This is a genomic window from Campylobacter sp. BCW_6461 (assembly GCF_001762735.1).
GTDB lineage: Bacteria > Campylobacterota > Campylobacteria > Campylobacterales > Campylobacteraceae > Campylobacter_D > Campylobacter_D jejuni.
Genome location: NZ_MJXJ01000028.1, coordinates 80,363 through 137,746 on the forward strand (window position 1 = coordinate 80,363; position 57,384 = coordinate 137,746).

General features: G+C 30.1%; 56 protein-coding genes, 1 tRNA gene and 1 pseudogene (2 of these 58 only partly in view). 28 read left to right on the forward strand and 30 right to left on the reverse strand.

The features are described 5' to 3' along the window. Both uvrC and AJ882_RS08785 read left to right on the forward strand, forming a co-directional pair. Positions 1–1,775, forward strand: the 3' portion of a protein-coding gene (uvrC, locus tag AJ882_RS08780; RefSeq protein ID WP_002898461.1) for an excinuclease ABC subunit UvrC. It extends 28 nt beyond the left edge of the window; 1,775 of the gene's 1,803 nt are visible here — the last part of the coding sequence; its start codon lies off the left edge, out of view; the stop codon is at positions 1,773–1,775. 1 nt (position 1,776) lies between these two features. Continuing rightward, positions 1,777–2,973 (forward strand): hypothetical protein, encoded by a 1,197-nt coding sequence (locus AJ882_RS08785; RefSeq protein ID WP_011049913.1) that lies wholly within the window; start codon positions 1,777–1,779, stop codon positions 2,971–2,973. On the opposite strand, the gene AJ882_RS08790 is transcribed toward AJ882_RS08785, so the two are convergent. From AJ882_RS08790 to AJ882_RS08805, 4 genes are all read right to left on the reverse strand, one after another. Further along, on the reverse strand, positions 2,970–3,872 hold the full coding sequence (locus tag AJ882_RS08790; protein ID WP_002853556.1) for a radical SAM protein: 903 nt from the start codon (positions 3,870–3,872) through the stop codon (positions 2,970–2,972). The two genes, AJ882_RS08785 and AJ882_RS08790, sit on opposite strands and share 4 nt — an antisense overlap. Continuing rightward, complete coding sequence (gene hemE, locus AJ882_RS08795) at positions 3,869–4,891, reverse strand: uroporphyrinogen decarboxylase (protein WP_002859305.1); 1,023 nt, start codon at positions 4,889–4,891, stop codon at positions 3,869–3,871. Before hemE ends, AJ882_RS08790 begins: the two co-directional genes overlap by 4 nt. 183 nt (positions 4,892–5,074) lie before the next feature. Further along, complete coding sequence (gene ciaC, locus AJ882_RS08800; RefSeq protein WP_002853224.1) at positions 5,075–5,395, reverse strand: invasion antigen CiaC; 321 nt, start codon at positions 5,393–5,395, stop codon at positions 5,075–5,077. 55 nt (positions 5,396–5,450) lie between these two features. Continuing rightward, entirely contained in the window at positions 5,451–6,650 is a 1,200-nt protein-coding gene (locus AJ882_RS08805; RefSeq protein ID WP_011049912.1) for an MFS transporter, read from the reverse strand. 112 nt (positions 6,651–6,762) lie between these two features. Between AJ882_RS08805 and AJ882_RS08810 the strand changes: the two are divergent. Then, a pseudogene (locus tag AJ882_RS08810) lies at positions 6,763–7,364 on the forward strand (hypothetical protein). Here AJ882_RS08810 and pdxA read toward each other — a convergent pair. Both pdxA and AJ882_RS08820 read right to left on the reverse strand, forming a co-directional pair. Next, the gene (gene pdxA / locus AJ882_RS08815; protein WP_011049909.1) at positions 7,354–8,448 is read right to left on the reverse strand and encodes a 4-hydroxythreonine-4-phosphate dehydrogenase; all 1,095 of its coding nucleotides are present in this window, start codon (positions 8,446–8,448) and stop codon (positions 7,354–7,356) included. The pseudogene AJ882_RS08810 and the gene pdxA sit on opposite strands and share 11 nt — an antisense overlap. Further along, a complete protein-coding gene (locus AJ882_RS08820; RefSeq protein WP_002859302.1) occupies positions 8,445–9,218 on the reverse strand; it encodes a pyridoxine 5'-phosphate synthase in 774 nt (257 codons plus the stop codon). Before AJ882_RS08820 ends, pdxA begins: the two co-directional genes overlap by 4 nt. 55 nt (positions 9,219–9,273) lie before the next feature. Here AJ882_RS08820 and AJ882_RS08825 point away from each other — a divergent pair, with 55 nt between their 5' ends. Beyond that, on the forward strand, positions 9,274–10,248 hold the full coding sequence (locus AJ882_RS08825; RefSeq protein ID WP_002876796.1) for an exopolyphosphatase: 975 nt from the start codon (positions 9,274–9,276) through the stop codon (positions 10,246–10,248). Here the strand turns inward: AJ882_RS08825 and AJ882_RS08830 are convergent. The 8 genes from AJ882_RS08830 to AJ882_RS08865 are packed head-to-tail and all read right to left on the reverse strand — an operon-like array spanning position 10,245 to position 17,934. Next, entirely contained in the window at positions 10,245–11,195 is a 951-nt protein-coding gene (locus tag AJ882_RS08830) for an SAM-dependent methyltransferase (protein WP_070279746.1), read from the reverse strand. The genes AJ882_RS08825 and AJ882_RS08830 overlap by 4 nt on opposite strands. Beyond that, positions 11,192–12,013: a M23 family metallopeptidase gene (locus tag AJ882_RS08835; RefSeq protein ID WP_002869646.1), complete on the reverse strand. Its 822-nt coding sequence runs from the start codon at positions 12,011–12,013 to the stop codon at positions 11,192–11,194. The genes AJ882_RS08830 and AJ882_RS08835 overlap by 4 nt, the downstream gene beginning before the upstream one ends. Next, positions 12,010–14,004, reverse strand: a complete 1,995-nt coding sequence (gene glyS, locus AJ882_RS08840) for a glycine--tRNA ligase subunit beta (protein WP_002869645.1) — start codon at positions 14,002–14,004, stop codon at positions 12,010–12,012. Before glyS ends, AJ882_RS08835 begins: the two co-directional genes overlap by 4 nt. 55 nt (positions 14,005–14,059) lie before the next feature. Further along, on the reverse strand, positions 14,060–14,680 hold the full coding sequence (locus AJ882_RS08845; RefSeq protein ID WP_011049907.1) for an HAD family hydrolase: 621 nt from the start codon (positions 14,678–14,680) through the stop codon (positions 14,060–14,062). Further along, complete coding sequence (locus AJ882_RS08850; protein WP_011049906.1) at positions 14,677–15,009, reverse strand: hypothetical protein; 333 nt, start codon at positions 15,007–15,009, stop codon at positions 14,677–14,679. The genes AJ882_RS08845 and AJ882_RS08850 overlap by 4 nt, the downstream gene beginning before the upstream one ends. 9 nt (positions 15,010–15,018) lie before the next feature. Next, on the reverse strand, positions 15,019–16,644 hold the full coding sequence (locus tag AJ882_RS08855; RefSeq protein ID WP_070279749.1) for a cation:proton antiporter: 1,626 nt from the start codon (positions 16,642–16,644) through the stop codon (positions 15,019–15,021). Positions 16,645–16,650: 6 nt separating this feature from the next. Then, a complete protein-coding gene (gene hspR, locus AJ882_RS08860; protein WP_011049905.1) occupies positions 16,651–17,025 on the reverse strand; it encodes a heat shock transcriptional regulator HspR in 375 nt (124 codons plus the stop codon). Between the two features lie 15 nt (positions 17,026–17,040). Continuing rightward, positions 17,041–17,934, reverse strand: a complete 894-nt coding sequence (locus AJ882_RS08865) for a DnaJ family protein (RefSeq protein ID WP_002907589.1) — start codon at positions 17,932–17,934, stop codon at positions 17,041–17,043. Positions 17,935–18,134: 200 nt separating this feature from the next. Between AJ882_RS08865 and htrA the strand changes: the two genes are divergently transcribed. The 4 genes from htrA (at position 18,135) to AJ882_RS08885 (ending at position 21,714) form a co-directional block, all read left to right on the forward strand. Beyond that, positions 18,135–19,553 (forward strand): serine protease HtrA, encoded by a 1,419-nt coding sequence (gene htrA, locus AJ882_RS08870; protein ID WP_002860448.1) that lies wholly within the window; start codon positions 18,135–18,137, stop codon positions 19,551–19,553. Between the two features lie 75 nt (positions 19,554–19,628). After that, a complete protein-coding gene (locus AJ882_RS08875; RefSeq protein ID WP_002853196.1) occupies positions 19,629–20,303 on the forward strand; it encodes a response regulator transcription factor in 675 nt (224 codons plus the stop codon). After that, on the forward strand, positions 20,300–21,547 hold the full coding sequence (locus AJ882_RS08880) for an ArsS family sensor histidine kinase (RefSeq protein ID WP_002853241.1): 1,248 nt from the start codon (positions 20,300–20,302) through the stop codon (positions 21,545–21,547). Before AJ882_RS08875 ends, AJ882_RS08880 begins: the two co-directional genes overlap by 4 nt. A 92-nt stretch (positions 21,548–21,639) precedes the next feature. Beyond that, positions 21,640–21,714: transfer RNA gene (locus AJ882_RS08885), tRNA-Asn, on the forward strand. 90 nt (positions 21,715–21,804) lie between these two features. On the opposite strand, the gene AJ882_RS08890 is transcribed toward AJ882_RS08885, so the two are convergent. Together AJ882_RS08890 and AJ882_RS08895 are read right to left on the reverse strand one after the other, a co-directional pair. Continuing rightward, the gene (locus AJ882_RS08890) at positions 21,805–22,053 is read right to left on the reverse strand and encodes a ribbon-helix-helix domain-containing protein (RefSeq protein ID WP_002853192.1); all 249 of its coding nucleotides are present in this window, start codon (positions 22,051–22,053) and stop codon (positions 21,805–21,807) included. A gap of 10 nt (positions 22,054–22,063) precedes the next feature. Further along, complete coding sequence (locus tag AJ882_RS08895) at positions 22,064–22,663, reverse strand: bacteriohemerythrin (protein WP_002855731.1); 600 nt, start codon at positions 22,661–22,663, stop codon at positions 22,064–22,066. A 147-nt stretch (positions 22,664–22,810) separates the two neighbouring features. On the opposite strand from AJ882_RS08895, the gene dccR reads away from it, so the two are divergent. Together dccR and dccS are read left to right on the forward strand one after the other, a co-directional pair. Beyond that, positions 22,811–23,476, forward strand: coding sequence for a two-component system response regulator DccR (dccR, locus tag AJ882_RS08900; RefSeq protein ID WP_002853205.1), 666 nt, complete (start codon positions 22,811–22,813; stop codon positions 23,474–23,476). After that, complete coding sequence (gene dccS, locus AJ882_RS08905) at positions 23,469–24,659, forward strand: two-component system sensor histidine kinase DccS (RefSeq protein WP_002855957.1); 1,191 nt, start codon at positions 23,469–23,471, stop codon at positions 24,657–24,659. The genes dccR and dccS overlap by 8 nt, the downstream gene beginning before the upstream one ends. Before the next feature lie 42 nt (positions 24,660–24,701). On the opposite strand, the gene groL is transcribed toward dccS, so the two are convergent. Together groL and groES are read right to left on the reverse strand one after the other, a co-directional pair. Further along, complete coding sequence (gene groL / locus AJ882_RS08910) at positions 24,702–26,339, reverse strand: chaperonin GroEL (RefSeq protein ID WP_002860445.1); 1,638 nt, start codon at positions 26,337–26,339, stop codon at positions 24,702–24,704. 20 nt (positions 26,340–26,359) lie between these two features. Continuing rightward, a complete protein-coding gene (gene groES, locus AJ882_RS08915) occupies positions 26,360–26,620 on the reverse strand; it encodes a co-chaperone GroES (RefSeq protein WP_002825273.1) in 261 nt (86 codons plus the stop codon). 161 nt (positions 26,621–26,781) lie between these two features. Between groES and AJ882_RS08920 the strand changes: the two genes are divergently transcribed. From AJ882_RS08920 to AJ882_RS08935, 4 genes are read left to right on the forward strand one after another with little or no spacing between them, the layout of a single operon-like run. Next, positions 26,782–29,322, forward strand: a complete 2,541-nt coding sequence (locus AJ882_RS08920) for a hypothetical protein (protein ID WP_011049904.1) — start codon at positions 26,782–26,784, stop codon at positions 29,320–29,322. Positions 29,323–29,330: 8 nt separating this feature from the next. After that, on the forward strand, positions 29,331–29,942 hold the full coding sequence (locus AJ882_RS08925) for a riboflavin synthase (RefSeq protein WP_002859289.1): 612 nt from the start codon (positions 29,331–29,333) through the stop codon (positions 29,940–29,942). Further along, the gene (locus AJ882_RS08930; RefSeq protein ID WP_002859288.1) at positions 29,906–30,586 is read left to right on the forward strand and encodes a polyphenol oxidase family protein; all 681 of its coding nucleotides are present in this window, start codon (positions 29,906–29,908) and stop codon (positions 30,584–30,586) included. Before AJ882_RS08925 ends, AJ882_RS08930 begins: the two co-directional genes overlap by 37 nt. Position 30,587: 1 nt before the next feature. Continuing rightward, positions 30,588–30,791 carry a hypothetical protein gene (locus AJ882_RS08935; RefSeq protein ID WP_002859287.1) on the forward strand — a complete coding sequence of 68 codons (204 nt, stop codon included), beginning with the start codon at positions 30,588–30,590 and terminating at the stop codon, positions 30,789–30,791. Here the strand turns inward: AJ882_RS08935 and AJ882_RS08940 are convergent. Continuing rightward, a complete protein-coding gene (locus AJ882_RS08940) occupies positions 30,788–31,948 on the reverse strand; it encodes a M23 family metallopeptidase (RefSeq protein WP_002884404.1) in 1,161 nt (386 codons plus the stop codon). The genes AJ882_RS08935 and AJ882_RS08940 overlap by 4 nt on opposite strands. A 121-nt stretch (positions 31,949–32,069) precedes the next feature. On the opposite strand from AJ882_RS08940, the gene AJ882_RS08945 reads away from it, so the two are divergent. The 3 genes from AJ882_RS08945 to AJ882_RS08955 are packed head-to-tail and all read left to right on the forward strand — an operon-like array spanning position 32,070 to position 34,990. Further along, positions 32,070–32,795 carry a plasminogen-binding N-terminal domain-containing protein gene (locus tag AJ882_RS08945; protein ID WP_002884409.1) on the forward strand — a complete coding sequence of 242 codons (726 nt, stop codon included), beginning with the start codon at positions 32,070–32,072 and terminating at the stop codon, positions 32,793–32,795. Between the two features lie 2 nt (positions 32,796–32,797). Then, positions 32,798–34,180 (forward strand): FAD-linked oxidase C-terminal domain-containing protein, encoded by a 1,383-nt coding sequence (locus AJ882_RS08950; protein WP_002855885.1) that lies wholly within the window; start codon positions 32,798–32,800, stop codon positions 34,178–34,180. Positions 34,181–34,183: 3 nt separating this feature from the next. Continuing rightward, complete coding sequence (locus AJ882_RS08955) at positions 34,184–34,990, forward strand: YihY/virulence factor BrkB family protein (protein ID WP_002852725.1); 807 nt, start codon at positions 34,184–34,186, stop codon at positions 34,988–34,990. Here AJ882_RS08955 and AJ882_RS08960 read toward each other — a convergent pair. Genes AJ882_RS08960 through AJ882_RS08975 form a run of 4 tightly spaced genes read right to left on the reverse strand, consistent with a single transcriptional unit; the run spans position 34,934 to position 38,859 of the window. Beyond that, a complete protein-coding gene (locus AJ882_RS08960) occupies positions 34,934–36,193 on the reverse strand; it encodes a ComEC/Rec2 family competence protein (protein ID WP_002867371.1) in 1,260 nt (419 codons plus the stop codon). The two genes, AJ882_RS08955 and AJ882_RS08960, sit on opposite strands and share 57 nt — an antisense overlap. After that, positions 36,193–36,750, reverse strand: a complete 558-nt coding sequence (locus tag AJ882_RS08965; protein ID WP_002856055.1) for a DedA family protein — start codon at positions 36,748–36,750, stop codon at positions 36,193–36,195. Before AJ882_RS08965 ends, AJ882_RS08960 begins: the two co-directional genes overlap by 1 nt. A gap of 8 nt (positions 36,751–36,758) precedes the next feature. After that, positions 36,759–38,312: a ribonuclease Y gene (rny, locus tag AJ882_RS08970; protein WP_002867373.1), complete on the reverse strand. Its 1,554-nt coding sequence runs from the start codon at positions 38,310–38,312 to the stop codon at positions 36,759–36,761. Then, positions 38,233–38,859, reverse strand: a complete 627-nt coding sequence (locus tag AJ882_RS08975) for a 5-formyltetrahydrofolate cyclo-ligase (protein ID WP_002860439.1) — start codon at positions 38,857–38,859, stop codon at positions 38,233–38,235. The genes rny and AJ882_RS08975 overlap by 80 nt, the downstream gene beginning before the upstream one ends. An 82-nt stretch (positions 38,860–38,941) precedes the next feature. Between AJ882_RS08975 and AJ882_RS08980 the strand changes: the two genes are divergently transcribed. The 5 genes from AJ882_RS08980 (at position 38,942) to AJ882_RS09000 (ending at position 42,642) form a co-directional block, all read left to right on the forward strand. Further along, positions 38,942–39,499 carry a TlpA family protein disulfide reductase gene (locus AJ882_RS08980; RefSeq protein WP_002867374.1) on the forward strand — a complete coding sequence of 186 codons (558 nt, stop codon included), beginning with the start codon at positions 38,942–38,944 and terminating at the stop codon, positions 39,497–39,499. Further along, the gene (ftsY, locus tag AJ882_RS08985) at positions 39,499–40,365 is read left to right on the forward strand and encodes a signal recognition particle-docking protein FtsY (protein WP_002856218.1); all 867 of its coding nucleotides are present in this window, start codon (positions 39,499–39,501) and stop codon (positions 40,363–40,365) included. The genes AJ882_RS08980 and ftsY overlap by 1 nt, the downstream gene beginning before the upstream one ends. Then, entirely contained in the window at positions 40,365–41,705 is a 1,341-nt protein-coding gene (radA, locus tag AJ882_RS08990) for a DNA repair protein RadA (protein WP_002856363.1), read from the forward strand. The genes ftsY and radA overlap by 1 nt, the downstream gene beginning before the upstream one ends. A gap of 68 nt (positions 41,706–41,773) precedes the next feature. Further along, entirely contained in the window at positions 41,774–42,454 is a 681-nt protein-coding gene (locus AJ882_RS08995; RefSeq protein ID WP_070279752.1) for a F0F1 ATP synthase subunit A, read from the forward strand. Beyond that, positions 42,451–42,642 (forward strand): membrane protein, encoded by a 192-nt coding sequence (locus AJ882_RS09000; RefSeq protein ID WP_002852856.1) that lies wholly within the window; start codon positions 42,451–42,453, stop codon positions 42,640–42,642. Before AJ882_RS08995 ends, AJ882_RS09000 begins: the two co-directional genes overlap by 4 nt. Before the next feature lie 21 nt (positions 42,643–42,663). Here the strand turns inward: AJ882_RS09000 and metF are convergent, their stop codons facing one another. The 5 genes from metF to luxS all read right to left on the reverse strand — a co-directional run bounded on the left by metF (position 42,664) and on the right by luxS (position 48,376). Then, on the reverse strand, positions 42,664–43,512 hold the full coding sequence (gene metF / locus AJ882_RS09005) for a methylenetetrahydrofolate reductase [NAD(P)H] (protein ID WP_011049900.1): 849 nt from the start codon (positions 43,510–43,512) through the stop codon (positions 42,664–42,666). A gap of 9 nt (positions 43,513–43,521) precedes the next feature. Then, a complete protein-coding gene (gene metE, locus AJ882_RS09010) occupies positions 43,522–45,786 on the reverse strand; it encodes a 5-methyltetrahydropteroyltriglutamate--homocysteine S-methyltransferase (protein WP_002860435.1) in 2,265 nt (754 codons plus the stop codon). A gap of 11 nt (positions 45,787–45,797) precedes the next feature. Beyond that, positions 45,798–46,568: a MetQ/NlpA family ABC transporter substrate-binding protein gene (locus AJ882_RS09015; RefSeq protein WP_002855781.1), complete on the reverse strand. Its 771-nt coding sequence runs from the start codon at positions 46,566–46,568 to the stop codon at positions 45,798–45,800. Between the two features lie 10 nt (positions 46,569–46,578). Next, complete coding sequence (locus tag AJ882_RS09020; protein ID WP_002867376.1) at positions 46,579–47,571, reverse strand: isopenicillin N synthase family dioxygenase; 993 nt, start codon at positions 47,569–47,571, stop codon at positions 46,579–46,581. A 310-nt stretch (positions 47,572–47,881) separates the two neighbouring features. Then, positions 47,882–48,376: an S-ribosylhomocysteine lyase gene (gene luxS / locus AJ882_RS09025; RefSeq protein ID WP_002860433.1), complete on the reverse strand. Its 495-nt coding sequence runs from the start codon at positions 48,374–48,376 to the stop codon at positions 47,882–47,884. A gap of 114 nt (positions 48,377–48,490) precedes the next feature. On the opposite strand from luxS, the gene gatB reads away from it, so the two are divergent. The 3 genes from gatB to AJ882_RS09040 are packed head-to-tail and all read left to right on the forward strand — an operon-like array spanning position 48,491 to position 51,990. Then, the gene (gene gatB / locus AJ882_RS09030) at positions 48,491–49,909 is read left to right on the forward strand and encodes an Asp-tRNA(Asn)/Glu-tRNA(Gln) amidotransferase subunit GatB (RefSeq protein WP_002867377.1); all 1,419 of its coding nucleotides are present in this window, start codon (positions 48,491–48,493) and stop codon (positions 49,907–49,909) included. Further along, positions 49,906–50,802, forward strand: a complete 897-nt coding sequence (locus tag AJ882_RS09035) for an NAD(P)H-dependent glycerol-3-phosphate dehydrogenase (protein ID WP_002859277.1) — start codon at positions 49,906–49,908, stop codon at positions 50,800–50,802. The genes gatB and AJ882_RS09035 overlap by 4 nt, the downstream gene beginning before the upstream one ends. A gap of 9 nt (positions 50,803–50,811) precedes the next feature. Next, positions 50,812–51,990 (forward strand): metal-dependent hydrolase, encoded by a 1,179-nt coding sequence (locus AJ882_RS09040; protein ID WP_002856548.1) that lies wholly within the window; start codon positions 50,812–50,814, stop codon positions 51,988–51,990. Between the two features lie 7 nt (positions 51,991–51,997). On the opposite strand, the gene AJ882_RS09045 is transcribed toward AJ882_RS09040, so the two are convergent. Continuing rightward, a complete protein-coding gene (locus AJ882_RS09045) occupies positions 51,998–53,524 on the reverse strand; it encodes an inorganic phosphate transporter (RefSeq protein ID WP_002867379.1) in 1,527 nt (508 codons plus the stop codon). 141 nt (positions 53,525–53,665) lie between these two features. Here AJ882_RS09045 and AJ882_RS09050 point away from each other — a divergent pair, with 141 nt between their 5' ends. Next, positions 53,666–54,472, forward strand: a complete 807-nt coding sequence (locus AJ882_RS09050; RefSeq protein ID WP_002860429.1) for an inverse autotransporter beta domain-containing protein — start codon at positions 53,666–53,668, stop codon at positions 54,470–54,472. Here AJ882_RS09050 and AJ882_RS09055 read toward each other — a convergent pair. After that, on the reverse strand, positions 54,469–55,791 hold the full coding sequence (locus AJ882_RS09055; RefSeq protein WP_050552352.1) for a cation:dicarboxylate symporter family transporter: 1,323 nt from the start codon (positions 55,789–55,791) through the stop codon (positions 54,469–54,471). The genes AJ882_RS09050 and AJ882_RS09055 overlap by 4 nt on opposite strands. A gap of 322 nt (positions 55,792–56,113) precedes the next feature. Here AJ882_RS09055 and cetC point away from each other — a divergent pair, with 322 nt between their 5' ends. Further along, positions 56,114–56,608, forward strand: a complete 495-nt coding sequence (cetC, locus tag AJ882_RS09060) for an energy taxis response protein CetC (protein ID WP_011049897.1) — start codon at positions 56,114–56,116, stop codon at positions 56,606–56,608. A gap of 749 nt (positions 56,609–57,357) precedes the next feature. Next, positions 57,358–57,384 carry the 5' portion of a methyl-accepting chemotaxis protein gene (locus AJ882_RS09750; protein WP_370300590.1) on the forward strand. 720 nt of this gene lie beyond the right edge of the window, so the window shows 27 of its 747 coding nt (coding positions 1–27); its start codon is at positions 57,358–57,360; its stop codon lies off the right edge, out of view.

Genomic DNA, 57,384 nt, shown 5'->3' on the forward strand with positions numbered 1-57,384 from the left:
TAAAAACTCTTCCCAATAGTGCTGGAGTGTATCAATATTTTAATCAAGAAGGAAAGCTTTTATATGTAGGCAAGGCTAAAAATCTTAAAAATCGTGTCAAATCTTATTTTGCCTTTACTCCAAATTTACATGCAAATCCAAGAAATTCTTTAAGAATTCAAAAAATGATTGAAGAAACAGTGCATTTGGAATTTATTGCTACTAATTCAGAGGCTGATGCTTTGATTTTAGAAAATTCTTTTATCAAACAACTGCATCCAAAATATAATATTTTGCTAAGAGATGATAAAACTTATCCTTATATTTATGTGGATTTTGAAGAAGAATTTCCACGCTTTGAGATCACTAGAAAATTAGTAAAAAAAAGCAAAATTAAATATTTTGGCCCTTTTTTTAAAGGCGCTAGAGAGCTTTTAGATGCGCTTTATTTATACTATCCTTTAAAGCAAAAAGCAAGTTGTAAATCCCCTTGTATTTTTTATCAAATTTCTCGTTGTCTTGCACCTTGTGATAAACTCATCAGCAGGGAAAAATACCTTGAAATTTTAGATGAGGCTATACACGCACTTTTAAATCCTAGTGTTTTGCTTAAAAACTTAGAAAAACAAATGCTTGTTTTAGCACAAAATGAAAATTACGAAGAAGCAGCTAAAGTAAGAGATCAGATTGCAATGATTAAAGATTTGGAAGTTAAGGTTGAAATAGATATTGCGAAATTAGAAGATTTTGAAGTATTTGCTTTAGCTTTTAAAAATTCCGTGCTTTCAACCTTGCGTTTTGTGGTGCAAAATGGAAAAATTATCAGTGCAAATTCTAAGATTACTCCTATAAGAAATGATATACAATGGGATCAAAATGAAATTTATAAGCAACTGATTTTAGAAAATTTTAGCATGGATATTCCTTTGCTTGCAAATGTTATTTATGTTTATGAAGAATTTGAAGATAGAGTGCTTTTAGAAGAAATTTTAAGCCAAAGGTTTGATAAAAAAATCAGTATTAAAATCCCTAAAATAGGAGAAAAAAGAAGAATTTGTGATTTGGCTTTTCAAAATGCCCTTTTAAATATAGAAAAAGAGCAAAAAAATCATGATTTTACTATACAAAAAGAATTAAAGTTTTATTTTGAGCTTGAAAATTTACCAAATGATATAGAAATTTTTGACAATTCTCATTTGCAAGGCGTGGCAAATGTTGGAGCTATGGTAACTTATAGAATAAATTCTTGGGATAAGTCAAAATATAGAAAATTTCATTTAAAACATAAAAATGACTATGATCAAATGCGTGAAGTTTTAACGCGTAGGGCTTTGGACTTTGATAAAATACCTCCTCCTGATTTATGGCTTATAGATGGGGGAAAGGCTTTGCTTGATTTGGCTAAAGAAATCATTGTAAGTAGTGGGGCAAATGTCGATATTTTAGCTATTTCAAAAGAAAAAATCGATGCAAAAGCACATAGAGCTAAAGGGGGTGCTAAGGATAAAATTCATTCCTTAAAAGGAGAATTTAGTCTAAGCATTAACGATAAAAAACTACAATTCTTACAGAAATTAAGAGATGAAGCACACCGTTTTGCTATCAGCTTTCATCAAAATACTAAGAAAAAACAGGACTTGAAAAGTTCTAAGCTTGCAAATTTAGGACTTAGTTCAGGGGTTATACAAAAACTTTTAGCGTATTATGGAAATTTTGAATCTATATATAAGGCTGATTTTAAAGATCTTACAATGCTTGTAGGCAGGAAAGCGGCGCAAAAGATAAAGGAAAATTGATTTGATATTAGCAGGGATAATTTTTATTTTTAATCTAATTTTAGCGTATTTAAGTATTGATATCTCAAAGCTTGATAGTGTTACTGAACAACTGAAAATAGGTATGTTTTCTAGCATTTTTGTTTTATCTTTAACACTTTTTATTTTTGCTTTTAGGCAAAATAGAAATATAAACAAAATATATCAAAAAATTTTTTGCATCCAAAATGATTTTTTAAATTTTCAAAAAAAGATTGATGTTGATAGTGCGCTTGATTTGTTAAAGGAAAAATTTGAAACTACGAGCCAAAATTTAACTAAAATATCCCATGAAAAAGATAGATATTTGCATTTATTGGAGGAAAATTTATATCAGCTTGTAAATATATCTAATGCAATGCGTTGCTTAAATGAAGGGTATAATAAAGAAATTAATTCTTTGATTTTAAATGCCTTAAATTCTCAAAAAGATCAAATTAGATTAGAATTAAATGAGGCTTTAGAGCATCATAAAAGCATTATAGGAACATCTCATGGAAAGGTTTTGCAATTTGAAGCAAGTGTGGCCATAGTTAATAATGATGAGCTTGAGAATTTTTTACTTGCAAATTTACTTTCGTATTTTGGCGTAGAAAGCACTTGTTTTAAAAATTTAAGTTTTGATGTTAATGACTTTCATTTGATTTTTATCAAGGATAAAATTTTCAATAAAAATGTAAAGAAAAATTATGATTTTATAGTGATGGGTCGGCATAAAAATACACATTATGAGTATTTTTTAACTTTACCTTTTGAAAAAAAAGATCTTGAAAATATTTTGCAAAACAAGCTTGATAAGGTTTGCACTTTAAAATTTAAAACCCCTTATCAAAATAATGTATTGCTTTTTAAACAAAATGATTTTGATGCAACCTTGTTTTTTAATATAATAGAAAAACAATGTGATAAAAATATATGTATAAATTCTTTTAGTCAATTAAAACAAGAATTAAGCAAGGAGACTTATCGTTTGATTTTACTTGATTATGAATTAATTAAATTTGATCTTGAGCAAATGAGAAATTTGCTAAGTGCTTATAAAAAACAGCATCCACAAAGCCATATCATCTTTTTTTCAAAGGAAAAAGTTAGGGATTTTGATTGTGTGAGCGAAGTTTTAAGTGATGTAAGTAGAAATGATCTTATAACTTTACTTAGAAAGTATTTGCCAAAGGCCTAAACTTTATAAAATTTAACTCCAGCTAAATCGAGAATTTTTACCTTTTTTTCTTTGATAAGTTGATTTAAGAGAGTTTTGGATTGTTCATCAAATTTCACTTCAATGTCTATTTCGCTTTGTGAGCGCAAATGAAGCATTTTTAATAATTCTTCTTCATTGAAGCTTAGTTTTTCACCTTCATAATGTCTTTTGGCTAAGAGTACGGGAGTAGAATCTATAAGTTTAGAAAGTTCTAAAAGTTTTTCTTCGCTTACTTTTTTAACAGCATAAGCAGGAGGTCTATCTATGGTGCTTAGATCAACTCTTAAAGGCATGATTTTTTTTAAAGCTTGATTAAGTGCTTCAAATTCTTCTTCGTTGTCATTAAGATCTTTAACAACTAGAATTTCCATAATCAAATCTCCATTAAACCTAGCTCTAAAATCTGCCATTTTTTCTATCATTTTTTCTAAGTCAATGTTTTTTAAAGCTCTATCAATACGATAAAAAGTTTTAGCAACTGCACTATCCAGGCTAAATTTGACCACATCTAGTTTTAGCAAAGCATTAAATTTGTCTTCATCTAATACAGCTGTACCATTGCTTAAAATAAGCAATTTTTTATCTTTAGCAATGCTGCGTAAAGATAAAATAAGCTCATTTAAATAAGGATAAAGACTAGGCTCTCCGTTGGCAGTAAGGGTAAGAAAATCAAATTCAACATTTTTTTCAAGCATAACTTTAACTTCGGAGATAATTTTATCTATGCTGATAATTTCATCCTGTTTTTCTTGGGCTTTTTTTGGATCAAGCTCGCAATAAACACAATCAAAATTGCATTGTTTTTTACTAGGGCTTAAATCTATACCCAAAGATCTTCCAAAACGCCTTGAGCTAACAGGACCAAAGAGTATTTTCATTTAGCTGAACTTTCTTGTACAAGCTTGATAAAATATTTTGCATTTTCAACAGGAATATCAGGCAAGATCCCATGTCCTAAGTTGAAAATATGAGCTTTATTTTGCATGGTTTTTAGTATTTTTCCGACTCCTTCTTTGATGGCATTTTTATCATAAAGTCTACAAGGTTCCATGTTGCCTTGAAGAGTGTATTTGTGCGATAGTTTATCACGTGCTAAATCAAGCGGAGTGCTCCAATCAACTCCAAAAACATCAAAATTACCATCGATTCTATCCAAATAACCGCTAATGCCTTTAGGGAATAAAATTACAGGTATATTTGGGTATTTGCTTTTAATAAAATTTGAAATTTCAAGCATATAATTAAAAGAGAATTCAAAAAACTTATCATATTCTAAAGCACTTGCCCAGCTATCAAAAATTTGTATAGCATTAGCACCTGCTTTAATTTGCTCTTCTAAATAAAGTTTTAAAACTTGAGTTAGTTTGTTTAGAATTTTATGTAAAAGTTCTGGGTTTTGATAAAGCATTTTTTTACACTTTGCATAATTTTTACTTCCACTTCCTTCTATCATATAGGTAGCTATAGTCCAAGGGCTTCCGCAAAATCCTATTAAAGCCTTGTTTTGAGATAATTTTTCTCTTGTAAGCTTTAAGGCATCATAGACATAATTTAATTTTTTATGTGCATTTTGATCGTCAAGTTTTTCTAAATCTTCTAGGGTTGAAATAGGATTATCAAAAACAGGCCCTTCTCCTTTTTCAAAACGTAAATTCATACCCATTTCAAGAGGAACAACTAAGATATCTGAAAAAATGATTGCTGCATCTACATCTAAAATATCAATAGGCTGTAAAGAAACTTCAGAAGCTTTTTTATAGTCTTTGCATAAAGAGAGAAAATCACCCGCTTGTTTTCTTACTTCCATATATTCTGGCAAATACCTTCCTGCTTGACGCATCATCCAAATAGGGGTGTAGGGTGTAGGTTTTTTAAAGCAAGCATCGATAAAAATCATTATTTTCCTTTGTTTTTAGCAAAATTATAACAGAATTTGATAAATTAAATTGGTCAATTTTTCTATATTTTCTTCATATAGAGGAAATAATAAATTTTTTCATTTTATCCAGAGTTATTAGAAATTTTACGAGAATTATTGGAATTCTCGTTTATGTAGTTTGAGTTTTGATTGATTTGTATATTAAGCCTTTGTATTGTTTGTGGCATTTCCTGCGTCAATTGTAGTAAAAAGCTTATTTAGCAAAGTCTCCTCATTTTTTTTGTATTGATCTTCTCTCATTTTTTGCCAAGCATAAGATCTAAAATCTTCTCTAACAGCACCAAGATCAATGTCTTCGTTAGTAAATTTGCTTGAGTTTGTTTTTTTATCTTCCTTTTCTTCTTTGTTTTTTACTTCATTTAATGTGGCTTGAAATTCATCTGCCGAAGTATTTTTTTCTTTAACTTTAGTTGTGGTGCTAAAGATAGCATTTGATGTTTTTTGAGTATTATCTACTACCATTTTCTCCTCCTTTATTTAACTTTACATTAAATAAGCAAGCAATTTCTATTCCAATTTATACCTTTGTAAAACTTTTTCTTTGAAATTTTTTATAATTTAATTTATCTTTGGCAAAAAGCAAGGCAAAAATCAAAGCAGGGCTTACAAAAAGTGCTGAAAATAAAGCATTAAATTCTATACCCAATCTTGCTAAAACAATCCCACCTAAAAAACTTGCTAAAGCTATGCCTACATTAAAAGCTGCTTCATTCACACTTACTGTACTGTCTATGACTTTATAGGTATGGCGTTTAGCTTTAGTAATGCTAAGCATTTTTAGTGCAGGTATGGTTGAAAAGGCAAAAAATCCTATCAAAGCTACGCTAAAAATGATTAAAATTTTAGAATGCATGGTGAGAAATACACTTAAAAATACTAGAACTTGTATGCTTAAAATAAGACGCAAAGAAAAAATAGCACCTTTTTTATCTACTATTTTTCCGCCCCATAAATTCCCACAAATTGCACAAATTCCATATAAAAGCAAGATATAAGCTGTATCTTGGACTTTAAAACCGCTTATTTCTACAAGTATTTTTTGCAAATAAGTATAAAGAACAAATTGAGCCCCACAACTACAAATGGTTATAGTATAAGTTTTTAACAAATTTTGATGAGAAAAAGCAGGGATTAGATTTTTAAGACTGGTTGGGCTAGGATGTAAATTTTTGGGCATCATATGCCATACTCCAAAAAATGCTAGACTTGTAATGATAAAAATGAGTAAAAAGATAAATTTAAAGCCAAAATAATGCCCTATAAAAGTTCCAAGCGGCACTCCAGTAACTAAGGCTACAGTAAGCCCTGTGACCATTATAGCTAGAGCACTTGATTTTTTATCATCTGGAGTTATAGCACTTACAGCTAAGGTGGCAATGACAAAAAATACCCCATGTTGTGTTCCTGCTATAAAGCGTGCAAAAACAGTAAGATAGAAATTTTGGCTAAAAAAGATGATGAAATTTGCTAGAGCAAAAATTCCAAGATTGATTAAAAGTTGTGTATGTCTATGAAAACGACTTAAAGGTATGGTGATAAGAGGAGCACCTATAACAACACCTATAGCATATAAGGTTGTAAGATAGCCCGCGGTTTTTGCATCTACGCTAAAATACGCTTCAACATCAACCAAAACTCCTGCCATAACAAATTCAGTTACGCCCATACAAAAAGCACTAAGAGCTAGTGCAAAAAGAGCTTTTTTGTAATTTTGCATTTTAAGTTCCTTATAAAAAATAAAAACGCATTATAATAAAATAAAGGCTTAATTTCCTTAAAAAATTCAAAATATTTTTGTTAAAATAAAATAAAAATTTTAAAGGTAAATAATGAAAAAAATTATTTTATTGTTTGGTTTAAGTTTGGCGAGTTTAGGGGCTTTGAGTTTTGATGAGCTTATTTATAAAGATGAAGTAAAACCTAGTTTTGATTGCTCTAAAATCAAATATGATGGCAAAAGTGATGATGAGCTTATGATATGCAATAAAATTGGTGTGCGTAATGAATTTGATAATAAAAAACTTGCTTTAGTAGATAACATCTATAGTAGTTTATATCAAAATATTTCAAAAAAAGCAGATAAAAAGACGAAAAAAGATTTTAAAGCCATTTCAAAAAGATGCTTAAAGAAAGAAAAATTTGTATAAAAAATATGCAAAATACAAAAGCAGGGGAAAATCCTATTTTATCTTTACTCAATGCAAGTGATTGCATGCAAGAAGCTTATATTAAGGTTTTATTAGAACTTATGCAAAGAGCAAAAAAAGATACAAAGACTAAAGAAGTTTTAGAGCAAATTTTTAAAAATAAAGTTGATAAATATGAAAATTTACTCACTCAAAGTTTAAATACCAATAAAGATTTGCAAGATTTTATAGACAGCTTAGCTAAAGAAGATTTGATTGATTCTAGGGCTAAATTTAAGCTTTAGAATGTAAATTGATTGCAAATTTGGCCGCTTCAAAATAACTTTTAGTGTTGATTTTAGCATTTTTATAGGCCTTATCAAAGGCCGTGCCATGATCAACGCTAACGCGTATGATAGGTAAATTTAAACTTACATTGATGCTTTTATCAAAATACAAGGCCTTTAAAGGAGCAAGGGCAAGATCGTGATACATAGCCACTAAACGATTGCAGTTTTTTAAACCAGTCTTAGTAAAAGCTGTATCAGCCACTAAAGGATGGGGTAGATAAACGCCCTTGCCTTTAAAATTTAAAAGCAATTCTTTTTGCAAATTTTCATCTTTTAAGGCTTTTTTGAAAAATTTTTCATCTTTTTTAGAGTGTAAAAAGGCATTAACAAAGGCTATAGCTTTTTCCATGATCTTTTCTTCTTCTCCGCCTATAACTCCATAATCTCCAGCGTGAGGATTAAAACCTAAAAGCCCCATTTTTTTAAAATGCGTTTCTTTGTAAAAATCTTTTAAAAAGATACTTAAATTTTTAAAAGTGATTTTTTTACTCACCTTAGCTAAAGGTATATGTTCGCTAAAAAGCCCTACAAAAAGTTCTTTGCAACCTAACATCATAATGGCATTTTTTTTAAAAAAATCCCTTAAAGCATCGGTGTGTCCTTTGTATTTAAGTCCTGCATCTTCCCAAGCTTTTTTGTGTATAGGTAGAGTAAGCAAGGCATGGGCGTGTTTTTCATAGACAAAATAACTTGCCGCCTTAAAACTTAAAAAACCATAAAGTCCACTTTTTGTATCTATTTCTCCGGCTTTGATTTCAAAATTTTCATCCACTTTAAAGTCTAAAGGAAGGTAGAAAGAGTAAATTTCAAGAGAATTTTCTTTTTTTACAAAATTAAACTCATAGTCTTTTCCATCTTTAAAAGCTACGATTTTTGCATTAAAAAGTTTTAAATTTAAAAGTTTTGAAGCTTTATCAAGCAAGCTTTCGTGGATAAAATAAAAAGGTGTGCAGATTTTGCTTAGTTCTTCATGAGAACGCACTAAAATTTCAAGTCCTATGCCGTTTATATCGCCTATACTAATGGCTAGTTTTTTCATCTTTTAATAAGTTCTTTCATTTCCAAAATAGCGTTTTGAAGTCCTGTAAATACAGATCTTGCTACAATGCTTTGTCCTATATTTAGCTCGCAAATTTCTTTAATTTTTACTACGGGTTTTACATTTTTGTAATTTAAACCATGTCCTGCGGCTACTTTTAAGCCAAGTTCTAGGCCTTTTTTGGCACAGAGTTCTAAATTTTGTAATTCTTTTTCAAATTGAGCTTGCAAGGTTTTTTTATCTTGATTGAGTTCTTTTAAGGCAAAAGCAGTATGAGAGATATTACTAAAAAGTGCGTTGTGCAAATTCGCATAATGTCCTGTATGAAGCTCTATGAATTGGGCTTTTAAAATTTTTGATTTTTCTATATCTTCTAAACTAGGATTAATAAAAAGTGAAACTTCAATGTTTGCATTGTGAAGTTTTTCTATGCTTTGTTTTAATTTAGCATGATTTAAACAAAGCCCCCCTTCTGTAGTAAGCTCTTCTCTTTTTTCAGGCACTAAAGTAACGCGGTGGGGTTTGAGTTTAAGAGCTAAATTTAAAATTTCATCATTTAAAGCACATTCTAAATTGACAGGGCTTTTGCAAAATTTTATAATATTTTCCAAGTCAAAATCCTGAGCATGACGGCGATCTTCTCTTACATGCAAAGTGATTTGATCTCCGTGTCTAGCTACTATAAAAGCAGCTTCTAAAAGATCAGGATCATTTACCATTCTAGCTTGTCTTAACACTGCAATATGATCGATATTTACACCTAAAAGCATATTTTTCCTTTAGAACTTTTTTGCTATTATACTATAAAATCAAATAAGGAAAGTCATGTTAGGTATAGATCTTGGTTCAAATACTTTAAGAGCAGTACAAATGGACGAAAAATTAAATAAATTAAAAGAATATGAATTTGTTATTGGGGCAGCGAAAAATCTAAATCAAAGTGGAGAAATTTCTAAAGAAGCCATACAAAGATTAAAAAATACTTTGAGTATTTTAGCTAAAGAGCAAGATTTAAGCAAAGCGAGAGCTGTAGCGACTGCAGCTTTTAGAAAGGCAAGCAATACAAATGAAATTTTTGCCCATTTAAAAAAAGAATTTGGGATTGATTTTAAGCTTATAGATGCCAAAAGTGAAGCTAAGATCAGTGTTTTAGGTATGCAATCAGGTTTAAGAAGGCTTAAAATTTGGGGAGAGTTTGCGTATTGTGATTTAGGAGGGGCTTCTTGTGAGCTTTCTTTTGGAAAAAGTTTTAAAAGTTTTGATTTTGGTATTATTAGTTTTTATGAAAAAAATTACCATTCTTATTATAAATCTTGTATTTCTTATAAAAAATTAATAAAAAAATATCCTAAATTTATCATAAATATTAAAGATAAAAAACTTAAAATCCATTTTTTAATTGCAAATCCCTATTTAAAGCATTTAGCTTTTAGGGCTTTTGATGAGGTGGCTATGATTAAAAAGGAGCTTCGTTCTTTAGGAGTTAAAACGGTGGTTTTAAATTCCGGAGTTCCTACTACACTTAGCGCATTAAAACAAAATATAAGCTATGAAAAGTATGAAGCAAGTAGAGTAAATGGCAAAAAACTTTACCATAAGGATTTTTTAAATTATGCTATTAAACTTTTTCATATGGAAGAAAAAAAGGCTATAAAAGAAGTAGGCGCGATGAGAAAAAATTATTTGAGTGCAGGTTGTTTGCTGTTTTATGCTTTGTTTGATAAACATAAACTTCTAGTCATTGATGAGGGTTTAAGGGAGGGGGTTTGTTTAGCGAGTATGAAAAATATAAAATTTTAGTTTTTTTGAAATTCGAAAAAATGAAATTTTTCATCAAAATTAAAAAATAAAATTTTAGCTTGAGATAAAAAACTTTCGTAAGTTTTAATGTTTTTATTTTTTGTGTATTCTAATAAATCTTCAAAACCAAAATCCATTAAAGCAAGACTTTGTTTTTTAAAAGCTAAAGGTTTAAAATCATATTCTTTGATGAGTTTTTGAAGATGAGTAAAATTGACATTATAAGTTAGATCGCTTTTGCCGAAAAAATCTTTTAAAGATACTTCAAAAGGGCTAAAAACTTCGTGCTTTTGATAGATTCTTAAGCTAAAACTTTGTGGATTTAAAGTTCCATAGTCAAGTCCCGAAAATATAAATCTCTCACAAGTTTGGTTTAAATCTTTAAAAAAATTTTCAAGCTCTAAACTGAGTTCACCTTTTTTAAGATTTAAAGCTTTGCATTTTGTGATTAAATTTTCATCCATATTTTTAAAAATAAGTTTAAAATTTTCTACAAATGCCATTTTATCATGATCTATAAGTTCGCAAGCAAAACTATCAAAAAGTTCATTGCAAAAGAAAAAAGCGTTCTTAAAATGGCATTCTTTAAGACTATTTTTGTGAGTAAATTCCACTCCTTCTAAAGTCTTTTTTTGTAAAGTTCTTAATTTTTCATGCGGCTCTATGACGAAAAAAGAAATTTGAGAAAAAATTTCAGGTCTTAATTCAAGCAAAGCGGCTAAAAAATCACGACTTAAATATCCTTCATTAGCGCCTATTTCTACAAGTTCTAAAGGGAGTTGTAAAATTTTTTTATCTATTAAATTTAAAAAATGCTTGGCTAAAAGTGTGCCAAAAAGATTTCCTACGCTTACAGCAGTAAAAAAATCTCCGTTTTTTCCTATACTTACAGCATTTTTATAATAGCTTTCATGGAGCCAAGCATGGAAAAAGTCACTAAATTTCATTGAAAAATAGCATTAAATTTGGATACAAAATCCAAAGGATCAACTTGTTTGCCTCCAGCTAAAATTCCAAAATGCAAATGCGGCCCACTTACCCTACCTGTAGCCCCACTAAGTCCTATAAGTTCACCTTTTTTTATCTTTTGTCCTATTTTAACATCGATTTTAGAAAGATGATAATATTGTGAATAAATTCCAAAACCATGATCAATGACTACTGAATTTCCTGCGAAATAACGATCTTTTGCAATTTTTACTACACCTGAATTGGCTGCATAAATAGGTGTTCCTATGGCAGCTCTAAAGTCCGTTCCGCTATGATAACTTGCTACTTTTTCATTAAAAGTTCTTGCTTTGCCAAAATCACTTGTGATAAAAGAATTTAAAGGTATATTAAAAGCACCGTTAAATAAAGCTTTTGGAGTATAAGAACTATAAATCGCATTGGCTTCTTTTAATTCTTTAGTGATGCGTTCTTGTATGGTTTTTGGTGGAAAAATCTTTTTGTTTTCAACTTGCAATTTTTCACTTTTATAATTACCTTCTAAAGTTTTTATGAAAATTTCTTCTTTTTTATCTTTATAAAATGCGATAAGTTTTGTATTTTGCGGGGGATTTTTGTAAGGTAAGGAAAAAATAGCTAGAACTTTTTCTTGATTTTTAGGATGTGTAAAAGTGGGAATATTTTTACCATTATTTTTTAAAGATAAAAAATCTTTCTTATCTAGCTCCAAAAATAAAGCTTGACCTTTGATGAGTTCTAAATTTTGAGCTCCAAAAAGCCAAAGAGTAAGGCTTAAAAAAAGCCATAAGGCTTTCATAAGCTTAACTCTTTAAGATCGGCGATTTTTAAAAACTCCGCATAAATTTCATAAACCAAAGCTTGGCGATTATTTTTAAGTTTTTCATCTTCAGCATTAATCATCACTTGATTAAAAAACTCATCAATAAAAGGCTTAAGTGCAAAAAGATTTTCAAGTTTTTCTTGTAAAGAGTTGGCTTTAGTTTTTTCTTGAAAAGCTTTGTAAAGTTTACTTTCTGCTTCTTGAACAAAAAGACTTTCATCAACTTTATGAGGATTTTTAGTGGCGATATTGGCTAGTCTTTTAAAGGTTGCAAAATTTTCATTAAAATTATCTTTTTTGCTAAGTTTTATAAGAGCATTTACGCTTTGATTGATATGGATAAGATCTGTATTTTGTGAGCTTAAAACCGCTTTTACAAAAGAAGCATTGACTGTATAAAAAGTATAAAGTCTTTCAAAAATAAAATCTTTTAAAATTTGCATATCAAAGCTTTTATAATGATTTGAAAGTTTTTCTAATAAAATTTGGATATCAAATTTTTTATTTAAATTTAAAGCAATTTTAATGATCCCATTGGCAGCTCTTCTTAAGGCATAAGGATCCTTTGTTCCGCTTGGAATTTTTCCTATGCTAAAAAGTCCTATAAGGGTATCAAGCTTGTTTGCAAGGGCTACTATGCTTGAAAATTCTGTACTTGGAAGTGGAGCTTGTTCGGAATTAGGAAGATATTGTTCTTTGATGGCTAAGCAAATTTGATAATCTAAGCCCATTTTTTGCGCATAATAACTTCCCATAATGCCTTGCAAATCAGTAAATTCATAAACCATTTGTGTGGCTAAGTCTGCTTTGGCGTATTTTAGTGCTGTGCTGATATTTTCGATTTTATCATTATGGAGCATTTGACATAAAATTTCAGCAATTTTAATCTCTCTTAAACTTTTATCTTGCATTGTGCCTAAACCTTCAAGATAGGTCATTTTGGCAAGTTTTTCGGGTTTTAAGCCATTTTGTAAATCATTTTGATAAAAAAACATTGCATCGCTAAGTCTTGCACGCAAAACTCTTTCATTTCCATGTATGATTTTTGAATAATCCTTACATACTGCATTACTTACTACTATAAAATGATTACTTAAGCCTTTATCGTTAAAAACTGCAAAATAACGTTGATTTTCTCTCATTGAAGTGATGATTACTTCGCTAGGAATTTCTAAAAATTCTTCTTCAAAACTTCCTAAAAGTGCATTAGGATATTCTGTGATAGCAACTACTTCAGCTAAAAGCTCTTCATCTTCTCCAATTTGTATATTTTTTTGACTTTCTATGAGTTTAAATTGCTCAAGTATTTTTTCCTTTCTTTTGATTGGATCAAGGATGATATAGTTTTTTTCTAGTAGTTCAAAATATTCTTTTGCATTGTTAAAATCTTGCAAATCATAACTTACGCTTCTGTGAATGAAAGTTTTTTTAGTACTTTTTACTCCATAGCTTTGAAAATTAACAAGTTCATCATTTAAAATGCAAGCTATAGAACGGATCGCACGGATGAATTCAAAAGAATTTGCACCCCAGCGCATACTTTTGCCAAAACTAAGACTTTTTAGAAATTTTTCTACCATTTCTCCTAAAATTTCTTGACTTTGCAAACCTTTAATAGCTTTTTGATGGTACAAAACTTCCTTGCCTTTGATTTCTTTAAAAGAGAGTTCATTTTCACTGATCCTTGCTTTTTGCAGGAAGCTTTGTCCCGCAGGAGTTAAAACTCCATCTTTATAAGCAACATTTTTAGGTGCTCCTATAAATTCAGCAAAGCTATCTTCTTGTTTGTCTGCAAAATTTTCATGAAAAAAAACTAAACGACGCGGAGTATAATAAAATTTAAAATCACTTACCAAGCGGTATTCTTCTAAAACATTGTTCCATTTTTTTTCTATATTAGCTAATTCTTTTAGCAAAGGAATAGCAGGTAATTCTTCTGTACCAATTTCTATTAATAATTCACTCATAATTTACTCTTTTTAAAATTTATTTCTAATTTTAACTAAAATTTCATTAAAAAACTTATAAATACTTTTGCAAAAAGCCTTTAAGTTCACTAGCGTTGCTAAATTCATTTTCTTTTAAATTTTTTTGATACCATTTGGCATGAAAATAAGGCAAATTAGCATTTTTAGCACATTCTTTATCTTTTTGACTATCTCCTATAAAAACGCTTGTTTTATATGGAGTCTCGCTTTTTAAAAGCTCTAGCATCATAGGATGAGGTTTGGGTTCTATGCCTAAACTTACGCCTAAAATTTTATCAAAATAAGGAATGATATCGTGTTTTTTAAGTATGTTTGAAAGTGAGCTTTGCGGGGCGTTAGTAGCAATAGCTAAAAAACAATTTTTGCTTTTTAAAAATTCTAACAGTTCTTTCACTCCTTCAAAAAGCACCACGCTTTGTTCATAGTGTTTGACAAAATATTTTTCGTAGCCTTCTTTAAAACTAGAATGATGGAAATTTTCTATATTATAAAGTTCTTTTGCCCAGTCAATATTAGGAGTATTGATGGTTTGCATAATGATTTCTCTTGAAAGTGGGGCTAGGTTTAAATCCTGTCTTATTTCATTGACTGCACAAGAAATGGCATTTGCGCTATCGATTAAAGTTCCATCCATATCAAAAAATACATTAATCATTCATAATCCTTTAAATAATTTTTGTGTTTTTCTTTTTTCTCACCTTGTTTTTTTTGCTTATCTAAAGCATTGGCAAGATTTAAAAGTTCGCTTTTTTCTTTGGAAAAATCTAAACAAGCATTGACAAAAAATTCAAGATTTTTTGCATAGGTTGAGTTAAGATTTACCGCGGGATTTTTTTTAAAAAATTTAGCATTTTTTAGCATTCTTTCTTCAAATTTAGTTTTATCAAAATCTTCTTTTTTAAGTGCAGATATAGCGCCATTGAAAAATTTTTCAAGATTTCTTAGGTATTTTACGCGTAAGGCTTTTTCTTCATTTTTTGTCAAAATTCTTCCTTAGGTATTTTTATGAATGCGGCATTCTAGTGCTTCTTGAACTAAATTTCTAGCGATTACTTTTTCAGAGCGAATGATGCGTATATTTTCATCTATGCTAGAAAAAAGCATCTTTTTTAAAGTTCCATTTACATGAATGATGGTGTCTATAGGTTTTGGATAATTAGCTAGCACTTGACATAAAATTTCAAGTTTAGCTTCATTTGTAACTGTGATAATAGCTACGGCACATTCTTCTATATTGGCAATTTTTAAGGTTTCTTCTTGAGCAGCATTGGCAAAAACGACATTTTCACCTCGACTAACTCCAAGTTCTACTAAATTTAAATCACTTTCTAAAACAAGATAAGGTACGCCTGTGTTTTTGATTTTTTGTACGACTTCTTGTCCTAAGCGTCCGTAGCCAAAAACAACAAGATGATTTTTAAGCTTGATATTGCTGTCAATATTTTGCACAGCGTTGGTATTAAGTGCTATATCTTCTACAACATTGGTAATTTTTCTTATATTGTTTAAAATAAAAGGTGTGATAATCATGGTTAAAATAGAAACAACAATTAAAATTTGTGAAGTTTTGATATCAAGCATATTTTTTGCTTGTAAAAGAGAAAAAATTGCTAGGGCGAATTCGCCAATTTGAGCTATGGCAAAAGCTGTTTTAAGCGCTACTCTTTTTTTGGTGTAAAGAAATAAAAAGCCAAAAACTATGCCAAATTTTAAAGCCATTACAAGAAGGGTTAAAACTATGATTAAAAACCAATTTTGTGCCACTACATCAAGTTGAATTTGCATGCCTACAGTTATGAAAAAAAGCCCTAAAAGCAAATCTCTAAATGGGATCAAGTCCGCTTCTATTTTGTGTTTATATTTTGTTTCTGCTATCAAAGCACCTGCTATAAAAGCACCCAAAGAATAAGAAAATCCAAAATAATTTGCTAAAAAACTTGCTCCAATAACCATAAATAAAACAGTACTAATAAAAATTTCTTGAGAAGAAGTGTGGATAATGAGTCTAAAAATTCTATCCACTAGATATTTACCTATGAAAAATAATAAAGTGATTAAAATAAGCGCTGAAATTAAAGTGGTAAAAAGGAGTTTTTCTATGTTTTGATTGTTGGATGAAAAAATATCTACAAGCAAAAGCAAAGGAATAACGGCTATATCTTGAAAAAGCAAAATTCCCAATGCTTTTCTACCATATTGCTCATTGATATCGCCATTATCATTTAAAATTTTAAGCACCACTGCGGTTGAAGAAAGCGCTAGTGCAAAGCCTACTATAGTAGCGCTTTTATCTCCAAGTCCTAAAATTCCTATAGCAAGTAACATAAAAACAAAGCCACAAGTAAGCATCTGCAAAGAGCCGTTTAAAAAAACTTCTTGTTTCATTGCCATTAAATACTTAAAAGAAAATTCAAGCCCTATAGTAAACATTAAAAACACTATACCAAATTCGGCTATATGAGTGATTTCGCCTTTGCCACTTAAATGATAAATTTCAGAAATGATTTCTCCAGCAGCTATATATCCAATGATAGTTGGAATTTCAAATTTTTTAAATATGACATTTAAAACTATAGCTATAGCAACGGTGATTAAAAAAATTTCTAAAAAATTATCCATTATTTTTTATTTTTTCTCATAAAAAATCAAATCAAAGCTATTTTTATGCTTAACAACGGCTTTACTAGCCGCTTCTTTATTTTGTTGTTTGCTTAATTCTAAGCGTAGTTTATCAATTAAATTTTCAAATTCGTGAAGTTGGTTTTTCAATTTTAAGATAACATCTACTCCAGCAAGATTGATTCCCATGTCTCTTGTTAAACGCAATATAAGTTTAATACGGTCAATATCTCTTTGAGAATAAAGTCTTATTTTGCCATCGGTTCTACTTGGCTCTATCAATCCTTCTCTTTCGTATTGCCTTAAGGTTTGTGGATGTATGCTTAAAACTTTAGCCACAACACTGATTAAATATACAGGTTCATCATAATGCTGTTCCATATTTTATTCCTTTCTTTAAGGTAATTTTTCTTTTAAGAGTTCTATAAATTTTTCATCAAGGGTATCTAAATTTGGCAAAACAACATTTAAATTCAAATACATATCCCCATAAATATTACTTTTTCTATTTTGCACCCCATAACCTTTTAAACGAATTTTTTGGTTATTTTTTGAATTAGGCGTTATGTTAATTGTTGCTTCTTCCTTGCCTTCTTTGAGTGTTTTTATATTTATTTTTCCACCAAAAAGTGCAGTTTTTAAAGAAATATCAACCTTTTGATATAAATCATCATCTTCTCTTGTGTAAATAGGACTTTCTTCTATTTTTACAATAATGATTAAATCGCCTCTAGCTCCATTTCTGCTTTGTTTTCCTTTAGAGCGAATTCTTAGTTTCTCACCTTCTTTTATACCATGTGGAATTTTAAATTTAATGGTTTCGCCTTGAAAATTAAAACTATGTTCCCCGCCTTTAACAGCTTTTTCGAAAGGAATGTGAAGCTCTAGATTGCTGTCTAAAATTTCTTCTTCAAAACCTCCAAATCCTCCAAAACCACTGCTAAAGCCTTTTGAAGAAAAGCCGTTAAAACCCCCTCTTGAGCGTCCACCAAAGCCTCCTCCAAAGAGATCTTTTAAAATATCGTCCAAATTTACCCCACCAGTATTTCTTGAAAAATCATGAAAACTTTGTCCACCAAACATAGAATCGCCGTATTGGTCATACTGAGCTCGTTTTTTTTCGTCACTTAAAATTTCATAAGCAGCATTAATTTCTTTAAATTTTTCTTCAGCACCTTTTTCTTTGTTGATATCAGGATGATATTTTCTAGCTAGGCGACGGTAAGCTTTTTTTATTTCATCTGCACTAGCGTTTTTGCTAACTCCAAGAGTTTCGTATAAACTATTCATGTTATATTTCCTTAAAAATTTTTACTTGATTATTATAGAGGATTAAATTATAACATAAACTTTAGCCTAAGTCAATCAAGTTTTATAAATTTTTATCACTCAAGGTTTTATTTACAATTTTGTAAATTTTCGGTTTTATACTATGAAGACAGTAAAATATTTTACGAGATAATTTATCTTTAAGAACAAAAGGAAATAAAATGAAAAAGATTTTTTTATCATTAAGTTTAGCAAGTGCTTTATTTGCTGCAAGTATTAATTTTAACGAATCGACTGCAACGGCTAATCGTGTGAATCCTGCTGCTGGAAATGCAGTGCTTTCTTATCATGATTCTATTAAAGATGCAAAAAAATCAGTGGTTAATATTTCCACCTCAAAAACTATTACAAGAGCAAATCGTCCAAGCCCTTTGGATGATTTTTTTAATGATCCTTATTTTAAACAATTTTTTGATTTTGATTTTCCTCAAAGAAAAGGAAAAAATGATAAAGAAGTGGTGAGTTCTTTGGGATCAGGGGTGATTATTTCAAAAGATGGTTATATAGTAACAAATAATCACGTTGTAGATGATGCTGATACGATTACAGTGAATTTACCAGGAAGCGACATAGAATATAAAGCAAAACTTATAGGTAAAGATCCAAAAACAGATTTGGCTGTTATAAAAATAGAGGCTAATAATCTTTCAGCTATTACTTTTACAAATTCTGATGATTTAATGGAAGGAGATGTTGTTTTTGCACTTGGAAATCCTTTTGGAGTTGGTTTTAGTGTTACAAGTGGGATAATATCTGCTTTAAATAAAGACAATATAGGTTTAAATCAATATGAAAATTTTATACAAACAGATGCTTCTATCAATCCAGGAAATTCAGGTGGAGCTTTGGTGGATAGTCGCGGATATTTAGTAGGTATTAATTCAGCTATTCTTTCTCGTGGTGGTGGAAATAACGGCATAGGTTTTGCCATACCTTCAAATATGGTTAAAGATATAGCTAAAAAACTTATTGAAAAAGGCAAGATTGATAGAGGATTTTTAGGTGTGACTATTTTAGCTTTGCAAGGTGATACTAAAAAAGCTTACAAAAATCAAGAAGGAGCTTTAATCACTGATGTTCAAAAAGGTTCAAGTGCTGATGAAGCAGGGCTTAAGCGTGGAGATTTAGTTACTAAAGTTAATGATAAGGTTATAAAAAGTCCTATTGATCTTAAAAATTATATAGGAACTTTAGAGATTGGTCAAAAAATTTCATTAAGTTACGAAAGAGATGGAGAAAATAAGCAAGCAAGTTTTATTCTTAAAGGTGAAAAAGAAAATCCTAAAGGCGTACAAAGCGATTTGATTGATGGTTTGAGTTTGAGAAATTTAGATCCAAGACTTAAGGATCGTTTGCAAATTCCAAAAGATGTTAATGGTGTTTTGGTTGATAGTGTTAAAGAAAAGAGCAAAGGAAAAAATTCTGGTTTCCAAGAGGGTGATATTATCATAGGTGTTGGACAAAGTGAAATTAAAAATTTAAAAGATTTAGAACAAGCTTTAAAACAAGTTAATAAAAAAGAATTTACCAAAGTTTGGGTATATCGCAATGGTTTTGCGACTTTGCTTGTGCTTAAATAAAAATAACGGAAGGATTTTCCTTTCGTTATAAATTTTAGTTTAAAATTAAAATTAAGTTTAAAATAAAGGAAAACTATGACAAATATTCTTATGATAGAAGATGATTTAGAATTAGCAGAAATTACAGCTGAATATTTGGAAAAATTTGATATGAAAGTTGATATAGCTCATGAACCTTATATAGGTCTTTCTAAGCTTGCATTAAAAGAATATCAGCTTATCATTTTAGACCTTTCTTTGCCAGGGCTTGATGGGCTTGAAGTGTGTGAAGAGATTCGTAAAAAGTATGATACGCCTATTATTGTTTCAAGCGCAAGACATGATATTACAGATAAGGTTAATGCTTTAGAGCTTGGAGCAGATGATTACCTACCAAAACCTTATAATCCAAAAGAATTACAAGCACGCATTAAAAGTCATTTAAGACGTATTTCAAATACAAAAAGCGCCATAGCAAAAAGTGTAAAAGATCTTGTTTATGATCAATATAAGCATATTATTACCATGAAAGGACAAGAGCTTACTTTAACTAATGCTGAATTTGATATTTTAAGCTATTTGATTAAAAAAGAGGGTGGAGTGGTAAGTCGTGAAGAGCTTGTTTATAATTGTTCTTCTATTAGTGAGGATTCTAGTAATAAAAGTATAGATGTTATTATCAGTAGAATTCGTCAAAAGATGGGAGATGATCCAAAAACTCCAAAATATATTCACTCTATACGTGGAATAGGTTATAAGCTTACTCAATGAATAAATCTTCGATTTTTTATACTATAACTTTTATTTTTATTTTTGCTGGGGTTAGTGTTATACTTGGCTTTTTGTGGCTTATAGAATACGATCAGCAAAATTATACTAGAGAATTAAACACAAAATATTCTTTGATAGCTAATGCAAGGCTCTTAAATTTTGCAGGAGTTATCAGTGAAAAAGAATTTGAAGAGCAGACAAAAAATTATAATAAAATGGATGAGATAACAGAAGCAAAGCAGATCCGTAAAATTCTTTTTAGAGGTGATGTTTTAGCTAGGGTTGAGGTTAACAATGGCTTAATCGAGATTATTTCTTATAATAGACAGGTGTATTTAAATATTATTTATGATGGAAAGGTTTATCTTTATAAGGATCAAGATTATCAAACCTATAGGTATTTTATTATCAAAGCTATAGCTGTAGCTGTGATTTGTATTCTTGTATTGCTTTATATTTATATATTTAAAAAATTAAAACCACTTAAAAGACTTAAAAAACAAATTGATAAATTTGCCCAAGGAAAGCTTGGTGATATAGAAGATGTAAGCACTGGGGTGGATGAAATTTCACAAGTAAGTGAAGCTTTTTATCAAGCTATTGTTCAAATTCGAAAGTTAAACCAATCTCGTCAGTTTTTTTTAAGAAATATTATGCATGAACTCAAAACTCCTATTACTAAAGGGCTTTTAACTTTAGAAATGATAGAAGATAATAAATATAAAGAGCGCTTAAATGGGGTTTTTACTAGACTTGAAATTTTAATTAATGAATTTGCTGCTATTGAGCAAATTACTTCAGGGGCTGCTTTTATAAATAGAAAAAAATACAATATTTTAGATGTTTTAGATGAAGCCAAAGAAATTGCAATGCGAGATGATAGCAATATACGTATTTTTATGGAAGAAAGTTTTTTTGTAAATGTGGATTTTAAACTTTTTACTACGGCGATTAAAAATATGATAGATAATGGTATTAAACATTCTGAAGATGGGTTTGTGCAAATTGATATTATAGATGATTATATTTGTTTTAAAAATCGTGGTCCTGAGCTTAACAATACTTTAGAATACTATACTCAAGCTTTTACTCAAGGATCAAAACAAAAATCAAGTTTTGGATTAGGGCTTTATATTGTAAATACTATTTTAGAAACACATGGAATGAAGCTTGATTATTTATATGAAGATGGGGTAAATTTGTTTTATTTTAGAAATTTAAAAAGTGTTATTGTTAAGGAGTAAATTAATTTTTTTACATAAAAAATGCATTTTTGTGAAAAAACCCTTGACAAAGTTTTTTAATTTCACTATAATCACATTTTACTTTTAAATATTCCGGATTAGCTCAGCGGTAGAGTAGTCGGCTGTTAACCGATTGGTCGTAGGTTCGAATCCTACATCCGGAGCCACTTTTTTAACTCCATTTTTAATATTCATAAATGTATTTTAATATAAAAAATTAATAAGTCTTTATCACAAAAAAATTGTGATAAAGTTTTTTATTTTGTTTGTTTAAGATTTTTGACAATTTTATCTATTTTTTTACTTGCCTTTTGATAATCCCCATCTTTAAGTTCTTCTAGGGCATTAACAGCAAAAGAAAAATCTTCAACTTCATTAAGATAAGCCTCTATGGCTTCTTTTACTATGGTTGATTTTGGTTTAGAAAGATTTTTACTTAAATTATCCAAACGCTCCTTAAGCTCTAAAGGCATTCTAAAAGAATAAGTTTTTACATTGCGTTTCATTTTATCCTCCTTAAGAATATTTTTTGTAAAATTTTATAGCTTGTTTACAAGTTTTACAAGTAAATTTATGACCTTGTAATTCTATTTTTTGATGAATGCTATAAGGAACATCGTGAATTTTACCAGGACAATTACAGGTATAAAGATAAAATTGTGGATGCTCATTATCTTCATCTTCTGCTGCTTCAAAGCTAATATCGCCACCATCATCTGTAGACAAAGAAGAACTTCTCCATTTTTCAACTTTCATGTCTTCATATAGTATGTGTTCTAAAAGCCACTTTTTAGCCACTATATAAAGTTTTTCTTTAAGATCATTGGTTGATTTGATATCTTTGATTAAATTAATCATGGTTTGGATGATTTCTTTATGTATTTTTCGATGTTCTTCTAAATTTGGATAGCCTATTAGCTGCATGTATTTTTCTTCATCATTAAAGTGATCTTTCATATAATTAAAAAATTCAGCCAAAAGTTCTTTGACTTCATTTTTACTTACAGATCTATCTGATACAACTTCAACTTTTGCAGCAAGTTTAAAAAGCTTTTTATGCTGCTCATCAATTTTAGCATTGTGCACACTATAGCTGTTATCCCATTTTGGAAGCATTTTAACTCCTTAAGGAAAAATTTATTTGTATGAAAGGATTATAGATAAAAATAAATTAAATAAAAATGAAATTTTATTAAATAATTGATAAGAATTTTGATACAATGATATATATTTAAGAGATTTGAAGTTAGAAAGATTTAAATTATGGCTGCTAAAATTTTACTTTTAGAAGATGATTTGAGCTTGAGTGAGATCATTGAAGAGTTTTTAAACGATGAGGGATATGAAGTATTTTTATGCGATAATGCGCAAGAAGCTTTAGATATGGCTTATGAAAGATATTTTGATCTTTGGATTTTAGATGTAAAAGTTCCTTTAGGAGATGGATTTTCATTACTTAAAGAATTAAGAAAAAGCGGAAAGCAAACTCCAGCAATTTTCATGACTTCTTTAAACACAACAAACGATTTAAAACAAGGCTTTGACGCAGGTTGTGATGATTATATAAAAAAACCTTTTGAACTTGCCGAGTTATCTATCAGAGTTAAAGCTTTGCTTAAAAGAGCTTTTTCACATAAAAATGAAGATTTTGAAGATTTAGGAGATGGATTTAGATTTGAATTTACTACACAAATTCTTTACCATAATAATAAAGCCTTGACTTTACCGAGTAAAGAAATTAAGCTTTTGTCTTTATTGCTTAAAAATAAAAACAACTTTTTAAGTACAGAGAGAATTTTTGAAGAACTCTGGGATTATGATGAGGAGCCTAGTGAGCTAAGTTTAAGGGCTTATGTGAAAAATTTACGTAAAATTTTAGGAAAAGAAAAAATTATAAATCAAAGAGGCAGGGGATATTGCTATGGCTAAAAAAGTCATTAGGCAAATTTTATTAATCTACCTAACAACTACAGGTATTTTTTTAACTATTTTTTTTGCATTATGGTATCAAAAATTATATGAAGAATTAGTTGTTTTAAAGGGTGCCACTTTGAGAGAAAATCATAGAAACATTGTTATAAGCATCTTAAATTCTCGTTTTACCCCTATAGATATAAGTGCAAAAAATATTGCTCAAAGCACAGCACTAAAATTTGCTATATTTGATGCTAAAAAGATTGTTTTTAGTAATATAGATTTTGATTTAAGAAAGGCAAAGATAGAGCTTAAAGGTAGAGGTATTTGTGATAATAAGGTTTTTTTCCTTGCTCCTATGAGTGCAGATCATTATTTTTTAAGACATGCTAGCAATGAAGAAGTAAATACTAACGATGGTTTGCAAATTTTAATACAGGGTGAAGATGTTGGCAAAGATCTTTTTTGGATTAGAACGAAAGTTTTTAGTTTTGCTATTATGGCTTTTTGCATATTGGGTTTAATATCTTATATTTTAGTAAAAATTGCTCTAAAGCCTTTGGAGGATAAAATCAGCACACTAAATCGTTTTATTAAAGATTCAACTCATGAACTCAATACCCCATTAAGTGTTATTTTGATGAGTATAGAACAACTTGAGCATCAAAATTTAGGAGATAATACTAAATTTACAAGGATTAAGCTTGCTGCAAAAAGTTTATCTCAAGTGTACTCTGATCTTGTTTTTTATAATTTCCCTAATACCTTAGAAACAGAAAAACAAAAATTTGATTTAAGAATACTACTTGAAGAAAGATTGGAATATTTTAAAGTATTTTTTGAGCAAAAAAAAATTACACTAAAGCTTGATTTAAATCAAGCAAATATTTTTGCTCCTAAAAGTCAAATTTCTAAATTGATTGATAATCTTATAAGCAATGCTATTAAATACAATAAAAAAGGTGGAGTAATTTCTATAATTTTAAAAGCCAATTTTTTAAGTATTGCGGATACAGGTTGTGGAATTTCAAAGTCAAATTTAAATCATATTTTTGATAGATATACAAGATTTAATACCGATCAAGGAGGATTTGGTATAGGGCTTTCTTTGGTAAAAAAAGTTTGTGATGATAATGATATTAAGATTATTTGCGAATCTGTAGAAAATCAAGGGAGTGTTTTTAAATTAAATTGGTAATCAGCAAGGAAAATCCTTGCTGATAAGAGGTTAGAGCAGATATTACATCATTCCGCCCATGCCACCCATTCCTCCCATACCGCTCATATCTGGCATAGTAGGCTTATCTTCTTTAATTTCACTAATTGTTGCTTCTGTGGTTAAAAGCATACTAGCTACAGAAACTGCATTGAGTAAAGCTACTCTTTCTACTTTAACAGGATCGATAATTCCACTTTCAAGCATATTAACATATTCACCTTTTGCAGCATCAAATCCTGTGTTTTCATCTTTAGCATTTTCTACGCTATTTACAACCACACCTGCATCAAATCCTGCATTTTCAGCAATTTGTCTTAAAGGTGCTCTTAAAGCTCTTTCAACGATAGCTGCGCCAATTGCTTCATCACCCTGTAGATCAAGTTTGATTTTAGCTTTTGCTTTGATAAGCGCTGCACCACCACCGATTACTATACCTTCTTCAACTGCTGCTTTAGTAGCGCTTAAAGCATCATCAACACGATCTTTTTTCTCTTTCATTTCAGTTTCAGTTGCTGCACCTACTTTAATAACTGCAACACCACCACTTAATTTTGCAAGTCTTTCTTGTAATTTTTCTCTGTCATAATCTGAAGTTGTTTCAGCAATTTGTGCTTTGATTTGATTGACTCTTGCATCGATATTTGCTTTTTCGCCTGCACCATTTACTATGGTTGTATTGTCTTTATCGATGATTACACTAGAAGCTTGTCCAAGATCTTGTATAGTCGCACTTTCAAGAGTTCTTCCAAGTTCTTCAGAAATCACTTCTCCACCTGTTAAAATCGCTATATCTTCAAGCATAGCTTTTCTTCTATCGCCAAAACCTGGAGCTTTTACTGCTGAAATATTAAGAACACCGCGAAGTTTATTTACAACCAAAGTTGCAAGCGCTTCGCCTTCAATATCTTCAGCGATAATTAAAAGTGGTTTGCCTGTTTTTTGAATTTGTTCTAAAACCGGTAATAAATCTTTTAAATTTGCAATTTTTTTATCAAAAAGCAGGATATAAGGGCTTGAAAGCTCTACTGTCATTTTTTCTGCATTAGTGATAAAATAAGGGCTTAAATAACCTCTGTCAAATTGCATACCTTCAACTACATTTAATTCATCATTGATTGATTTTGCCTCTTCAACAGTGATAACACCATCTTTGCCCACTTTTTCCATGGCATCAGCGATTAAATTTCCGATTTTTTCATCAGAGTTGGCTGAGATTGTAGCAACTTGTGCAATTTCTTTTTTATCTTTTACTTCGCGAGAAAGTTTTTTAAGTTCTGCTACTATAGCTTCGCAAGCTTTATCCATACCGCGTTTTACCTCGATAGGATTTGCACCTGCTGTGATATTTCTTAAACCTTCTTTGAAAATTGCATGAGCTAAAACCGTTGCAGTAGTTGTTCCATCGCCTGCTTGATCAGCTGTTTTACTCGCTACTTCTCTTACGAGTGAAGCACCCATATTTTCAAGACTATCTTTAAGCTCTACTTCTTTAGCAACACTTACGCCATCTTTAGTAATGCTTGGAGCACCAAAGCTTTTTTGGATTAAAACATTGCGTCCTCTTGGCCCCATAGTTACTTTTACTGCGTCATTAAGTTTTTTAACGCCCTCGTAAAGTTTATTTCTTGCTTCATCTGAAAAAATAATTTCTTTTGCCATTTTTTATCCTTTTTTATAAATTATTTTAAAATTCCTAAGATATCATCTAAATTTAAAACTAAATATTCATTATTATCAAGTTTAATTTCTGTTCCACCGTATTTAGCAAACACGATTTTATCACCATTTGCAATATCAGTGATTTCTTTACTTACTGCTACTACTTCACCCATTAAAGGCTTTTCTTTAGCATTATCTGGTATAATTATGCCTGAGGCTGTTGTTTTAGTTTCTTCTACGCGTTTAACTAGAACACGCTTTCCTAAAGGTTGAAAATTCATTTTTGTCCATCCTTAAAAATATTGATTTTAGCACTCTTTAATTTAGAGTGATAATATCATACTATAAAAAATGAATTTTGTCAATACTTTAAATTAAAATATTTATAAAAGTTTAGTTTTATAGACTAAAGTTATTTTATAAAATAAACTAAAGGATAAAAATGAAAAAGATTTTTTATGGCATTGTAGCTTTTGTTGTTGTGCTTTTAATCGCTCTTTGTACCATACTTTTTACAAGTTTTGGTAATAATATAGTGGCAAATATAGCACAAAAAAAGATCAAAGAAAATGCGGGATTAGATGTAAATATCACGCGTTTTAATTTGCGTTTTTCAAGTCTTGAACTGCAAGCAAATATTGCAAATATGGCAGATTTCAATCTCAAGGGAGCTTTGAGTCCTTTTAAGCTTGGATTTGATCTTGACTATCTTATTTCTTTAAAGCAAAATTATGCTAAAAATTTAGGTTTAAATTTAAATCAAAACCTTTCTTTTGGCGGTAAAATTCAAGGCAAGGCAAGTGATTTTACTTTAGATGGAAGGGGTTACTTACTAGGTTCAAATGTATTTTTAAATGCGAGAATGTATAATTACAGCCCTATCGCTTTAAATTTAGATGCAAAAAATCTTAAGATAGAAGAAATACTTCATCTTTTATCTTATCCTAGTTATGCTAAAGGTTTTTTAAATGCTCAGGCAAAAATTTCAGCACAGAATTTAAAACCTGATGGAAATATTATCATAAAACTTGATACAAGCTATATAAACTACGAGGCGATAAAAAAAGATTTTTCTTTAGACTTGCCTTTAAATTCTAATCCTAAAGCAGAAATTTTAGCCAATGTTAAAGAAGATAAGATTTATGCTGTAAGTAAAATTTACAATGATTATCTTAACTTACAAACCCAAAAAACTCTTTATGATATGAGTAAGAATATTTTAAGTACTGATTTTAATTTAAATATTCCTTCTCTTGCAAAGCTTGAAAAACTTACAAAAACTAGATTAAATGGTAGTTTGGGCGTGATAGGCGAAACAAGTGTTGTAAATAATGCCTTATCAAGTTTAAATGCTCAAGTTATCGGACTTGGTGGAGAGGTAAAGGCAAGTTTGAAACATAATAAAATTTTTGCAGATATTAATGAAGCAAGTTTGGAAAAATTATTAGCTCTTGCAGGATATGGAGCCTTAGTTTCTGGAAATTTAAATGCTAAACTTTTAAATGCGGATTTGGATTTTTCTAATTTCGATCTTGAGGCAAAAATAAACAATGCAAAGATTAACACCAATGAGCTTAAAAAAATTGCTAAAATAGAACTTCCAAATACAATTTTTAGTCTTGATGCTAAAGCAAATGCAAAAAATAGTAATATTTCTTACAATGCTTTACTTGCTTCAAATTTACTTAATATCAAAAAACTTCAAGGAACTTATAATTTAAAAAATAGTGAGTTAAATACAGATTTAAATGCTTTTATTGATGATTTGTCTCAGTTTAGTGCTATAGCGGGACAAAAATTACAAGGTAAGGCAGATCTTAATGCAAAAGCTCATATTATAGGTACTCAAATACAAAATTTAAATGCAAATGCAAATTTGGCAGATGGCGTAATCAAAGCTGATTCAAATGGTAAAAAACTTGATTTGAACATTGATAAACTTGATTTATCTAAACTTTTTGTTATAGCAGGTATGCCAAATTATGCCAGTGGGGTTGTTAATGCAAAAGTTAATTTAGATAATATCGATTTTAACAACCTTAATGGTAAAGCAAATTTAGAGGCTAAAGGCATTTTAAATGCTGCAACTTTAAGTAAAATTTTAAATAAAAATTTTCCAAACAATACAAGTTATGATTTAAATACCAAAATTAATTTTAAAAACAATATCGCTCAATTTGATTCTGTTTTAAATTCATCTTTAGCTGATCTTACAAAACTACAAGGAAGTTTTGATATAAGCAAAATGCTTTTAAATTCGGATTTTAATTTAAAGATAAATGATTTTTCAAAACTAGGCTTTTTGTTAGATAGAAAACTTAAAGGTAAGGCAGAATTTAATGGAAAGGTAGGTTTTGATAAGAGTTTAAATTTTGTTGTAAATAGTCCAAATTTATTTGAAGGGAGGCTTCAAAGCACATTTAAAGATAACCTTTTGCTTGCTGATTTAAACGGAGTGGATTTAAGTAGTCTAGCTCAGGGTTTGGATTTTATGGATATTTATCAAGGTAAGGCGGACATGAAGGCAAATTACAATCTTTTAAGCGAAGAAGGCGAGGTTAATTTGGATATGAAAGAGGGTAAATTAAAACCAAATCTTATTACCAATGCTTTAAAAATTTTAACATTAAAAGATATTACAGATGATGTTTATCGTACTGCTAATGCTAAAGCTTTGATTAAAAAAGAAAATATCAAACTTGATCTTAATATGCAAGCAGATCGTTCTTATATTTTAGTACAATCAGGAGCTTTAAATTCTAAAAGTGGAGCTTTAAATTTGCCTTTTGATATTAAACTCGATAGAGCTAATTTTAAAGGAAGTATTACAGGAACTACAGAAAATCCTAAAGTAAATTTAAATGCAGGAAGTGTTTTAAATTCTATTAAAAATGTAGTAGGTGGCGGCGTGAGTGATGGTGCTAAAAATACAGGCAATAAAGTGGATAAAGCGGTAAATAAATTATTAAATAAGATTTTCTAAGGTAAAAAATGTTTAATGGACTCATAAGAGAAATTGCCAAAGTTCAATCTTATCAAAACAATACTTTAAGTTTAACAGCTAAGCATCGTCCAAATCTTGGCGATAGTATAGCTGTAAATGGAGCTTGTTTGAGTGTGACAAAACTTTATGAGGGAGGTTTTGAAGTGGAACTTTCTCGCGAAAGTCGCACTCATATAGCTATAGAGAATTTAAAAGATAAAGTTCATATAGAACCTGCTTTAAGATATGGCGATAGAATCGATGGACATCTTATGCAAGGGCATATTGATTTTATTGGTATACTTGAAAAGATTCAAAAGGATGAAAATGGAGTGGATTTTCATATAACTTTACCTAAAGAAGCTATGAAATTTATGGCAGAAAAAGGAAGTATAGCTGTTGATGGGGTAAGCCTTACTATCAATGAAATTTTAAAAAATGGTATTAGGCTTACTATTATTCCTATTACTTTTAAAGAAACGCTTTTTAAGGACTATCAAGTAGGTAGAAAAATAAATATAGAAAGCGATTTGCTTGCTCGTTATATTTATGCACAATTACAAGGTAAAAACAAAGGATTATCATGGGAAGAAGTGGAAAGAATTTCTTATCTTTATTAGAAAATGATAAAGTCGGTATTTTTTGTGCTTTTGATAAGGATTATAATGTTTTTAGGGCTAAAATTCATAATGAGAATTTATTTTCTCATTTAGGTTTTAAAGATATTGAAAAATGTGTTTTTATGGATCAAATTCACTCTCATAAAGTTATCATTTATGATGAAAATTTGAAAAATCTCAGTTGTGATGGACTTATAAGTAAAGAAAAAAATACTGCTCTTTGTGTCTTAAGTGCGGATTGTCTGCCTTTGATCTTATATCATGAAAGTGGCATTATAGCAGCTTTGCATTCAGGTAGAAAAGGAAGCTTTGAAAATATCCTAAAAGAATGCGTTGATCAAATTACTATGCAAAATTCACATTTAGATAAGAATAAATTTCATCTTTTTATTTTACCTGGAATTTGTGCTAAAAATTATGAAATAGATGGAGAAATTTTAGAATTTGCTAAAAAAGAATTTAAAGAATTTGTTCAAGATAATAAACTTGATTTAAAAGCCTTGGTAAAATTTCAAGCTCAAAATTTAGGCATTGAAAATATTAAAGATTGTGGAATTTGTAGTTTTGATGATGAGAGTTTTTTTTCTTATCGTCGCGATAAAACGCCTAAGCGTTTTGTGAGCGTGGTTTATTTAAAGGATTAAAATGTATGAAAGAAAAGATTTAAGAGTGTTAAAAATCATTCAAAAAGCTAGAGAATTTGGCGATGGGGATTTGTTAAATGAAGCTTTGGTGAAACAATTAATTGATGCAGATTTTTGTGAAATTAGTGAAAAAGAAAAAGAAGAGCTTGCAACTCTTCTAAATTCTTTAATCAATGCAAAAGATAAAGCGTTGTTGAGTAATTAAAATTCTATATAGTTTTCAAAATCTTCTTCTTTTGGGGGATTAGGTTGATTCGAGGCTAGGGCTTCTTTAACAACCTGCTCGTATCCAGCTATGATATGTTTAAAATTCTCTTTTGCTTTTCCACTAAGTTCTGATTTGGCGATTTTTACAACAGATGCAGGATTTATAGCTTTATTATTTAAATATACTCCAAAATGCAAATGAGGCCCTGTGCTCATACCTGTTGAACCAACATATGCAATTACTTGTCCTTGATTTACCTTTTGTCCGTTTTTAATTTTTGCAAAACGACTAAGATGAGCATATAAAGTCATATAACCTGAGTCATGCTTGATTTGAATTACATTTCCATAACCACCTTTTGTGCCTATAAAGGTTACTATTCCTTTGCCAGCACTTTTCACAGGAGTTCCAGTAGGTGCAGCATAGTCTATACCAAGATGGGCACGATAGCGTTTTAATATAGGATGATATCTTGCTGTTGTAAAAGGAGAAGAAATTCTAGTGTAATTCACAGGTTTTGTAAGTAAAAAAGATTCTAATTCTTTGCCATCACGATCATAGAATATATCATTATAAGAAAAGACTTCTCTAGCGCTTTTATTGATTTCTACCATTGCCATTTTTATATTTATATCACCCCAAAGTTTACCCATGCGTCTTTTTTGTTCATAATATAGGGTTACTTCATCACCTTTTTGGATATTGCGAAAATTTATACTTCCTCGAAAAGCACGAACCATAGCACGAGCTAAAGTACTGCTACCACTTTCTTCATAGACATCTTGATAAGCAGAGCTTTTAATGGTTAAATGTAAAATTCTATCTTCTTTTTGATAAGATACAGGAGTAAAAGCAAGAGTGTATTGTCTATCTTTATCTTTATAGATATGAATTTGTAAATCATCACTAATTGGAATTAAAACTTGTTCTATGTTGTTGTTTTCATCTTTTAAAACTTGATATTTTATTTTATAGGCTATATCAGAAGCAAGTTCTTGATCTTCTCTATCAAGTCCATAATAAAGCGACATAGGTATGGAATTTCTTTGTAAGAATTTAAGCAAGGTATCTCCATTATCCCAAGTTAGCTCTTCAACACTTAAAGCTGCAAAACTTTGAACAACAAAAATAAATAAAAGCAATAATTTTTTCATGAGATAACCTTAATTTTTAAAAGAATTTTGAAATTTGAAAGCTATATTTTACTTTATTTTTCTTACAATTGCTTAACAAAAAAGGATTATAATTCTATAAATTTTTATTTAAGGAGCAAATTTGTTTAAAACTATAGTGTGTTTTTTAGCTTTAAACCTTAGCCTCTTTGCGGTTGGATTTGATTTAAAACCTATAAAAAGTGAACTTGTAAAAGTTGATGATATTTATGGTTATATTAAAGATAGTGATGATATAAAACTTTATTCAAGTGGCGTAGTAGTGCAACATTTTAGCAATTCGCAAAGTATCATCGCTAGAGCAAGTGTTATAGATAAAAAAAATGGTTTGGCAAAATTAGAATTTAGTGTTTTTTCAGCTCTTAAGCAAGATGCTTTGCCTTTACCAAATGTTTTACCTAAAGTAGGTGATGAGGTTGTTTTAAATTTTCTTTATGATAGAGGATTGGTAATTGCTCCTGATGAACAAACTTATAATGAACTTGTTAGAGAATTTCCGCAGATATATTTTACCCATATTGATATTTTTGGAGCACAATTAATTAGAACGGCTACTCTTTCTCCTAAGCGTTCAGATCTTAGGCAATTTTGTGATGATAATGCGGTCGGCATTTTGGTTGTGGCTTTGGAAAATCATGCAGAAGTTGTGGATTGTCAAGATTTTAATAAGCTTTATGAAGTGCCTATAAGCAAGCCAACTAGCGTTCAGGTTCCTTTTTATTCTCGTATAGGTGGATATAAAAGTAATTTTTTTGATTTTAACTCTCAAGAAATAGGAAATTATTATAGGTATTATGATGCTTTGATTAATCTTCCTAAGGTGCAATAAACATGAAAAAAGAATTTGAACAATATTTTAAACGATTTTTAGGAGAAGAAAACGCTTATTTTGATGAAATTCACAAAAGAGCTTATAGCTATGATGCGACAAAAAAACATTATTTACCTGATGGGGTTCTTTTTCCAAGAAATGAAGAAGATATTGCTCAAATTTTAAAATTTTGCAATGAAAATAATATCATAGTCATACCTCGAGGCTCAGGATCTGGTTTTACAGGAGGAGCTTTAGCTGTTAATGGCGGGGTGGTGCTTGCTTTTGAAAAGCATATGAATAAAATTTTAGAAATTGATCTTGAAAATTTAGTGGCTGTTGTGCAACCTGGGGTTATTAATATACATTTACAAAAAGAAGTGGCTAAATATGGACTTTTTTACCCACCTGACCCTGCTAGCATGGAGTATTCAAGCTTAGGGGGTAATGTAAGCGAAAATGCTGGGGGAATGAGAGCTGCAAAATATGGCATTACAAAAGATTATGTGATGGCTTTAAGGGCTGTTTTGCCTAGCGGAGAAATCATTCGTGCAGGGAAACGCACTATTAAAGATGTAGCAGGTTATAATTTGGCAGGAATTTTAATCGCTAGTGAAGGTTCTTTGGCAGTTTTAAGTGAGCTTACTTTAAAATTAATACCTTTGCCTAAATTTAAAAAAACTGCTTTTGCTATTTTTCCAAGTGTAAAAAGTGCTATGAATGCGGTTTACAAAAGTCTTGCTAGCGGTGTAAGTCCTGTATCTATGGAATTTTTAGACAATCTTAGCATTAGAGCAGTTGAGAGCAAATTTAATAAAGGTTTGCCTATAGAAGCTGGAGCTATTTTGATTGCTGATGTGGATGGTAATGTTAAAGAGGCTATTGATGAGGATTTAAGAAATTTAGAATATTATTTTTTAGAAGCTGGCGCTAGCGAATTTAAAATAGCAAAAGATGAACAAGAAACCGCAGATATTTGGTTTGCTAGAAGAAATTGTTCTCAAAGCATTGCCATGTATGGAACTTTAAAACTTAATGAAGATATTACAGTTCCGCGTTCTAAACTACCTACTTTACTTGAAGGTATAGATGAGATTTCTAAAAAATATGGTTTTAAAATTCCTTGTTTTGGACATACAGGGGATGGAAATGTGCATACTAATGTTATGGTTCCTGATAAAAATGATAAAGAGCAGGTGAAAAAAGGCTATGAAGCTGTGGAAGAGATTTTTAAATTAACAGTGAAACTTGGAGGAACTTTAAGCGGAGAGCATGGTATCGGACTCTCTAAGGCACCTTTTATGAATTTAGCTTTTTCTGAAGCCGAAATGAATTTAATGAGAAATATTAAAAAAGCTTTTGATCCAAATAATATACTAAATCCTTTTAAAATGGGACTTTAGAAGGTGAAAAATTTTTTTACTATTTTACTAAATTTGCGTGATAAGGAAATTTTAAATTATGCAGCAGCGCTTAGTTTTTATACTGTATTATCTTTAATACCTATTTTATTTGTATGTTTTTCTGTTTTTACGCAAATTTCCAGTTTTAAAGCTTATTATGAAAAAGCAAAGCAAGTAATTTTTGCTTTTTTAATACCAACGCAACAAGATGTTGTTGCTACCTACATCGATACTTTTTTAAAAAATAGTGTAAATTTGGGTATTGTAGGTCTTATTGCTATGGCATTTACTTCTTTAGCTTTTTTTTCAGGCTATGATTTTGTAATCAATCGCATTACTAAAAATGAACCTAAAGGACTTTGGCAAAGTATTAGTTCTTATTGGACTCTTTTAACTCTTGTTCCTTTGGGGCTTGGGCTTAGTTTTTATATTTCAGGTTTTATCCAACAAACTTTAGATGATTATAAAATAGGGTTTAATTTTTTTGAAATTTTACCCTTTGTAATTATTTGGGGTTTATTTTTTATATCTTATTCAAGTTCTGTTCATAAGGGAACTCTTAAAAGTTTAGCTTTAGTATCTTTTGGAGCGGGTACTATTTGGTATATAGGAAAAAATTTATTTGTATATTACGTGGTATATAATAAAACATACGCTAGCGTTTATGGATCTTTTTCTACTATTTTATTCTTTTTTATTTGGATTTATATTTCTTGGATTATTTATCTTTTTGGGCTTAAACTCTATTATTTTCTAAATCACAATCATAATGAAGGGAATAAAATTCGCAAAAATACAAAGAAAAGCTAGATATTTAAATCGCACAGAGATTAAAGAAGCAATAAGATAACTTATAAAAATCCAAAATGGGATATGGATATTAGTTCCATAAATTTTAAATTTAAAAAATTCATCTAAGATAAAATTGAGCAAATCTCCATAGTTTATAAGATGCAAAAATAATACTAAAGGATAAAATATTACAAAAATTCCACTCAAAATAATACCTAAAATTTGTTGGTAGCTTATAAGTGGAAAAAAATAAAGCACAGGTAAAACCATAGCAAAAAAAGTCCAAATATTAAGCAAAATAATATTTATAAGATTATTAAATTTATTTGCAAAATGATGCATATATAAAAAAATATAAAAAACACCTAAAATAGAAAATAAAAATCCAATACTAAATAAAAGTCTAGGGTAAAGAGAAATGCACAATAAAATACTACAAAAAAGCGTAACGAAATTAATGATTTTTATATTTTTACACAATAGATAAAAAATCCAAAAAGCCATAATCAAGGAGCGCACAAAAGAAGGGACAAATCCTATTAAACAAGCATAAGCTAAAAGTAGTGCAAAAATTAAAATACTTAAATCTAAACGTAAATTTCTATAAGGAAAATATCTTTTTTGGAAAAAACTATAGATTGGAGCTAAAATAAAGAAAATTAAACTAAAAAGTAAGCCTATGTGATAACCGCTAATTGCTATAAGGTGTGCTATACCGTAGTAATTTACATCGTTTCTAAGCTCTAAAGATATGGGCAGTGCAAAAAATAAAGCACCATAAAATTCTTTAATCTTTTCATTTGTATGTTGATTTAAGAAGTAAGATATAATGGGATTGTATTCTTTTTCTTTTAATTTTTCAAAATCATAAGAAGGTGCGTAAAAACTTTTACTCAGATAGTCTTTAAAGTTAATATTATGGGTGATAATTCTAAGGCTTAAAAATTGATTCTTGCTTAAATTTAAATCCTTAAAACTTGTAGTATAAAAAGTGAAGTTTTCAGTTTGTAACTTTAAAACCCAGTATTTTTTATTTTTTTTATTATATTTTATATATTGGTGCGTTAATAGAGCGTTGTCTATAAGGTAATGTTTTTGGTTTTTAAAGTTTAAAAAATTATTATATTCTAAAAGGATATTAAAAATAAAAATAACAACAACAGAGAAAAATAAATAATGAAATTCTTTAAAAGAGTAAGAAAAAGAATTCCATAGAGACATTATTTTTTAGAAAATTTACTTAAATAAAGCCAAATTATTCCGGCTAAAAATAATAAAAATAAAGGAGCAGCATAAGGATATAAACTCAGTTTATCAAAAATTGCTTCAATAACATACCCAAAAGTATAAGCAGTAAAACCTAGAACAATAGCCCATGCCAAACTAGCTAGAGTATTGATAATAAAAAATTTAATAAAATTATATTTTGCCATACCTGCAGCTATGGGAATGAAAGTTTTTAAACCATAAATAAATTTTTGAGTTACAAGTAAAATAATTCCATGTTGTTTTGTTTTTATCATAGCAAGGGCTATCTTGCGTCGGTGTTTTTTAAAATAAGGCATAATGTCTTTTTTATAATATTTTCCAAGTATAAAAAGCAAAGTTGAACCTATGGTATTAGCAATAAAAGCAAGAGCAATGCAAAAACTAAGATCCATTTTTCCTTGAGAACTTAAAACTCCTGCAGCTAAAATTCCAACCATCCCGCCCCCTAAAGAGTAAAAGAATAAAACAATATAACCATATTTTATTAAAGTATCAATCATATCTTGCATAATAAACCTTATTTAGCGTATTCTACAGCTCTAAGTTCACGTATAACATTGACTTTAATTTCACCAGGATATTGCATTTTTTCTTGAATTTCAGCTGCTATTTCCTTAGCTAAAAGTACACTTTCATCATCATTAACAAGCTGAGCATTGGCTATGACGCGAATTTCTCTTCCGGCATTGATTGCATAGGCATTTTTAATTCCTTCTTTACTTTTAGCGATATCTTCTAGCTCACTGACTCTTTTTAAGAAAGCTTCTAACACTTCTCTTCTAGCTCCAGGTCGTGCAGCACTTAAAGTATCTGCTGCACAAACAGCTGCTGATTCTATGCTTGTAGCTTCTTCGTGTCCATGATGTGCGTAAATAGCATTGATTACTACAGGATGCTCTTTGTAGCGTTTGCAAAGTTCTGCACCTAAATCCACATGAGATCCTTCAAAATCATGGGTTAATGCTTTTCCTATATCATGTAAAATTCCCGCACGACGTGCTAAATTCTCATCTCCACCACACTCAGCAGCAATGATTCCTGCAAGGTGAGCCACTTCCAAAGAATGTGCTAAAGCGTTTTGTCCATAGCTTGCTCGGTATTTGAGTTTTCCTATGAGTTTTACAATTTCAGGGTGTATTTTATTTAAACCTAGATCCATAACTATGGTTTCGCCTTCTTCTAGAATGGCACTATCAAATTCTTTACACACTTTTTCGTGAATTTCTTCTATGCGCGCGGGTTGAATTCTGCCATCTTCAACTAAAAGTTCTATAACTTTTGTAGCAATAGCACGGCGATAAAGATTAAAACAACTTACTATAATAGCACCTGGTGTATCATCGATGATAATATCAACACCTAAAACCATTTCCAAGGTTTTAACATTGCGCCCTTCTTTACCAATGATACGTCCTTTAAGTTCATCGTTTTTAATGTTAATAACATTGATAAGTCTTTCAGCTGCAAATTCACCTGCAAAACGAGAAGTAGCTTGAGCAATGATGAAATTAGCTTTTCTTTTAGCTTCATTTTTTGCTTCTTCTTCATATTTTCTTACTATATGTGCAATTTGCTCGCGAGAATTTTCTTCTACTTTTTTAAGAATGATTTCTTTGGCTTCATTTTGTGTAAGTCCTGTCGAATGTTCTAAAATTTTTAAAACATCGTCAAGTTTTTCTTGATATTTATTTTTTAATTTATCAACATCAGATTGTAAGTTTTGAATGTGTTTTTGTGACTTGCAAAGGTATTCTTTATCTTCTTTTAGTTTTTCTTCTTCTTGCTGAAGTTTTTGTTCTTTTTTAGAAAGATCATCAAATTTTTGATTAAAATCTTTTTGAATTTTGTGAGTTTTTTCTTCGTATTTTTTTTTAACTTCTAATTCTGCATTAAGAATTGAATTTTTTGCATCTTTTAAAATAAGCTCCGCTTCGTATTCTATAGCTTTGGCTTTAGCTTTGGCTTGTTCTACGAAAATTTCATATTTGGCATCATTGATTTTTTTTGCAACTAAATATCCTATACCGAGTCCGACTATAGCGGCTATAAGTGCGATAAGTGATTCTATCATTTTTTCTTTCTTTCTTGTAATATTTTTTATAAGGGTTTATGTATAATTTTCCTGAAATATCATGCTTTTGTGTTAGATTATTTTGACTTAAAGCATCTATACTTTGGACAAATATTATATGAGGCTTGTAATTTAAATTTTCAAAAAATCTATCATAAAAACCTTGCCCATGTCCTATTCTTTTTAAATTTTTATCGACGCCAATTACAGGCACAATAGCTAAATCAATTTTTGCTTTAAAAAAAGAATCTATAGGCTCTAAAACCCCAAACCTTTTTTTAATAAAAGGCAATCTTAATTTTACAATTTTTAAACTTTTATCTTGCATAAATGGAACAAAAAGTTTGTAATTTTTATTTAGAATATGGCGAAATTTTATTAAGTTTGGTTCATAATGCAAAGGAATAAAAATTAAAATATTTTTAGCTTTAAATAGCTTTATTATTTTAAGACATTCTTTAAATATTTTATAATCTTGTTTGAAATTTAGTTTTGAATGTTTGAAAAGGCGTATTTTTTGCAATGCCCTAAAATCTGTTTTTTCCATTAATATGCCTTTAAAAAAATATTATCTTATGTATGTTATAATTTTAGCATTTTTATAAAGAAGAATAAAGGATTGATAAATAATGAAGATTAAAAAAATACTTTTACTAGTGGCAATATCTTGTTTGTTTGTTGCTTGTAGCAATGATAAAGAAAAGCAGCAAAATGATGTAAATTTAAGCACCGAGGCAAGTATAAATCAAAGTGATGATATGAATTTTAAACTTAATTTGATTGATGGAGGATCAATTTCAGTTAAAAAAGAAAATACCGTTTTAAATTTCAACGATGAAGATAAGGCAACTTTGTTTGTATTTTTTACCACTTGGTGTACCCCTTGCATTGCTGAAATCCCTCATCTTAATAAATTACAAGAAAAGTATAATAATGATTTTAATATAGTTGGGGTTTTATTAGAAGATAAATCTAATGATGAGATTCAAAAATTTATAGAACAGCATAAAATATCTTATAAAGTCGCTAATGGTGAAAATAACTATCTTTTAGCTAAAGCTTTAGGCGGGGTAAATGGAATTCCTACCATGTTTCTTTACAACAAGCATTCTAAATTGATTAATCAGTATTTAGGGCTTATTCCTGAAGAAATGCTAGAAATTGATATACAAAAGGCTATACTTTAATGTTTAATTTTTTTAAAAAAGGACTTGCAAAAACTCTTGAAAATATTGTTGGAGTTAAAGGAGAGAATAAAAAGATAACCAAAGATTTGCTTGAAGAAATTTTGCTTGAAGCAGATGTAAGTTATGAAATAGTTGAAGAGATAATTTATTATTTACCACCTCAAAATGAAGTAAAAAAAGAAGATTTAAAGCGTGTTATGGGTTCTTATTTTCTTTATGAAAAAAAAGAAACCAATCAAGAAAAACCTTTTGTAGAGCTTATTTTAGGAGTAAATGGAGCAGGAAAAACAACAAGTATTGCCAAGCTTGCTTATTTATACAAAAACCAAAATCAAAAAGTGATTTTAGGAGCGTGTGATACTTTTAGAGCAGGTGCGATTGAGCAATTAAAACTTTGGGCGCAAAAAGTGGATGTAGATATAGTTTTAACTGCACAAGGGCATGATCCTTCAGCGGTTGCTTTTGATACCATTTCTAAAGCAAAAGCAAAGGATTTTGATAGAGTTATTATCGATACAGCAGGGCGTTTGCAAAATCAAAAAAATTTAGCTCATGAGCTTGAAAAAATTGTAAGAATTTCAAACAAAGCTTTAGAAGGCGCACCCCATAGAAAAATTTTAGTTTTAGATGGAACACAGGGAAATGCTGGAATTTTACAAGCTAAAGCTTTTAATGAGCTTGTAAAACTTGATGGTGTGATTATCACAAAGCTTGATGGGACAGCTAAAGGGGGTGCACTTTTTAGTATAGCAAGAGAGCTTGAGCTTCCTATTTTTTATGTAGGCGTGGGTGAGCAAATGACGGATTTGCAAGAATTTAATGCAAATGCTTACTTAGATACTTTATTAGATCCTATTTTTGAATAATGGCAAAAAATAAAGCACTTTTTGAATGTCAAGCCTGTGGAAATCAACAAAGTAAATGGCTTGGAAAATGTCCTGATTGTGGAGCTTGGGATAGTTTTGTAGAATTAAAAGCTGAGCGGATTAAAGTTTTAAAAGAGCTTGCACAAGTTAGTATGAAAACAAGTGAAGCTGTTTGTATTGAAGATGTGGAGTTAGAACATTTTACAAGATACAGCACAGATGATAATGAGCTTGATTTGGTTTTAGGTGGAGGGCTTGTTGAAGGTTCTTTAGTGCTTATAGGCGGAAGTCCAGGTGTGGGAAAATCTACGCTTTTGTTAAAAATTGCTTCAAATTTAGCTAAACAGGGTAAAAAAGTGCTTTATGTAAGTGGCGAAGAAAGTAAAGCCCAGATTAAATTAAGAGCTGATCGTCTTGAGGCTAATACTCCGAATTTATTTTTACTTACTGAACTTTGCCTTGAAAATATTTTAGAAGAATTGCACAAAAAAGATTATAGCATTCTTATCGTTGATTCTATACAAACTCTATATTCAAATAAAATCACTTCAGCAGCAGGAAGCATCACTCAGGTGCGTGAGATTACTTTTGAACTTATGCGTGTTAGCAAGGCTTATAATATCAGTACTTTTATCATAGGGCATATTACTAAAGAAGGTGCTATAGCAGGGCCTAGGGTTCTTGAGCATATGGTAGATGTGGTGCTTTATTTTGAAGGAGATGCTACTAAAGAAATCAGACTTTTAAGAGGCTTTAAAAATCGTTTTGGTGGAACGAATGAAGTAGGTATTTTTGAGATGACTGCTAAGGGTTTGATCAGTGCAAAAGATTTGGCAAATCGTTTTTTTACTCGTGGAAAGGCTATTTCAGGAAGTGCTTTAGGTGTTGTGATGGAAGGATCTCGTGCCTTGGTTTTAGAAGTTCAAGCTTTAGTGTGTGAAAGTTCTTATCCAAAACGCAGCGCTACAGGATATGAAAAAAATCGCTTAGATATGCTTTTGGCTTTGCTTGAAAGAAAACTTGGAATTCCTTTAGGGCATTATGATGTATTTGTAAATATTAGCGGCGGAGTAAAAGTAAGTGAAACTGCTGCGGATTTGGCTGTGGTTGCTGCGATTATTTCAAGTTTTAAAAATCGCCCTTTGAGCAAAGATAGTATTTTTATAGGAGAGCTTAGTTTAAATGGAGAAATTAGAGAGGTTTTTAGCCTTGATACGCGTTTAAAAGAAGCTAAAATGCAAAAATTTAAAAATGCCATTATTCCTTCTAAGCCTTTGGAAGATATAGGGCTTAAGTGTTTTGTTGCCAAAGAACTTTCACAAGTTTTAGAATGGATGTAAATTTTCATTAAAATATAAGTAAGATTTTGCTAAAATTCCGAGTTTAGAATAAAATTTTTGAGGAAACCATGAAAGATTTATTTTTATTTAGCTCTTTGCTTGATGCAAGTCATACTTTTTCTTATTTTTTTCACATAGGTTTGGTAGCTTTAATTGCTGTTATAGTGGCTATGATGGCTACTCGTTCTATGCAACTTGTTCCACGCGGTATGCAAAATTTAGGCGAGGCTTTTTTAGAGGGAGTTTTATCTATGGGTAGCGATACCATGGGAAGTGAAAAAGGTGCAAGAAAATATCTTCCTTTGGTTGCAACTTTGGGGATTATAGTGTTTTTTAGTAATATTATAGGCATAATACCTGGTTTTCACTCTCCAACTGCAAGTTTAAATTTGACTTTGTCCTTGGCTATTATAGTTTTTGTATATTATCATTTTGAGGGTATTAGGGCACAAGGTTTTGTAAAGTATTTTGCTCATTTCATGGGACCTATTAAACTTTTAGCTCCTTTGATGTTTCCTATAGAGATAGTCTCTCATCTTTCTCGTGTGGTTTCTTTGTCCTTCCGTTTGTTTGGAAATATTAAAGGTGACGATTTATTTTTGATGGTAATTTTAGCTTTAGTTCCTTATATAGCTCCACTTCCTGCTTATGTGCTTTTAACTTTTATGGCATTTTTACAAGCTTTTATTTTTATGATTTTAACTTATGTATATTTAGCGGGTGCAACTGTTGTTGAGGAAGGTCATTGATCTATATTTTAGAATTTTTCAAAGGTGCATCTTTAGCTTTAATGCTTTTTGGCGCACTTTTCTTCTTTTTTAAATATAATTCTTTTTTCTATCTTTGCTTGGGTATTATACCAGGTTTGCTTTTATCTTTAATTTTTGTTTTACTTATAGAAAACCATAAGCTAAAAAATGAAAATAAGTTAAGATAAAAGCAAAAAATAGTTTATTTTCTAAGCATGAAGCTCTTCTTTAAGCAAATGCTTTACAGCTTCATAAATTTTAATAGCCGCTTTGGATTTATTCATAGTATAAAGATGAATTCCATCTACGCCACTTGTGATTAAATCGACAATTTGATCGCAAGCATAAGCGATACCTGCATCTTCTAAAGCCAAAGCATTATTTTCATATTTTTCTAAAATTTTAACAAATTTAGGAGGGATTTTAGCTCCGCAAAGTTGAGAAATTTTTAAAACCTGTCTTTTGTTAGTAATAGGCATAATACCTGCGTAAATAGGTATGTCAATACCTGCTAAAGCACAATTTTGTTTAAAAGTATAAAAATCTTCATTATCGTAAAAAAGTTGAGTAATGAGCTTGTCTGTTCCTGCATTTACCTTAGTTTTAAGATGGTGTATATCCTCGATGAAATTTTTAGATTCATTATGTTTTTCAGGATAGCATGCGGCATAAATTTCAAAGTATTCTTGTTTTTTTATAAAAGAAATTAAATCACTAGCATAAGAAAAATCTTTACTTTTTTCTAAATTTTCACATATATCGCCTCTTAGAGTAAGAATTTGATTAAGATTTTTTTCTTTGCATTTTTGAAGTATCTGAGTGATTTTTTCTTTACTAGAATGGATGCAAGGTAAATGCACTATGCTAGGAATTTGATATTCTTCCTGGATTAAGCTTGCAACTTCTAAAGTATTTTGTGAGTTAATAGAGCCTCCAGCTCCAAAGGTTACGCTGATAAAATTAGGGCTTAATTGCCCTAAATCATCTAAGATAGCATGAAGATTTTTGATATTTTCATCCTTTCTTGGTGGAAAAACTTCAAAAGAAAAACTACACATGAAAACTCCTTATAATTGTTCTCGTATTTTTTGCGTAGCCGTAACTAAATTTTTAAGAGAGGCTATAACTTCTTCATAGGCTCTTGTTTTAAGTCCGCAGTCTGGATTGATCCAAATTTGCTCCTTAGGTAATTTGTTTAAAATTTTTTCTATAGTTAAACTTAATTCTTCTACGCTTGGAACTCTAGGGCTATGTATATCATAAACTCCTGGTCCCACCTCAGTTTTAAAACGAATAGCTTTTAGGGTATCTAAAAGACTTAAGTTTGATCTTGAAGCTTCAAAAGAAATCACATCAGCATCCATAGCGTCAATTTCTTTTAAGATATCACTAAATTCACTATAACACATATGAGTGTGAATTTGAGTTTTAGCTTTTACCCCGCTATGCACAAGATTAAAAGCAGGAATAGCCCAATCTAAATACTCACTATGCCAATCACTTTTTCTTAAAGGTAGTTTTTCACGCAAAGCCGCTTCATCAATTTGTATGATTTTTATACCTGCATTTTCAAGATCTAATACTTCATCTCTTATAGCTAAGGCAATTTGCTCAGTGCTTTCTTTTAGACTGATGTCTTCTCTTGGAAAGGACCAATTAAGTATGGTTACAGGTCCAGTTAGCATACCTTTTACGATTTTTTGACTTAAACTTTGTGCAAATTTAGACCAAGCTAAGGTAATAGGCTTTGTGCGTGATACATCACCCCAAATTACAGGAGGCTTAACGCACCTTGTGCCATAGCTTTGAACCCAGCCATTTTGAGTAAATAAAAAGCCCTTTAAATTCTCTCCAAAATACTCCACCATATCATTTCTTTCAAATTCTCCATGCACTAAAACATCAAGTCCTATTTCTTCTTGAATTTGTATGCATTCTTTGATTTTTTGTTGGTTAAATTCAGTGTAGTTTTGAGCTGAAATTTTTTCTTGCTTAAAGGCAAGGCGATTAGATCTTACATCAGCACTTTGAGGAAACGAACCTATGGTTGTGGTTGGTAAAAGAGGGAGTTTTAAAAATTCTTTTTGGATTAAGGCGCGTTCTTTAAAACTAGGCGTTCTGGTAAAATCTTCTTTTTTTAAAGCCTTAAGCCTTGCTTTGACTTTTTCATCTAAACGCTCTGGGATATTTTTAAAAAGCTCTTGATTGGCTCTAAAGAGCGGATTTTCTTCGCTAGAATTTAGAATTTCTTTTAAATCTTTAAGTTCTTGAAGTTTTTCTTTGGCAAAGGAAAAAAGTTTAAGATAGTTTGAATCTAATTTGCTTTCAAATTCAGTGCTATAAGGCACATGTAAAAGTGAGCAAGAAGTGTTTAAGATGATATTTTGTGTATATTTTTGAAGCTCTTTAATAAGCTTTAGGCTTTTAGCATAATCATTAGTATAGATATTTTTGCCATTAATAAGACCTGCAAAAAGGATTTTATCTTTAGCAAAGCCGTATTTTTGAACTAAGGCTAAGCTTTGTTTACCTTCGATAAAATCAAGACCCAAAGCATCAAATTTGCTTTCTAAAAGTTTAGGATAAATATCTCTTAAGTCTCCAAAATAGCTTTGAAGTAAAATTTTAAGATCTTTTTTGTGATTTAAAAGTTCTTGGTAAAATTCTTCAAACAAAGCGATATCTTCCTTGCTTAAATCATAAACCAAATAAGGCTCATCAAGTTCAAGCCATGTCACTTTAAGTTCATTTAGTTTATCAAAAAGCTCTATGTAAGCGTTTAAAAGCTTTTCTTTGGCGAGTTTTTGAGTTTTTTCATCTTTAAAGGCAATGAGCTTAAAAAGTGTGAAAATGCCTATTAAAACAGGCTTGCTTTCTATGCCAAGCTCTTTAGCTTCGAGATATTCTTTAAAAATTTTATCCCCTGTTAAAGCTATAATATCAGCATTATCGCACTCAGGCACCAAATAATGATAATTTGTATTGAACCATTTTTTCATTGCTAAGGCTGTAACATCTCCATTTTCTCCTTGATAACCTCGACTTTGAGCAAAGTATTCATCTAAAGCATCTAAATTTAAATTTTTATACTTTGTATGAACAATGTTAAAAAGCACAGCTGCATCTAAGACATTATCATAAAGTGAAAAATCATTACTAGGGATAAAATCAATGCCAGCTTTTTGAATTTCTTGCCAGTGTCTAATCCTTAAATCCTTAGCACTCTTTAAAAGCTCCTCTTTAGAACTTTGGTTTTTAAAGTATTTTTCAATAGCAAATTTTAATTCTCTATTTGCACCTATTCTTGGGTAAGAAATGATTGAATTTTTCATATTTGTTCTCCTTAAAATGTAGGGATTAAAGCACCCTGATATTTTTCTTCTATAAATTTTTTAACTTCATCGCTTTGCAAGGCCTTTACTAGGGCTTTGATTTTAGGAAGGTTTTCATTACCTTCTTTAACGGCGATGATATTGCCATATTCACTATATTTACTTTCTGTATAAAGCCCATCTTTTACAGGGTTTAAACCTGCTAAAATAGCAAAATTGCTATTAATAAGAGAATAATCTACATCATTTAAACTCCTTGTAAGTTGAGCGTCTTTTAACTCTACAAATTTAAGCTTCTTAGGATTTTTAGTGATATCTAAAGGAGTGATGAGCTCATTATCCTTAACTTCTATAAGTCCTTTGCTTGCTACAATGCGTAAAGCACGGCTTTCATTTGTAGGATTATTGGGTATAGAAATGCTTTGTCCTTCCTCTGGGTTAAATTCTTTATATTTTTTTGAATACACTGCCATAGGTTCTATATGGATACTGGCAACTTTTACAAGATGGGTGCCTTGCCTTTGATTGAATTCTTTTAAATAAGGTTCATGCTGAAAATAATTAGCATCTAACTCACCATTTTCAACCATTACATTAGGGATTACCCCATCATTAAATTCATAAATTTTTAAATCATAACCTTGTTTTTGAAGTGCTGATTTTATAAATCTTAAAATATCTGCATGAGGTGTTATAGAAGAGCCAACTTTAAGTTCTTCATTTGCCCATGCAAAACCGGTAAAAAGAGTAGCGACGCAAAAAGCTTTAGTAAATAAAGTCATTTTTTCTCCTTTATGCAAAACTAAATTTTTCTATCAAGTCACTATGATAAATACTTGCTACATCAGGATGAGAGCGTATCATTCTTTTAAAATAATTACTTGCAACATTTCTTAAAAGTGGATTTTTAGGATCAGTATCCACACCTTTGCTTTCTTTGGCAAGCTCTGGATTTAACTTAAAAATAGGTATATCCTTATCAAGTTGCACTCCAAGAAAATAAGCTATGCTAAAGCGTTCTTTTGGGCTTAAATTCACGCGGTGAATAGTAGCTTTTAAATAGCCATTGGTAGCTAGTTCTAAAAATTCTCCTATATTAACTACAACGCTATTTTCAAGTGGGGGTATACTAAGCCATTTACCATCTATAAAAGCTTCAAGTCCACTTTGTTTTTCTTGAAAAACAAAAGTGATAAGCCCACCATCTTTATGTGAACCTACGCCTTGAGTGATATTTTTTGAGCTTTTTGGATAATGTATGATTTTACAATGTTCGTAAGAATTTTCTCCATAAAGTTTATCAAAAGCATTGCTAGGTAGATCAAGAGCTTGAGCAAAGGTTTTTAAAAGCTTTAAACAAGCTTTTTTGGTTTGTTTGTGCCAAGTTAAGAAAGTTTTTTTAAGTTCTGGAATTTCACTAGGCCAAAGATTAGGACCTTCTAGTCTTTGCCATAAGGGTGAGTTTAAATTCCAGTTTAAAGCATCTCTTTCTGTGCCTATATCCAGTTGTTCTCTATAATCCTTAGTTCCTGCTGTGTATTCAAAACCTTCGCTAGTATAACCTCTAAATTGAGGAGAATGTACCATAGAAATAAGCTCTTTCGAACTTCTAGAAAGATTAAAAAATTCTTTGCCAAGTTTGAATAATTTCTCGTTTAAATTTTTATCTATACTGGTATTGATAAGATAAAAAAAACCTATTTTAGAAGCAATTTCTCTTAAATTTTTAAGAAAAGTGCTTTTATCTTTTTCATAAGCTTGTAAATCAAGTATAGGTAAATTCATTTTTGCTCCTTAAATTAAAATTAAGGATAAGAAGATATTTTGAATTAAATTTTATTAGAGAAATTTTTGTAAGTTAAGATTTTAAATGAGTATTTTGAAAAAATAAACTTTTTTGACTTTCTTACACATTATATCTCCTTATCCACTTTTTGGACCTTTGGAAACATAATGTTAAGCCAAAGGACGCACTAGATACTACACATCTCGCACATCAGTTTCATTTTTTCTCCTTTTAAAATAATAAAATTTCAAAATCATATATAAAAATATATTAATTAAAGCTTAATCGTTTAAAAAATAAAGATTCTTTTTAAGCATTCTCGAGTTTTAATTCTTTGTTATTCATTATGCTAATACCTAGATTTAAAACCTTTTGGGCAATTTGTTTGGCTTCATCTAAAGAATGCATTGCGCAAGTTCCGCATTGATAGATATTAAGTTCAGGAATTTTGCTTTGATCGCTTACGCTTAAAACATCTTTCATAGCTTCTTCCCAAGCTTTTGCAACACTTTTTTCATCTGGTGTTCCAATTAAACTCATATAAAAACCCGTGCGACAACCCATAGGTGAAATATCAATAATTTCAACTGAATTTGAATTAAGATGATCTCTCATAAATCCTGCAAATAAATGTTCTAAGGTATGAGTACCTTTTTCGCTCATAATGTCTTTATTTGGTATGCAAAAACGCAAATCAAACACGCTAATATCATCACCCTTAGGTGTTTTCATAACTTTAGCTAAACGCACAGCAGGAGCTGGCATTTTAGTATGGTCAACTTTAAAGCTGTCTAATAATGGCATTTTAACTCCTTAAATATAAATTGTCTAAGAATTATAGCATTTAAAGTTAATATTTAAAGCCTTTCTAAAAGAAAAAAAGATAAAATAAAACATTTAAAAATTCAAGGAAATTTTATGTTTGAAGTAGTTATAGGTCTTGAAGTTCATACTCAGTTAAATACAAAAACAAAAATCTTTTGCTCATGTGCAACTTCTTTTGGAGAAGCTCCAAATACCAATGTTTGTCCCACTTGTTTGGCCTTACCAGGAGCTTTGCCTGTTTTAAATGAAGAGGCTGTAAAAAAAGCTATAGCTTTTGGAAAAGCTGTCAATGCAACAATTAATAAAAAAAGTGTTTTTAATCGTAAGAATTATTTTTATCCAGATTTACCTAAAGCCTATCAAATTTCACAATTTGATATCCCTATAGTAGAAAAGGGTGAGCTTTTTATCAATGTAAAGGGTGAAAATAAACGCATAGGTATTACAAGAGCACACTTAGAAGAAGATGCAGGTAAAAATATCCACGAAAATAATTTTTCTAAAGTGGACTTAAATCGTGCAGGAACTCCTTTGCTTGAGATTGTCAGCGAACCTGAGCTTAGAAGTAGCGATGAGGCAGTAGCTTATCTTAAAAAACTTCATTCTATTATACGCTTTTTAGACATTTCAGATGCAAATATGCAAGAAGGAAGTTTTAGATGCGATGCAAATGTTAGTATAAGACCTAAGGGCGATACAAAACTTTATACTAGAGTAGAGATTAAAAATCTTAATTCTTTTCGTTTTATCCAAAAAGCTATAGAATATGAGGTAAAAAGACAAAGTGAGGCTTGGGAAGATGGAACTTACGAACAAGAAGTAGTTCAAGAAACTAGACTTTTTGATACGACAAATTTAGTTACAAGAAGTATGCGTGGCAAAGAAGAAGCGGCAGAATATCGCTATTTTCCTGATCCTGATTTATTGCCTGTTTTATTAAAAGATGAGTTTTTGGATATTAAAATCCCTGAACTTCCTGATGAGAAGAAAGCACGCTTTATAGACGAGCTTGGTATAAAAGAAAGTGATGCTGAGGTTTTAATCAGTTCTTTAGAAATGAGTCGTTTTTTTGAAAGTCTTATTTCTCAAAATTTAAATCCTAAACTTTGTGTAAATTGGTTAAATACTGAACTTATGGGACTTTTAAAAGGAGAATTGACTATAGAAAATTCTCCCGTAGATGCTCAAAAGCTTGGAGTTTTAATTAAACGCATAGAAGATGGCACTATCAGTGCAAAAGCGGCTAAAGATGTTTTGGCTTTTGTATTTGAAAATACTAGCGTGGAAATTGATGAAGCTATAGAAAAGCTAGGACTTAAACAAGTAAGTGATGACTCAGCCATAGAAGCGGTGATTGAACAAATTTTAAATGCAAATGCCGATAAGGTTGCAGAGTATAAAAGTGGTAAAGAGAAGCTTTTTGGATTCTTTGTAGGTCAAACCATGAAAGAAGGCAAAGGAGCTTTTAATCCTGCAAAAGTAAATGAAATTTTAAAAACAAAGCTTGGTTGATGCGTATAGCGGTTATTGGTGCGGGAAAATGGGGCAGTGCTTTACATCTAGCCTTAAAAGAAAATCACAATTGTTTTATCAGTTCTTTGCATCAGCGTGATTTAGAAGATTTTGTTAGCATAAAAGAAGCTTTAGAATGTGAATATCTTGTTTTTGCTTTAAGTTCTCAAGGGATGCGTGCTTGGCTTAAAGAAAATTTCATCAACAAGGGACAAAAAATTTTAATTGCTTCAAAAGGCATAGAAGATCAAAGTTGTCAATTTTTAGATGAAATTTTTTTAGATTTTGTACCAAAAGAAAATTTTTGTGTTTTAAGCGGTCCTTCTTTTGCTGCTGAAGTGATGCAAAAACTTCCTACTGCTTTGATGATTAGTGGGATAAATCAAGAGCTTTGTAAAAAATTTGCAAGTTTTTTCCCTGATTTTATTAAAACTTATATTGATAATGATGTTCGTGGTGCTGAAATTTGTGGTGCTTATAAGAATGTTTTAGCAATTGCAAGTGGGATTAGTGATGGGTTAAAACTTGGTAATAATGCAAGAGCAGCACTGATTTCAAGAGGACTTATAGAAATGCATCGTTTTGGTAAATTTTTTGGCACTAAAGAAGAAACTTTTTTAGGATTGAGTGGGGCAGGGGATTTGTTTTTAACTGCAACGAGTGTTTTATCAAGAAATTATAGAGTGGGTTTAAAACTGGCGCAAAATCAAAAATTAGATAGTATTTTAGCCGAACTTAATGAAGTAGCAGAAGGTGTAAAAACTGCTTATGCTATAGAAAAACTAGCAAAAATGAAAGGAATTTATACACCTATTGTAAATGAAGTAGTGGCAATTTTTAAGGGTAAAAGCGTGCAAGAAGCAACGCAGAATTTATTAAAGCAAAATGATTAAGGAAAAATCATGATAATTAAAAATGCAAAAATTTATGGAGATTCTTTACAAGATATAGAGATTAAAGAAGGAAAAATTACCAATATTGGTTCTAATTTACAAGGCGAAGAAATTTTAGATGCTAAAGGTATGACTTTACTTCCATCTTTTGTGGATTTGTGTGTGAGTTTAAAAAACGATAAATTTTCTTTAGCTAATTTAGAGCTTTTAGAAAATGAGTGTCTAAAAGGAGGAATTTCTAGTATAGTTTTGCGTGATTGCATGGATTTTGATGAAGAAAGTTTTGCTTTATTTTTACAAAATTTAGCTCAAAGAAAGATGCAAATTTTTTCAAGTGTGCGGGTTAAGGATACAAACGGCAAGCTTAAAAATTTAGCCACTCTTTTAAATAAAGGTGCTTGTGCTCTAGAACTTGACAGCTCTTTAGATGCAAATACTTTAAAAGTAAGTTCACAATATGCTTTTATGAAAGACTCTCCAATTTTTGTGCGTTGTTATGATAAGGATTTTGATGATAATGGAGTGATGAATGATTGTGAAATGAGTTTTGAGCTAGGGCTTATAGGCATGAGTAAAATCGCTGAAACTAGCCAGATAGCTAAAATGAAAGAATTGGCTAAATTTTATAAAAATAAAGTTATTTTTGATCTTTTAAGTTTGAAAGATTCTTTAGTATTATTAGATGAAAAGGATTTAAAACTTGTAAGCATTCATCATCTTATCAAAGATGATAGTGCTTGTGAAGATTTTAATACGGCTGCGAAACTTATGCCACCTTTAAGAAGCAAAGAAGATGTTTTGGCTTTAAGAGAGGCTTTAAAAGAAGGAAAGATTAGCTTTTTAACTTCCCTGCATAGTGCAAAATCAATTTCTTTAAAAGATTTAGCTTTTGATGAAGCGGCTTTTGGAATTCATAGCGTATGCGAATTTATAAGTCTTTGTTATACTTTTTTAATCAAAGAAGGATTTTTAAATTGGCAAGAGCTTTGTCGATTTACAAGTAAAAATCCTAGTGAATTTTTAGGTTTAAATAGTGGAGTTATAGAAGTTGGCAAAGAAGCTAATCTAGTTCTTTTTGATGAGAATGAAGAAATTTTTGCTCCAAAAAGTTCTCTTTATTCTGAGGATAAACTTTTTGGAAAGATTAAGATGCATATAATTAAAGGAAAAAATATTTTAGAAAAATAAGCTTTACTTAAATTCCTAAAGATAGTTTAAATCCTAAAAATACAAGTGCTGCCATAATACCAGCGGCTGGTAAAGTGATAATCCAAGCCAATCCTATAGGCTTCATCATAATCCAATTTGCGTTTTTATTATACACTCCTATACCCAAGATAGCACCTATGAGTATATGGGTGGAGCTAACAGGAATTCCAAATTGTGTAGCTAAGAGTATAACTATGCTTGCACCAAGTTCTGCAGAAAATCCAGTAGTAGGCCGTATGGTTGCAAGTTTTGAACCCACTGTAGTAATCACTTCTTTACCTAAAAACCAAAGTCCTACAACTAGAGCAACTCCAAACATAGCTAAAGCAGCAAAAGGTACAGGAGAAGTCGCGTTAATTGTGCCGTTTTTTAAGACATCTAAAATCGCTGCAAAAGGACCTATAGCATTGGCTATATCATTGGCTCCGTGTGAAAATGCAAAACTAGAGGCTGTAAATATTTGAAACCATGAGAAAATTCTATCAGTAGTTTTATTAAGTTCTGTTTTTTTAACGATTTTGACTATAGCAAATGTTACAACATAACTTATAGTTCCTATAATTCCGATAATCCAAAAGTTTTGTAAAATATCCAAAGTGCTAACATTATTTAAACCTTTAAATAAAAACATTGCCGAAATGATAGCAGCAGCAATACAAGCAATGATTGGCATATGAGTTTTTAAAATAGAGTAAATATCTATATCTTTTTCTTGTTCTTTAAATTCCTTCATTTTATTTCTATAGAAATTATTTTCTTGTTCTTCTTCATCCAAAGCTATAGCGGAAAGTTCTTTGATTTGTTCTTCTTGGGATTTTGTTTTTAAATTTAAAAAATATTCTTCTTTGAATTTTTTTCTTTCTTTTTTGATATTTTTCAAATCATCATTTAGTTTTTCTGATGGTTTTAAAATTTTCTTATCAATATATGAATAAATAATATAAGCTACAATACCCCCTAAAAGAGGCGAAGCTACCCAAGAAATAGCTATTCTTAAAATTTCACTCCATTTAACCATAGAGAGTGTTTGGATTCCATCAAATTTTAAAAGCCCCATCATAATACTAGCACCTACAATCCCACCAACTATACTGTGTGTGGTTGATACAGGTAAGCCTTTCTTGGTTGCAATAAAAATCCAAACCCCAGAGCTTAAAAGTGCAGCAAGCATAATGATAACAAAAAGCATAGGATCTAAAGAATTTGGAAAAATAACAATACCGCTGCGTATGGTCTTAGTAACTTCTGCGCCTGCGAAGATTGCCCCGCTTAGCTCAAAAACAGCTGCTATAATTAAAGCTTGTTTAATGGTTACTGTTTTTGCGCCAACGCTTGTTCCAAAAGAATTGGCTACATCATTTCCACCTATATTAAATGCCATAAAAATGCCAAATATAGAAGCAAGAATAAAAAGAATCAATTGATGTTGCGAAATATAACCAAATCCCCAAATAACAAATGCGATAGTACTGATAATAAAAATAACAAAAGCTATGAGGTTGTCTTTTTGCATTAATAACCCTTTTTTATTTTAATTATACACTTATTTACTTTAAATTTGCTAATTTTATTTTTTAGTCTTTGTGGAATTTTTATTTATATTATTTTTTTATAATAAATACTTAAACAAGAAATAATAAGGAATATAAGAATAATGAGGGGTATTTTTTATATAATAGCATTGTTTTCTTTACTCAATGGCGATGAACTTACAGAGGCTTTAGCAAAAAATAATAATCAAAATTCTTGGGAGCACTTTGATTATAAAAATACCAAAGAAGCTCCAAAAATTCAAGAAGAGAATGTGGATTTTAAAAGCACTTTTGATAGCTTACTTTCAAAAACTTTAGAAAATAATAATGGTATAGATAAAACAGATGGGAATTTAGATTTTCAAAATGAAAATGTGCAGGTTAAAAATTTAAGTTCTCTTTATGAGGGGGAGAATAATTCTTTGCTTTTTCAAAAAGAACTTTTTGTGGCTCAAAATAATTATAATTACTCAGGGGGTTTAATCAATCGTTATGAAAAAGATGATTTTTTATTTGGAGTTAATGGTTTTATTGATAAACAAAAGGAACAAAAAGATACTAAAAGCTTTGGTACAGAGTTTGGTTATAGTAAATTTATAAAGGCTTATAGTAATTATTATATACCCAATGAAGCAGAAAAAAATTTACAGCTTGGAATGAGTTTTGTAATTCCAACTTATACCGCTTTTGCTTTTGATATAAGTAAGGATAATGATAAAACTAATTATCAAGTATCTTACTCTCCTTATAGTGTATTTAGTTTAAATTTATTGCGTCGTGATTATAGTGCAAGAGAGACTGTTGATGATACTGTTGTTCAAGTTGGATTTAGTTTTAATTTCAATGAAAGTTTTTTAAAGCAATTTAGAAAAAAAGATAATACTTTAGAGGAGGTTAATCGATATGATTTCCTCCAAAGAACTCATTAGTTCATTCCAGCATTATGAAATTTTTCTGGATTGTCCATAGCGTAGCGGAATTTTTCCCAATCAATTTGTTTATCCCAGATAGCAACGATTAAAGCTGCTACTGAATTTCCGCAAAGATTTCCAACCGCTCTCATTTCAGACATAAATTTATCAACACCTAAAAGAACACCTATAGCAGCTACTGGTAGAACTTGTGCTAAGGTTGCATTTGCTTCTGAAATTTCCATATTTCCTAGAGCCGCAAGCGTACTTCCAAGCACTATAAAACCTGATCCAGTTACACCTACTGCACCTTTTGAGGCTATCATTAATACTATTAAAATACTGATTTCGTGTGCTAAACTTAAATTTACATTGAAAGCTTGTGCTAGAAAGATTAAGCTCATAGCTAGATAAATATTTGTACAATCAAGATTAAAACTATATCCCGTTGGTAAAACAAGTCCGACTGTTGCTTTAGAAAGTCCTGCTTTTTCTAGTTTTCTCATTAAAGGAGCAAGTGCAGACTCGCTTGAACTGGTTGCAAAAACGATCAATACTTCTCTTGAGATAAATCTCATAAATTTGAAGATATTTACTTTTGCAAAATAACAAATCAGACCTAAGATTCCAAATATAAAAACAAGACATGAAATCAGCATTACTAAAAGTAAATATGCTAAGTTGATCAAAGAGCCAATTCCGTATTGAGCTATGAGTACAGCCATTGCTGAAAAGGCGGCAATAGGACTAAAATACATAATGATTTGTAGAATTTTAAAAACAAAATTTTGTACCACTTCAAAAACTCTTTGAATTGCCTGTTTGTCTTCTATTCTCATTAAAGAAATAATCAAAGCAGTAATTATAGCAATAACTAAAACTTGTATGGTTTTTCCTTCTGTAAAAGGTGTGATAATATCAGTAGGCATAGCATCTTTTAAAATATGCATAATCTCAGAGCTCGCACTTACTTCTGTGGTTTGAGAAATGTATTTTTGAACGCTTTTTGTATCAAGTTGACTTGGATCAAGATTCATTCCATGGCCTGGTTGCATAACATTTGCCATAAAAATACCTATAGCAAGTGCTAAAGTACTTACAACTTCAAAGTAAATAACCGCTTTAGCACCAATGCTACCTACTTTTTTTAAACTTTCAAGACTAATGATGCCCAAAACCAAAGTAACAAAAATAATAGGGCCTATAAGAACCTTTAAAGCACCTATAAAATAATCAACTCCTGGTTTGCTAGCAATGGCTAATTCTTTATCTGTATAGCCAAGTACAATACCTGTAATAATGCCTATAATCACCCAAAATCCAAGACTTTTGATAATACGTTTATATAAAGGCGGTTTTCTTTCAGCTAAAGTTTAACTTAAAGTTTCCAAGTTTATTCACTCCTTTTGATCTTTGTAAAATATAATTTTAACAATGTGTATCGTAAATTTTAACAAAAAAACAAATCTAGAAATACTTTCTTTTATATGATATGATAATTTTTTATATAAACGTTACAAAATTTCTCATTATTTGCATTATAAAATTTAAAATATTTTTGAAAATTTTATAATTTTGTAATTCAGTTTGCTTTTTGTTATTTATTATTGGTAATAATTCTATTTTTGATTTATTTGTTTTATTGGGATGTTTTAAATTATGGAAGAAATAGTTTTGTCTGAAAATGCTTTAATTACTTCTAAAACAGATCTTAAGGGGAATATCATTTATGCCAATAATGACTTTTTAAAATACGCAGGTTATAAAGTCGATGAGCTTTTATATAAATCTCATAATATAGTAAGACATGAAGATATGCCACGCACTGTATTTAAATGTCTTTGGGATTATATTCAAAAAGGAGATGAAATTTTTGCATTTGTGAAAAATAAATCCAAAGATGGTAATTTTTACTGGGTTTTTGCAAATGTAAGTGCTTCATTTGATGCTAATGGAGATATCATCAATTATTATTCTGTTCGTCGTGCACCCAATAGAAAATCTCTTTCTATAATTGAAGAAGTTTATAAAATTTTACTTGAAAAAGAGCAAAAATCAGGCATTAATGCTGGAGTTTCAGCTTTAATGGATATTGTAAATTCTTATAAAATGACTTATAATGAACTTATTTTTAACTTACAAGAAAATAACTAAATAAGATATATTTAATCTTTTTTATTGTATAATTTTCGCCTAAAAATTAAAGTAATATATTATTAAAGTATTGCTTTAATTTATGACTTCAAAAATTTTTAATAAAGGGATAAATTATGATGAAAAATGGATTATTATCAACTATTTTTCTAAGTGTTATCGGTGTTTTAGGTGTCATTTTTATTCATATTTTTGTTGGAGCGATAATTTTTGTTTTAATCGCTGTTTTAATGATTTATTTGCTTAGACAACACAAAGATGAGCAAATAATGATAGATAAACTTTTGGTTCTTTGTAGAGAGTTAAAAGAAGGAAATTTTGACAATAGAATTATCTATGTAAAAACAAAAAGCAAAAAATTAGCCGAAATAGCAGATAATCTTAACAATACTATTGATGGGCTAGAAGCTTACTTAAGGGAAATTAATACTTCTATTTCTTGTTCTCAAAAAGGTGAATTTTATCGCAAGGCTTTGCCTGAAGGTTTAAAAGGAATTTTTGCTCATAATATCGAATTTATAAATAAAGCTTTAGCAAACATAGAAGTGACAGCAAGATCTACTTTTAAAAATGCTTTATCAAGAACTTTAATGGATTTAAGCCTTGGAAATCAAAATAAAGACATGTCTCAAATTTCTAGCTCATTAAATCAAGATATTAGTATAATGAAAAATGTATATGATACAGTGGATGCCATTTCTCATACAGCTACAGAAAATGGTTCAGAAGTGGATTCTTTACAAAGTGCTATGGGTTCTTTAATGGATGTTGTAAAT

Coding starts and splice junctions, on each gene's coding strand:
- AJ882_RS08995 (WP_070279752.1), top strand. CDS start 41,774: ATGAAAGATTTATTTTTATTTAGCTCTTTGCTTGATGCAAGTCATACT.
- AJ882_RS08930 (WP_002859288.1), top strand. CDS start 29,906: ATGGGAAGAAGTGGAAAGAATTTCTTATCTTTATTAGAAAATGATAAA.
- pdxA (WP_011049909.1), bottom strand. CDS start 8,448: ATGAAAAAACTAGCCATTAGTATAGGCGATATAAACGGCATAGGACTT.
- AJ882_RS09040 (WP_002856548.1), top strand. CDS start 50,812: ATGATAATTAAAAATGCAAAAATTTATGGAGATTCTTTACAAGATATA.
- groL (WP_002860445.1), bottom strand. CDS start 26,339: ATGGCAAAAGAAATTATTTTTTCAGATGAAGCAAGAAATAAACTTTAC.
- AJ882_RS09050 (WP_002860429.1), top strand. CDS start 53,666: ATGAGGGGTATTTTTTATATAATAGCATTGTTTTCTTTACTCAATGGC.
- ftsY (WP_002856218.1), top strand. CDS start 39,499: ATGTTTAATTTTTTTAAAAAAGGACTTGCAAAAACTCTTGAAAATATT.
- AJ882_RS08875 (WP_002853196.1), top strand. CDS start 19,629: ATGACAAATATTCTTATGATAGAAGATGATTTAGAATTAGCAGAAATT.
- metE (WP_002860435.1), bottom strand. CDS start 45,786: ATGAAAAATTCAATCATTTCTTACCCAAGAATAGGTGCAAATAGAGAA.
- AJ882_RS08855 (WP_070279749.1), bottom strand. CDS start 16,644: ATGGATAATTTTTTAGAAATTTTTTTAATCACCGTTGCTATAGCTATA.
- AJ882_RS08805 (WP_011049912.1), bottom strand. CDS start 6,650: ATGCAAAATTACAAAAAAGCTCTTTTTGCACTAGCTCTTAGTGCTTTT.
- AJ882_RS09015 (WP_002855781.1), bottom strand. CDS start 46,568: ATGACTTTATTTACTAAAGCTTTTTGCGTCGCTACTCTTTTTACCGGT.
- rny (WP_002867373.1), bottom strand. CDS start 38,312: ATGATAGAATCACTTATCGCACTTATAGCCGCTATAGTCGGACTCGGT.
- AJ882_RS08920 (WP_011049904.1), top strand. CDS start 26,782: ATGAAAAAGATTTTTTATGGCATTGTAGCTTTTGTTGTTGTGCTTTTA.
- groES (WP_002825273.1), bottom strand. CDS start 26,620: ATGAATTTTCAACCTTTAGGAAAGCGTGTTCTAGTTAAACGCGTAGAA.
- AJ882_RS08820 (WP_002859302.1), bottom strand. CDS start 9,218: ATGCTTTTAGGTGTAAATATCGATCATATTGCAGTGTTAAGACAAGCT.
- dccR (WP_002853205.1), top strand. CDS start 22,811: ATGGCTGCTAAAATTTTACTTTTAGAAGATGATTTGAGCTTGAGTGAG.
- AJ882_RS08845 (WP_011049907.1), bottom strand. CDS start 14,680: ATGATTAATGTATTTTTTGATATGGATGGAACTTTAATCGATAGCGCA.
- AJ882_RS08890 (WP_002853192.1), bottom strand. CDS start 22,053: ATGAAACGCAATGTAAAAACTTATTCTTTTAGAATGCCTTTAGAGCTT.
- cetC (WP_011049897.1), top strand. CDS start 56,114: ATGGAAGAAATAGTTTTGTCTGAAAATGCTTTAATTACTTCTAAAACA.
- AJ882_RS08895 (WP_002855731.1), bottom strand. CDS start 22,663: ATGCTTCCAAAATGGGATAACAGCTATAGTGTGCACAATGCTAAAATT.
- dccS (WP_002855957.1), top strand. CDS start 23,469: ATGGCTAAAAAAGTCATTAGGCAAATTTTATTAATCTACCTAACAACT.
- AJ882_RS08950 (WP_002855885.1), top strand. CDS start 32,798: ATGAAAAAAGAATTTGAACAATATTTTAAACGATTTTTAGGAGAAGAA.
- AJ882_RS08865 (WP_002907589.1), bottom strand. CDS start 17,934: ATGAATAGTTTATACGAAACTCTTGGAGTTAGCAAAAACGCTAGTGCA.
- AJ882_RS08925 (WP_002859289.1), top strand. CDS start 29,331: ATGTTTAATGGACTCATAAGAGAAATTGCCAAAGTTCAATCTTATCAA.
- metF (WP_011049900.1), bottom strand. CDS start 43,512: ATGTGTAGTTTTTCTTTTGAAGTTTTTCCACCAAGAAAGGATGAAAAT.
- glyS (WP_002869645.1), bottom strand. CDS start 14,004: ATGAGTGAATTATTAATAGAAATTGGTACAGAAGAATTACCTGCTATT.
- AJ882_RS08935 (WP_002859287.1), top strand. CDS start 30,588: ATGTATGAAAGAAAAGATTTAAGAGTGTTAAAAATCATTCAAAAAGCT.
- ciaC (WP_002853224.1), bottom strand. CDS start 5,395: ATGGTAGTAGATAATACTCAAAAAACATCAAATGCTATCTTTAGCACC.
- AJ882_RS08790 (WP_002853556.1), bottom strand. CDS start 3,872: ATGAAAATACTCTTTGGTCCTGTTAGCTCAAGGCGTTTTGGAAGATCT.
- gatB (WP_002867377.1), top strand. CDS start 48,491: ATGTTTGAAGTAGTTATAGGTCTTGAAGTTCATACTCAGTTAAATACA.
- hspR (WP_011049905.1), bottom strand. CDS start 17,025: ATGGAACAGCATTATGATGAACCTGTATATTTAATCAGTGTTGTGGCT.
- AJ882_RS08965 (WP_002856055.1), bottom strand. CDS start 36,750: ATGCAAGATATGATTGATACTTTAATAAAATATGGTTATATTGTTTTA.
- AJ882_RS08880 (WP_002853241.1), top strand. CDS start 20,300: ATGAATAAATCTTCGATTTTTTATACTATAACTTTTATTTTTATTTTT.
- AJ882_RS08830 (WP_070279746.1), bottom strand. CDS start 11,195: ATGAAATTTAGTGACTTTTTCCATGCTTGGCTCCATGAAAGCTATTAT.
- AJ882_RS08940 (WP_002884404.1), bottom strand. CDS start 31,948: ATGAAAAAATTATTGCTTTTATTTATTTTTGTTGTTCAAAGTTTTGCA.
- AJ882_RS08975 (WP_002860439.1), bottom strand. CDS start 38,859: ATGGAAAAAACAGATTTTAGGGCATTGCAAAAAATACGCCTTTTCAAA.
- luxS (WP_002860433.1), bottom strand. CDS start 48,376: ATGCCATTATTAGACAGCTTTAAAGTTGACCATACTAAAATGCCAGCT.
- htrA (WP_002860448.1), top strand. CDS start 18,135: ATGAAAAAGATTTTTTTATCATTAAGTTTAGCAAGTGCTTTATTTGCT.
- AJ882_RS09020 (WP_002867376.1), bottom strand. CDS start 47,571: ATGAATTTACCTATACTTGATTTACAAGCTTATGAAAAAGATAAAAGC.
- radA (WP_002856363.1), top strand. CDS start 40,365: ATGGCAAAAAATAAAGCACTTTTTGAATGTCAAGCCTGTGGAAATCAA.
- hemE (WP_002859305.1), bottom strand. CDS start 4,891: ATGATTTTTATCGATGCTTGCTTTAAAAAACCTACACCCTACACCCCT.
- AJ882_RS08825 (WP_002876796.1), top strand. CDS start 9,274: ATGTTAGGTATAGATCTTGGTTCAAATACTTTAAGAGCAGTACAAATG.
- AJ882_RS08835 (WP_002869646.1), bottom strand. CDS start 12,013: ATGAAAGCCTTATGGCTTTTTTTAAGCCTTACTCTTTGGCTTTTTGGA.
- AJ882_RS09045 (WP_002867379.1), bottom strand. CDS start 53,524: ATGCAAAAAGACAACCTCATAGCTTTTGTTATTTTTATTATCAGTACT.
- AJ882_RS08980 (WP_002867374.1), top strand. CDS start 38,942: ATGAAGATTAAAAAAATACTTTTACTAGTGGCAATATCTTGTTTGTTT.
- AJ882_RS08960 (WP_002867371.1), bottom strand. CDS start 36,193: ATGTCTCTATGGAATTCTTTTTCTTACTCTTTTAAAGAATTTCATTAT.